Source organism: Pseudomonas sp. 22189 (genome assembly GCF_052045635.1).
GTDB classification, from domain to species: Bacteria; Pseudomonadota; Gammaproteobacteria; order Pseudomonadales; family Pseudomonadaceae; genus Aquipseudomonas; species Aquipseudomonas parakoreensis.
The window spans coordinates 1-57,671 of sequence record NZ_JBQEPG010000027.1 but is presented as its reverse complement, the minus strand read 5'-3'; the positions used below and the strand labels follow the sequence as shown (position 1 = coordinate 57,671).

46 protein-coding genes (1 of these 46 running past the window's edge) are annotated in these 57,671 nt (G+C 61.3%); 24 read left to right on the top strand and 22 right to left on the bottom strand.

Annotated elements, in window-relative coordinates:
- Positions 1-663, bottom strand: partial view of an alpha/beta fold hydrolase gene (locus ACTJKS_RS23345; protein WP_108182958.1) — the 5' portion only. 168 nt of this gene lie to the left of the window's left edge; the window shows 663 of its 831 coding nt (coding positions 1-663); it begins with the start codon at positions 661-663; the stop codon falls past the left edge of the window.
- A gap of 251 nt (positions 664-914) precedes the next feature.
- Between ACTJKS_RS23345 and ACTJKS_RS23340 the strand changes: the two genes are divergently transcribed.
- From ACTJKS_RS23340 to ACTJKS_RS23325, 4 genes are all read left to right on the top strand, one after another.
- On the top strand, positions 915-1,370 hold the full coding sequence (locus ACTJKS_RS23340; protein ID WP_025111491.1) for a (2Fe-2S)-binding protein: 456 nt from the start codon (positions 915-917) through the stop codon (positions 1,368-1,370).
- Positions 1,371-1,384: 14 nt separating this feature from the next.
- Positions 1,385-3,547: a xanthine dehydrogenase family protein molybdopterin-binding subunit gene (locus ACTJKS_RS23335; RefSeq protein WP_108182957.1), complete on the top strand. Its 2,163-nt coding sequence runs from the start codon at positions 1,385-1,387 to the stop codon at positions 3,545-3,547.
- A 1-nt stretch (position 3,548) separates the two neighbouring features.
- Positions 3,549-4,127, top strand: a complete 579-nt coding sequence (locus ACTJKS_RS23330; protein WP_108182956.1) for a hypothetical protein — start codon at positions 3,549-3,551, stop codon at positions 4,125-4,127.
- 61 nt (positions 4,128-4,188) lie between these two features.
- A complete protein-coding gene (locus ACTJKS_RS23325; RefSeq protein ID WP_108182955.1) occupies positions 4,189-5,154 on the top strand; it encodes a sensor domain-containing diguanylate cyclase in 966 nt (321 codons plus the stop codon).
- Positions 5,155-5,279: 125 nt separating this feature from the next.
- On the opposite strand, the gene ACTJKS_RS23320 is transcribed toward ACTJKS_RS23325, so the two are convergent.
- A complete protein-coding gene (locus ACTJKS_RS23320) occupies positions 5,280-5,705 on the bottom strand; it encodes a VOC family protein (protein WP_108182954.1) in 426 nt (141 codons plus the stop codon).
- Between the two features lie 110 nt (positions 5,706-5,815).
- Between ACTJKS_RS23320 and ACTJKS_RS23315 the strand changes: the two genes are divergently transcribed.
- On the top strand, positions 5,816-6,679 hold the full coding sequence (locus ACTJKS_RS23315; RefSeq protein WP_440829013.1) for a LysR family transcriptional regulator: 864 nt from the start codon (positions 5,816-5,818) through the stop codon (positions 6,677-6,679).
- Positions 6,680-6,722: 43 nt separating this feature from the next.
- On the opposite strand, the gene fabI is transcribed toward ACTJKS_RS23315, so the two are convergent.
- The 8 genes from fabI to gloB all read right to left on the bottom strand — a co-directional run bounded on the left by fabI (position 6,723) and on the right by gloB (position 17,532).
- Complete coding sequence (fabI, locus tag ACTJKS_RS23310) at positions 6,723-7,517, bottom strand: enoyl-ACP reductase FabI (protein ID WP_003202751.1); 795 nt, start codon at positions 7,515-7,517, stop codon at positions 6,723-6,725.
- Positions 7,518-7,536: 19 nt separating this feature from the next.
- On the bottom strand, positions 7,537-9,147 hold the full coding sequence (locus ACTJKS_RS23305; protein WP_262948551.1) for an ABC transporter ATP-binding protein: 1,611 nt from the start codon (positions 9,145-9,147) through the stop codon (positions 7,537-7,539).
- A gap of 1 nt (position 9,148) precedes the next feature.
- The gene (locus ACTJKS_RS23300) at positions 9,149-10,168 is read right to left on the bottom strand and encodes an ABC transporter permease (RefSeq protein WP_262948552.1); all 1,020 of its coding nucleotides are present in this window, start codon (positions 10,166-10,168) and stop codon (positions 9,149-9,151) included.
- A gap of 1 nt (position 10,169) precedes the next feature.
- Positions 10,170-11,243, bottom strand: coding sequence for a microcin C ABC transporter permease YejB (locus tag ACTJKS_RS23295; protein ID WP_041067287.1), 1,074 nt, complete (start codon positions 11,241-11,243; stop codon positions 10,170-10,172).
- A 4-nt stretch (positions 11,244-11,247) separates the two neighbouring features.
- Complete coding sequence (locus ACTJKS_RS23290) at positions 11,248-13,089, bottom strand: extracellular solute-binding protein (protein ID WP_262948555.1); 1,842 nt, start codon at positions 13,087-13,089, stop codon at positions 11,248-11,250.
- Positions 13,086-14,918 carry an extracellular solute-binding protein gene (locus ACTJKS_RS23285; RefSeq protein ID WP_222019088.1) on the bottom strand — a complete coding sequence of 611 codons (1,833 nt, stop codon included), beginning with the start codon at positions 14,916-14,918 and terminating at the stop codon, positions 13,086-13,088. Before ACTJKS_RS23285 ends, ACTJKS_RS23290 begins: the two co-directional genes overlap by 4 nt.
- A 280-nt stretch (positions 14,919-15,198) precedes the next feature.
- On the bottom strand, positions 15,199-16,665 hold the full coding sequence (locus ACTJKS_RS23280; RefSeq protein WP_108182949.1) for a LysM peptidoglycan-binding domain-containing protein: 1,467 nt from the start codon (positions 16,663-16,665) through the stop codon (positions 15,199-15,201).
- Positions 16,666-16,764: 99 nt separating this feature from the next.
- Positions 16,765-17,532 carry a hydroxyacylglutathione hydrolase gene (gloB, locus tag ACTJKS_RS23275; RefSeq protein WP_108184405.1) on the bottom strand — a complete coding sequence of 256 codons (768 nt, stop codon included), beginning with the start codon at positions 17,530-17,532 and terminating at the stop codon, positions 16,765-16,767.
- Positions 17,533-17,598: 66 nt separating this feature from the next.
- On the opposite strand from gloB, the gene ACTJKS_RS23270 reads away from it, so the two are divergent.
- The 5 genes from ACTJKS_RS23270 to ACTJKS_RS23250 all read left to right on the top strand — a co-directional run bounded on the left by ACTJKS_RS23270 (position 17,599) and on the right by ACTJKS_RS23250 (position 22,977).
- On the top strand, positions 17,599-18,357 hold the full coding sequence (locus ACTJKS_RS23270; protein WP_003224159.1) for a methyltransferase domain-containing protein: 759 nt from the start codon (positions 17,599-17,601) through the stop codon (positions 18,355-18,357).
- Between the two features lie 91 nt (positions 18,358-18,448).
- Positions 18,449-18,910: a ribonuclease HI gene (gene rnhA, locus ACTJKS_RS23265; RefSeq protein WP_003224162.1), complete on the top strand. Its 462-nt coding sequence runs from the start codon at positions 18,449-18,451 to the stop codon at positions 18,908-18,910.
- Positions 18,911-19,136: 226 nt separating this feature from the next.
- A complete protein-coding gene (dnaQ, locus tag ACTJKS_RS23260) occupies positions 19,137-19,895 on the top strand; it encodes a DNA polymerase III subunit epsilon (protein ID WP_198758297.1) in 759 nt (252 codons plus the stop codon).
- A gap of 197 nt (positions 19,896-20,092) precedes the next feature.
- A complete protein-coding gene (locus ACTJKS_RS23255) occupies positions 20,093-22,348 on the top strand; it encodes an Orn/Lys/Arg decarboxylase N-terminal domain-containing protein (protein ID WP_182404360.1) in 2,256 nt (751 codons plus the stop codon).
- Positions 22,349-22,362: 14 nt separating this feature from the next.
- A complete protein-coding gene (locus ACTJKS_RS23250; protein ID WP_095668978.1) occupies positions 22,363-22,977 on the top strand; it encodes a GNAT family N-acetyltransferase in 615 nt (204 codons plus the stop codon).
- Here the strand turns inward: ACTJKS_RS23250 and ACTJKS_RS23245 are convergent.
- Positions 22,943-23,836: a LysR substrate-binding domain-containing protein gene (locus ACTJKS_RS23245; protein ID WP_108182947.1), complete on the bottom strand. Its 894-nt coding sequence runs from the start codon at positions 23,834-23,836 to the stop codon at positions 22,943-22,945. The two genes, ACTJKS_RS23250 and ACTJKS_RS23245, sit on opposite strands and share 35 nt — an antisense overlap.
- Positions 23,837-23,921: 85 nt before the next feature.
- Complete coding sequence (locus ACTJKS_RS23240) at positions 23,922-24,158, bottom strand: hypothetical protein (protein WP_041067263.1); 237 nt, start codon at positions 24,156-24,158, stop codon at positions 23,922-23,924.
- Between the two features lie 183 nt (positions 24,159-24,341).
- Here ACTJKS_RS23240 and ACTJKS_RS23235 point away from each other — a divergent pair, with 183 nt between their 5' ends.
- Positions 24,342-24,899 (top strand): NADPH-dependent FMN reductase, encoded by a 558-nt coding sequence (locus tag ACTJKS_RS23235; protein WP_041067261.1) that lies wholly within the window; start codon positions 24,342-24,344, stop codon positions 24,897-24,899.
- Positions 24,900-25,059: 160 nt separating this feature from the next.
- Positions 25,060-26,343 (top strand): arsenic transporter, encoded by a 1,284-nt coding sequence (locus ACTJKS_RS23230; protein ID WP_262948559.1) that lies wholly within the window; start codon positions 25,060-25,062, stop codon positions 26,341-26,343.
- A gap of 188 nt (positions 26,344-26,531) precedes the next feature.
- Here ACTJKS_RS23230 and ACTJKS_RS23225 read toward each other — a convergent pair whose 3' ends face one another.
- Positions 26,532-27,482 carry a DUF1853 family protein gene (locus ACTJKS_RS23225; protein ID WP_262948560.1) on the bottom strand — a complete coding sequence of 317 codons (951 nt, stop codon included), beginning with the start codon at positions 27,480-27,482 and terminating at the stop codon, positions 26,532-26,534.
- Positions 27,483-27,597: 115 nt separating this feature from the next.
- Here ACTJKS_RS23225 and ACTJKS_RS23220 point away from each other — a divergent pair, with 115 nt between their 5' ends.
- The 6 genes from ACTJKS_RS23220 to pepN are packed head-to-tail and all read left to right on the top strand — an operon-like array spanning position 27,598 to position 34,113.
- Positions 27,598-28,488 carry an NAD(+) kinase gene (locus ACTJKS_RS23220; RefSeq protein ID WP_003224174.1) on the top strand — a complete coding sequence of 297 codons (891 nt, stop codon included), beginning with the start codon at positions 27,598-27,600 and terminating at the stop codon, positions 28,486-28,488.
- Positions 28,485-29,459, top strand: a complete 975-nt coding sequence (locus ACTJKS_RS23215; RefSeq protein ID WP_371917819.1) for a metallophosphoesterase — start codon at positions 28,485-28,487, stop codon at positions 29,457-29,459. Before ACTJKS_RS23220 ends, ACTJKS_RS23215 begins: the two co-directional genes overlap by 4 nt.
- Positions 29,456-30,325, top strand: coding sequence for a rhomboid family intramembrane serine protease (locus ACTJKS_RS23210; RefSeq protein ID WP_041067247.1), 870 nt, complete (start codon positions 29,456-29,458; stop codon positions 30,323-30,325). The genes ACTJKS_RS23215 and ACTJKS_RS23210 overlap by 4 nt, the downstream gene beginning before the upstream one ends.
- A gap of 32 nt (positions 30,326-30,357) precedes the next feature.
- On the top strand, positions 30,358-30,618 hold the full coding sequence (locus ACTJKS_RS23205) for a YeaC family protein (RefSeq protein ID WP_003224178.1): 261 nt from the start codon (positions 30,358-30,360) through the stop codon (positions 30,616-30,618).
- Positions 30,615-31,445, top strand: a complete 831-nt coding sequence (locus tag ACTJKS_RS23200) for a DUF2797 domain-containing protein (RefSeq protein WP_262948562.1) — start codon at positions 30,615-30,617, stop codon at positions 31,443-31,445. Before ACTJKS_RS23205 ends, ACTJKS_RS23200 begins: the two co-directional genes overlap by 4 nt.
- A gap of 10 nt (positions 31,446-31,455) precedes the next feature.
- On the top strand, positions 31,456-34,113 hold the full coding sequence (pepN, locus tag ACTJKS_RS23195; protein ID WP_262948563.1) for an aminopeptidase N: 2,658 nt from the start codon (positions 31,456-31,458) through the stop codon (positions 34,111-34,113).
- Positions 34,114-34,254: 141 nt separating this feature from the next.
- On the opposite strand, the gene katG is transcribed toward pepN, so the two are convergent.
- A complete protein-coding gene (gene katG / locus ACTJKS_RS23190) occupies positions 34,255-36,525 on the bottom strand; it encodes a catalase/peroxidase HPI (protein WP_262948564.1) in 2,271 nt (756 codons plus the stop codon).
- Positions 36,526-36,859: 334 nt separating this feature from the next.
- Between katG and ACTJKS_RS23185 the strand changes: the two genes are divergently transcribed.
- Both ACTJKS_RS23185 and ACTJKS_RS23180 read left to right on the top strand, forming a co-directional pair.
- Entirely contained in the window at positions 36,860-38,896 is a 2,037-nt protein-coding gene (locus ACTJKS_RS23185) for a TonB-dependent receptor (protein WP_108182940.1), read from the top strand.
- 343 nt (positions 38,897-39,239) lie between these two features.
- A complete protein-coding gene (locus tag ACTJKS_RS23180; RefSeq protein WP_140396012.1) occupies positions 39,240-39,668 on the top strand; it encodes a hypothetical protein in 429 nt (142 codons plus the stop codon).
- 45 nt (positions 39,669-39,713) lie between these two features.
- On the opposite strand, the gene ACTJKS_RS23175 is transcribed toward ACTJKS_RS23180, so the two are convergent.
- Positions 39,714-41,945, bottom strand: coding sequence for an LTA synthase family protein (locus tag ACTJKS_RS23175; protein ID WP_108182939.1), 2,232 nt, complete (start codon positions 41,943-41,945; stop codon positions 39,714-39,716).
- A 310-nt stretch (positions 41,946-42,255) separates the two neighbouring features.
- On the opposite strand from ACTJKS_RS23175, the gene ACTJKS_RS23170 reads away from it, so the two are divergent.
- A complete protein-coding gene (locus ACTJKS_RS23170; RefSeq protein ID WP_108182938.1) occupies positions 42,256-43,272 on the top strand; it encodes an ABC transporter substrate-binding protein in 1,017 nt (338 codons plus the stop codon).
- A gap of 44 nt (positions 43,273-43,316) precedes the next feature.
- On the opposite strand, the gene ACTJKS_RS23165 is transcribed toward ACTJKS_RS23170, so the two are convergent.
- Genes ACTJKS_RS23165 through ACTJKS_RS23155 form a run of 3 tightly spaced genes read right to left on the bottom strand, consistent with a single transcriptional unit; the run spans position 43,317 to position 45,864 of the window.
- The gene (locus tag ACTJKS_RS23165) at positions 43,317-43,901 is read right to left on the bottom strand and encodes an isochorismatase family protein (protein ID WP_041067227.1); all 585 of its coding nucleotides are present in this window, start codon (positions 43,899-43,901) and stop codon (positions 43,317-43,319) included.
- Between the two features lie 54 nt (positions 43,902-43,955).
- On the bottom strand, positions 43,956-44,792 hold the full coding sequence (locus ACTJKS_RS23160; RefSeq protein ID WP_047293736.1) for a pirin family protein: 837 nt from the start codon (positions 44,790-44,792) through the stop codon (positions 43,956-43,958).
- Between the two features lie 10 nt (positions 44,793-44,802).
- Positions 44,803-45,864: an alkene reductase gene (locus ACTJKS_RS23155; RefSeq protein WP_086792781.1), complete on the bottom strand. Its 1,062-nt coding sequence runs from the start codon at positions 45,862-45,864 to the stop codon at positions 44,803-44,805.
- A 102-nt stretch (positions 45,865-45,966) separates the two neighbouring features.
- On the opposite strand from ACTJKS_RS23155, the gene ACTJKS_RS23150 reads away from it, so the two are divergent.
- Together ACTJKS_RS23150 and ACTJKS_RS23145 are read left to right on the top strand one after the other, a co-directional pair.
- Positions 45,967-46,848, top strand: a complete 882-nt coding sequence (locus ACTJKS_RS23150; RefSeq protein ID WP_041067218.1) for a LysR family transcriptional regulator — start codon at positions 45,967-45,969, stop codon at positions 46,846-46,848.
- A complete protein-coding gene (locus tag ACTJKS_RS23145) occupies positions 46,841-47,107 on the top strand; it encodes a hypothetical protein (protein WP_236170297.1) in 267 nt (88 codons plus the stop codon). The genes ACTJKS_RS23150 and ACTJKS_RS23145 overlap by 8 nt, the downstream gene beginning before the upstream one ends.
- Positions 47,108-47,175: 68 nt before the next feature.
- Here ACTJKS_RS23145 and ACTJKS_RS23140 read toward each other — a convergent pair whose 3' ends face one another.
- The 4 genes from ACTJKS_RS23140 to ACTJKS_RS23125 form a co-directional block, all read right to left on the bottom strand.
- On the bottom strand, positions 47,176-47,655 hold the full coding sequence (locus ACTJKS_RS23140; protein WP_108182937.1) for a copper chaperone PCu(A)C: 480 nt from the start codon (positions 47,653-47,655) through the stop codon (positions 47,176-47,178).
- A complete protein-coding gene (locus ACTJKS_RS23135) occupies positions 47,655-48,260 on the bottom strand; it encodes an SCO family protein (protein ID WP_041067212.1) in 606 nt (201 codons plus the stop codon). The genes ACTJKS_RS23140 and ACTJKS_RS23135 overlap by 1 nt, the downstream gene beginning before the upstream one ends.
- Before the next feature lie 156 nt (positions 48,261-48,416).
- Complete coding sequence (locus ACTJKS_RS23130; protein WP_108182936.1) at positions 48,417-49,823, bottom strand: efflux transporter outer membrane subunit; 1,407 nt, start codon at positions 49,821-49,823, stop codon at positions 48,417-48,419.
- An 85-nt stretch (positions 49,824-49,908) separates the two neighbouring features.
- Entirely contained in the window at positions 49,909-50,703 is a 795-nt protein-coding gene (locus tag ACTJKS_RS23125; protein ID WP_041067206.1) for a helix-turn-helix transcriptional regulator, read from the bottom strand.
- A 488-nt stretch (positions 50,704-51,191) separates the two neighbouring features.
- On the opposite strand from ACTJKS_RS23125, the gene ACTJKS_RS23120 reads away from it, so the two are divergent.
- Positions 51,192-57,605, top strand: coding sequence for a non-ribosomal peptide synthetase (locus tag ACTJKS_RS23120; RefSeq protein WP_262948577.1), 6,414 nt, complete (start codon positions 51,192-51,194; stop codon positions 57,603-57,605).
- Positions 57,606-57,671: the final 66 nt, after the last annotated feature.

Sequence of the window (57,671 nt, the reverse complement as noted above, 5' to 3'; positions counted from 1 at the left end):
TACCAGCACCGGCACGGTGACTTTTTTCAGGTCTTCGGTGAAGTCGGTCTGGGAGAACGCGACGATCCCGTCGTAATGCGCTTTGGCGCCGCCGATCATGCCCTGACGCCACCAGTTGCCGATGATCCCTTCCGAAGGTTTTGCTCCCGGGCGGTTATAGCCATAGAAAGGACCGCTGGGAATGTCGCGATAGAACTGCGCGCGATTGGCCGCCAGTTGTGCCTGAAAATCATCGAACACCGATTTCGGCAACCCACCGGGATTGCTTTCGGTCTGGACCATCAACGGTGGCACCGCGCTGATCAACACGCCTTTGGCCACGTTGTCCTGCCCATGTCGGGCGATGTAGTGGATGACCTCACCGCCGCCGGTGGAGTGGCCGACATGCACCACGTTCTTCACCCCCAGATACTGAACCACCGCCAGCGCATCGTCGGCGTAATGGTCCATGTCGTGGCCGTCCCAGACCTGGCTCGAACGTCCATGGCCCCGACGGTCATGGGCAATCACCCGAAAGCCCTGGCCCAGGAAGAACAGCATCTGCGCATCCCAGTCGTCCGAGCTGAGTGGCCAGCCGTGGTGGAAGTGGATCACCGGAGCGTCCTTCGGGCCCCAGTCCTTGTAGAAGATATCCACGCCGTCTTGAGTGGTGACAAATCCCATGTTCGCGACTCCTGACCAATGTGATGGGTGACCGCGCTCGTCGCAAACCGGTGGTGCTGGCTCGGGTGAGCGCCGTTATCAGCCAGAAGATTAAAGTCGACATTTTTACGTTGAGGCATGACCGGTGGTCGCAACGTCTGGCTTGCGGCGCAATTTGGGCTTTGCTGAAAGGGATAAGCCGAGGCGCGCACTGGCTTCGATGGCCGTAGCGACGCCCCTTCAGAACACCGTGAGTCTGAGGAAAATCCCCGATGCTGACCTTGAATATCAATGGCAAGGATCAGGAACTCGATGTGCCGGCAGACATGCCGCTGCTCTGGGTCCTGCGTGATGTGGCGCACCTGACCGGTACCAAATTCGGCTGTGGCATGGCCCAGTGCGGTGCCTGCACCGTACACGTTGATGGGGCACCGTTGCGTGCCTGTATCACGCCCGCCACTGCCGTGGCCAACGGTCAGAAAATCCTCACCATCGAAGGCCTGTCCACCGACGGCTCGCACCCGGTGCAGCAAGCCTGGGCCGAACTCGACGTGGTGCAATGCGGTTACTGTCAGTCCGGGCAGATCATGTCTGCCGCCGCGCTGCTTGCGAAAATCCCCAAACCTACCGACAGCGATATCGATCAGGCGCTCTCCGGCAACATTTGCCGCTGCGGCACCTATCCGCGAATCCGCGCAGCAGTGAAACGTGCGGCCGAAATTGGCTGATTGGGAGATAGACGATGAACAGTCCTGTATCGCGTCGCGGCTTTCTCAAGGGCAGTGCCGTGCTGGGTGGCGGTCTGGTGGTGGCGTTTGTCGTGCCCGGTGCCCATCGGTTTGCGCGGGCAGCGGAGAATGAAGGCAAGGTCTTCGCGCCGAATGCGTTTTTGCGTATCGCCGCCGACAACAGCGTGACGGTGTTGCTCGGGCATTCGGAAATGGGCCAAGGCATCTGGACTGGCCTGACCATGTTGATCGCCGAAGAACTGGACGCCGATTGGTCGACGATCCGCGTCGAACACTCGCCGGCCTCGGCGGCCAATTACGGCATGCCGGCATTTGGCGGAATGCAGATTACCGGCGGCTCGACTTCGACCTGGATGGAGTTCGACCGTTACCGGCTGGCCGGGGCCACGGCGCGGCAGATGCTGGTGGAAGCGGCGGCCAAGCGCTTCAACGTCGCTGCGTCGACGATTCGCACCGAATCGGGCGTAGTGATTGCCGGCGATAAACGCGCGACGTACGGCGAACTGGCGGACGCTGCCGGGCAACTGCCAGTGCCGGATCCGAAGTCAATCACCTTCAAGGAGGCCAAGGACTGGAAGGTCATCGGCAAACCGACCAAACGCCTCGACACCCCGGAGAAAATCACCGGGCGCGCCAAGTTCGGTATGGACGTGCAGTTCGACGGCTTGATGACGGCGATGGTCGCGCGGGCGCCGGTGTTCGGTGCCACGGTCAAATCCTTCGAGGGCGCCGAGGCGCTGGCGGTGCCCGGCGTGCACAAAGTGGTGCAGGTGCCGACGGGCGTGGCGGTGATCGCCGAGCATTATTGGGCGGCGAAACTTGGTCGCGATGCGTTGAAGGTCGATTGGGAACTTGGGCCGCACGCTGACCTGAGCAGTCAGGGCCTGCTCGACAGTTTCCGCAAACTGGCAGCGACACCGGGCACTTCCGCCAGTCAGGCCGGGGATCCGCAGGGCACCTTCAATAAAGCGGCGAAGAAAATCGACGTCGAGTACAGCGTGCCGTATCTGGCGCATGCACCGATGGAACCGCTCAACTGCACGGTGAAGATCAGCGCCGACAAGTGCGAAATCTGGACCGGCACGCAATTCCAGACCCTCGACCAGATGGTCGCCGGCAAGATCACCGGGCTCAAACCGGAGCAGGTGGAGATTCACACCGAGTTTCTGGGCGGCGGTTTCGGGCGCCGGGCCAATCCGACTTCGGACTTCGTCGCTGAAGCCGTGCAAGTGGCGAAAGCTGCCGGGATGCCGGTGAAAACCGTGTGGTCCCGTGAGGATGATATTCGCGGCGGTTATTACCGCTCGATGTTCCTGCATCAGGCGCGCATCGGCCTCGACGGGCAGGGCATGCCGTTGAGCTGGCAGCATGTGCTGGTCGGTCAATCGATCATGGCCGGCACCATGCTCGAACAGACCATGGTCAAGAACGGTATCGACGCAACCTCGGTCGAAGGCGTGGCCGACAGCCCGTATATCAAGGGCCTGGCCCATCAACAGGTTGAACTGCATTCGCCGCAGACCGGGATCAATGTGTTGTGGCTGCGTTCGGTGGGGCACAGCCACACCGCGTTCGTCATGGAGTCGCTGATCGATGAAATGGCCACGGCGGCCGGCAAGGACCCGGTGGAATACCGGCGAACGTTGCTCAAGGATCATGCGCGCCATCTCGGCGTGCTGAATCTGGCGGTGGAGAAGGCCAACTGGACAGCGCCATTGCCGGACGGGCATGCGCTGGGCGTGGCGGTGCACGAGTCGTTCGGCAGTTATGTGGCGCAGGTGGCCGAGGTCTCCCAGGACAATCTGGCGATCCGCGTGCACCGCGTGGTGTGTGCGGTGGATTGCGGGATCGCGGTCAATCCGCAGAGCATCGCGGCGCAGATGGAATCGTGCATCACCTTTGGCCTGGGCATGGCGCTGCACAGCAAGCTGACGGTCAAGGACGGCGCGGTGGTGCAATCCAATTATCACGACTATCAGGTGCTGCGCCTCAATGAGATGCCGCTGGTCGAAGTGCATATCGTGCCCAGCAGCGACAAGCCCGGGGGCATCGGTGAGGCGGGGGTTCCGCCCACCGCGCCGGCGGTGGCCAACGCGGTGTATGCACTGACCGGGCAACGTTTGCGTGAACTGCCGCTGCAACTGTCGGGGGTGTGAGATGAAACGACATCTGCTATTGGGCACGGTGATTCTGCTCGGGCTGGGCGGCTATGCTTCGGACCTGTTCGCCGATGATCAGGAGGCGCTCAAGGCGTTCGGCACGGTGCAGAAGGTGTTCCAGAGCCCGCGTTGCCAGAACTGCCACATTCCCGGCGACTCGCCGCTGCAATTCGATGCCGGCAAACCGCACGCGATGAATGTCGTGCGCGGCATGGACGGCAAGGGTGCCGCCGGTTTGCCTTGCGCCACCTGTCATGCCGAGCGCAACCCGCCGGACAGTTATGGCCCGCATGCGCCTCCGGGGGCGCCGCACTGGAGCCTGCCACCGGCGGCGCACAAGATGGCCTGGATTGGCCTGCCGCCGGACAAGTTGTGCGCGATGATCAAGGATCGTTCCAGCAACGGCGACCGTGATTTTGCCGCGCTGATCAAACATGTCAGCGACGACAAACTGGTGCTGTGGGGCTGGAATCCCGGAGCCGGGCGCACGCCGGTGCCAGTGCCGCATGACATTTTTGTGGCCCAGTTCAAGCTTTGGGCCGATGCCGGCGGGCCGTGCCCGGTGGCGGGCGGCTGAGTGTGTGAGTCGCTGGCGATTCAAGCTACTCTAACGGTCGTTGACCCTGATGGAGTGCGTGATGCTGGCCCCGATCAAACCTGCCAATGAAGCTGTGCGAATCCAGGCATTGCACGGACTGAACGTCCTGGACTCTGCACCCGAAGAACGTTTCGACCGTTTGACGCGTCTGGCCAAACGGCTGTTCAACGTGCCGATTGCGTTGGTCACGCTGGTCGACAAGGATCGGCAATGGTTCAAGTCGTGCGTCGGCCTCGACGTCAACGAAACCCCGCGGGATGTGTCGTTCTGTGGGCACGCGATTCTTCAGGATGAATTGCTGCTGGTGCCGGATGCCAAGCAAGACAAACGCTTTCATGACAATCCACTGGTGACCGGCGAGCCGAACATCCGTTTTTACGCGGGCTACCCGCTGACCGTGCCCAACGGCAACAAGATGGGCACGCTGTGCCTGATCGACACCAGGCCGCGCGAGCTCGATGACGAGGAGCGCGGGCTGTTGCGCGATCTGGCTGGCATGGCCGAGCAGGAATTGATGGCGGTGCAGATGGCGAACATGGACGAGCTGACGCTGCTGTCCAACCGCCGTGGCTTCAAGGCCCTTGCTCAGTATGCGCTGGAGGCCTGCAAGCACCGGGACAAACCGGCGACGCTGCTGTTTTTCGATCTCAATGACTTCAAACACATCAATGATCACTATGGGCATGCCGAAGGCGACAGTGCGCTGAAGACCTTCGCCGACGTGCTGCGCATCGCTTTTCGCGAGAGCGACGTGGTCGGGCGCTTGGGCGGTGACGAGTTCGTGGCGCTGCTGACCGGCTCCAGTCACGTCGAAACCACGGCGATCATGGCGCGGCTCAAGGATATCCTCGACGAGCGCAATACGATGTTGCAACGCGGCTACGACATCCGCTTCAGCGTCGGCCAGATCGAATACGATCCACAACGCCATGACACGGTGGATCGGCTGTTGGCGGATGCTGACGAGGCGATGTATGCGCACAAGCAGGCGTTGAAACGGCGCTGATTCGGGCCTCATCGCCGGCAAGCCAGCTCCCACAGATTTCGCGGGTGCTCACAAAATCCAGCCACACCGCAGAACCTTGTGGGCGCTGGCTTGCCAGCGATAGCGTCCGGTAAGGCGCCACACTTTTATTTGGCAAACAACTGTCCGATATCCTTGAACGCCTTGAACTCCAGCGCATTGCCACACGGGTCGAACAGAAACATCGTCGCCTGTTCGCCCACCAGGCCCTGAAAGCGAATCCCCGGCTCAATCACAAATCGCGTGCCCAACGACGTCAGGCGTTCGGCCAGCGCCTGCCATTGCGCCATCCCCAGCACCACCCCGAAATGCGGCACCGGCACGTCATGCCCGTCCACGGCATTGGTGTGGGCGGCTTCATGTGCAGCGTTTTTCGGCGCCAGATGAATCACCAGTTGATGGCCGAAGAAGTTGAAGTCGACCCAGTGTGCGCTGGAACGACCTTCCTCCAGCCCGAAGACTTCGCGGTAAAAATGCCGTGCGGCGGCCAGGTCATAGACGGGGATGGCCAGATGAAAAGGGTTGAGCTGCATGGGGAATTCTCAATCAAGGGGAAGTTGTTTGAGTCTAGTGCTGTGAAAGGTGATTGAAAGACGATATTTTTTGCGCCGAGCTCAAATTATTTCGATCAGTCGAGGTGCGCATGCTGCGTGAACTGAAGACCTTTCTCGCGGTGGCGCGCCATGGCACGTTTGCCGCTGCCGGGCTGCACATCGGCTTGACGCAGTCTGCAGTCAGCGCGCAGATCCGCAATCTCGAACAGGCCTTGGGTATTCGCCTGTTCGACCGCACCGGTCGTCAGGCGACGCTCAATCCGGCCGGGCAACGCGCCGTGCCGATGGCGCAGGAAATGCTCGCGATTTTCAACCGCATGGGCGAGAGCGAGGAGGTCAGCGAGTTTCGCGGCGAGCTGAGAATCGGTGCCGTGGCCACCGCACAGACCGGGATGCTGCCTCAGGCGTTGTTGCGCTTGCGTCAGCAGGCACCGGGCGTGGAGCCGAAACTGGTGCCGGGGGTGTCGCTGAACCTGTTGAGTCAGGTGGATGCCGGGGAAGTCGATCTGGCGATCATGATCAAGCCGCCGTTCGAATTTCCCAAGGAGCTGTCGGCGCAGGTGATTCGTCGCGAACCCTTCGTTCTGATCGTGCCGACAACGGTCGAGGGCGATGATCCGCTGCAACTGCTGGCCGAATACTCTCAGGTGCGCTACGACCGCAATTCGTTTGGCGGACGACTGGTGTCGCGGTTTCTGCGTGAGCAGCGGATAGACGTCCACGTAGCGCTGGAGCTGGATGAGCTGGAAGCGATTGTGAAAATGGTCGAGTGCGGGCTTGGGGTTTCGTTGCTGCCAAGAGCCGGATTGTGGCTGGAGCACCCGTTGAGGGTGAGGGTGATCGAATTGGGTGAGTTGACGTTCTATCGCGAGATGGTGCTGTTGCAGCGTTACAGCCAGCGCAGCCAGCCGATTCAGCAGTTGTTCGCCCGTTGCCTGGAATCGCAGGCATGAAAAAGCCCGCCAATTGGCGGGCTTTTTATCGGCAGCGCGAAAATTACTCTTCGATGTTGCCCATGGCGGTGGTGTTGAAGCCGCCGTCCACGTACATGATTTCACCGCTGATGCCCGACGCCAGGTCGGAGCACAGGAAGGCGCCGGCGTTGCCGACTTCTTCGATGGTGACGTTGCGGCGCAGTGGGGTTTGCGCTTCGTTGGCGGCCAGCATTTTGCGGAAGTTCTTGATGCCCGAGGCGGCCAGGGTACGGATCGGGCCAGCCGATACGCAGTTGACGCGGGTGCCGTCCGGGCCCAGGGAACCGGCCAGGTAACGTACGCCGGCTTCCAGCGAAGCCTTGGCCATACCCATCACGTTGTAGTTCGGCATGGTGCGTTCGGCGCCCAGGTACGACAGGGTCAGCAGGCTGCCGTTGCGGCCTTTCATCATTTCGCGACCAGCCTTGGCCAGGGCCACGAAGCTGTAGGCGCTGATGTCGTGAGCGATGCGGAAACCTTCACGGGTGGTGGCTTCGGTGAAGTCGCCGTCCAGTTGGTCGCCCGGGGCGAAGCCGACGGAGTGCACGATGCAGTCCAGGCCGTCCCACTTCTTGCTCAGTTCTTCGAAGACCTTGGCGATTTCTTCATCGCTGGCCACGTCGCACGGGAAGCACAGCTCAGGGCTCGAACCCCAGCCCTGTGCGAACTCTTCAACGCGACCCTTGAGTTTGTCGTTCTGATAAGTGAAGGCAAGCTCAGCGCCCTCGCGATGCATGGCGGCAGCGATGCCGGATGCGATGGACAGCTTGCTGGCGACACCGACGATCAGTACGCGCTTACCGGCGAGAAAACCCATGTGTTGCTCCTCTTTCAGGTTATTGCGCAGTGGCTGGTGCCAGAAAAGCGGCTTCCAGCAACTGCTGTGTATACGAATGTTTGGGAGCGGCAAAGATTGCTTGCGCGTCTCCCTGTTCGACCACTTGGCCATGCTTGACCACCATCAGCTGGTGGCTCAGCGCTTTGACGACAGCCAGGTCATGGCTGATGAACAAATACGTCAGGTTGTACTTGGCTTGCAGTGAACGCAACAGCTCCACCACTTGCCGCTGCACCGTGCGGTCGAGCGCCGACGTCGGCTCGTCCAGCAGGATCAGCGCCGGTTTCAGCACCAAAGCCCGGGCAATGGCGATACGTTGCCGTTGCCCACCGGAAAATTCGTGGGGGTAGCGGTGCCGGGTTTCCGGATCCAGACCTACCTCCTTCAATGCCGCAATAATCGCCGCTTCCTGCTCGGTCGCGGTGCCCATCTTGTGAATCCGCAGGCCTTCGCCAACGATGTCGCTGACGCACATTCGCGGGCTCAGGCTGCCGAACGGGTCCTGAAACACCACCTGCATCTCCCGCCGCAACGGGCGAACCTCGTTCTGCGTCAGGCAGTCTAGCTGCTTGCCCTCAAAGCGGATCGCGCCTTTGCTGCCGATCAGCCGCAAAATCGCCAGACCCAGCGTGGATTTGCCGGAACCGCTTTCCCCCACGATCCCCAGAGTCTGTCCCTGAGGCAGGCTGAAATTGATGCCGTTCACTGCCTTGACGTAGTCCACCGTGCGTTTGAGCAGGCCTTTCTTGATCGGGAACCAGACTTTCAGGTTCTCGACTTCGAGCAGCGGCGCCCCGATTTTATTGCTCGCCGGGCCTCCGCTGGGCTCCGCGCCGAGCAATTCCCGAGTGTACGGATGCTGCGGCGAACGGAACAGCTCTGCGCACGATGCCTGTTCGACGATGCAACCGCGCTGCATGACACATACGCGATGCGCAATTCTTCGCACCAGGTTCAAATCATGACTGATCAGTAACAGCGACATGCCCAATCGAGCCTGAAGTTCCTTGAGCAAATCGAGGATTTTCAGCTGAACGGTCACGTCCAGTGCGGTGGTCGGCTCGTCGGCGATCAGCAGTTCCGGCTCGTTGGCCAACGCCATGGCGATCATCACCCGCTGGCGCTGGCCGCCGGACAATTCGTGGGGCAGGGCCTTGAGGCGTTTGTGCGGCTCGGGAATGCCGACCATCTCCAGCAGCTCCAGCGTGCGCTTGGTCGCGACTTTGCCGCTCAGGCCCTTGTGGATGCCCAACACCTCGTTGATCTGCTTCTCGATCGAGTGCAGCGGGTTGAGCGAGGTCATTGGTTCCTGAAAGATCATTGCGATGCGGTTGCCGCGGATGTGGCGAATGGTCTTTTCGCTCAGCCCCAGCAGATTCTGCCCGGCATAGTTGATGCTGCCGGCCGGATGCCGGGCCAGCGGATAAGGCAGCAGGCGCAGGATCGAGTGCGCGGTCACCGATTTGCCCGAGCCGGATTCACCGACCAGCGCCAGGGTTTCGCCGCGCTTGATGTCGAAGCTCACGCCCTCGACCACCCGGTGGACTCGCTCATTCATGCCGAACTCGACGGCGAGGTCGCGCACTTCGATCAGATTGTCCTGATTCATTTCACTTCCTCGGGTCGAAGGCATCGCGAGCGGACTCGCCGATATACACCAGCAAACTCAACATCAGCGCCAGCACCGCGAACGCGCTGATGCCCAGCCACGGTGCCTGCAAGTTGGACTTGCCCTGGGCCACCAGTTCACCCAGCGACGGGCTGCCGGCCGGCAAACCGAAACCGAGGAAATCCAGCGCGGTCAGGGTGCCGATGGCGCCGGTAAGAATGAACGGCATGAAGGTCATGGTCGAGACCATCGCGTTGGGCAGGATGTGGCGGAACATGATCGCGCCGTTCTGCATGCCCAGCGCCCGCGCCGCACGCACGTATTCGAGGTTGCGCCCACGCAGGAACTCGGCGCGCACCACATCGACCAGGCTCATCCATGAAAACAGCAGCATGATCCCCAGCAGCCACCAGAAATTCGGCTGGACGAAACTGGCGAGAATGATCAGCAGGTACAGCACCGGCAGCCCCGACCAGATTTCCAGAAAGCGCTGCCCGGCCAGATCGACCCAACCGCCATAGAAACCCTGCAGCGCGCCGGCAATCACGCCGATGATCGAGCTGAGTACCGTCAGCGTGAGGGCAAACAACACGGAAATGCGGAAGCCGTAAATCACCCGCGCCAGCACATCGCGGCCCTGATCGTCGGTGCCCAGCAGGTTGTCCGCCGAGGGCGGGGCCGGGGCCGGGACTTTCAGGTCGTAATTGATGCTCTGGTAGCTGTAGGGGATCGGCGCCCACAACACCCACGCATCCTTGGCCTTGAGCAGTTCGCGGATATACGGGCTCTTGTAGTTGGCTTCCAGCGGGAATTCGCCGCCGAAAGTGGTTTCCGGGTAGCGCTTGATCGCCGGGAAGTACCAGTTGTTGTCGTAATGCACCACGAGCGGCTTGTCGTTGGCGATCAGCTCGGCACCGAGGCTCAGGCCGAACAGAATCAGGAACAGCCACAGCGACCACCAGCCTCGCTTGTTGGCTTTGAACAGTTCGAACCGGCGGCGGTTGAGCGGGGACAGGTTCATCTCAATGCTCCCGGCTGGCGAAGTCGATACGCGGATCGACCAGGGTGTAGGTGAGGTCGCCGATCAGTTTCACCACCAGCCCCAGCAGGGTGAAGATGAACAGGGTGCCGAACACCACCGGGTAATCGCGGTTGATCGCCGCTTCGAAACTCATCAGGCCCAGGCCGTCGAGGGAGAAGATCACCTCCACCAGCAACGAGCCGGTGAAGAAAATGCCGATGAACGCGGAAGGGAACCCGGCAATCACCAGCAGCATGGCGTTGCGGAACACATGGCCGTAGAGCACGCGATTGCGCGTCAGGCCCTTGGCCTTGGCGGTGACCACGTACTGCTTGTTGATCTCGTCGAGAAAGCTGTTTTTGGTCAGCAGGGTCATGGTCGCGAAGTTGCCGATCACCAGCGCCGTCACCGGCAGTGCCAGGTGCCAGAAGTAATCGAGGACCTTGCCGCCAAGGCTGAGTTGATCGAAGTTGTTCGAGGTCAGGCCGCGTAGCGGGAACCAGTCCAGATAACTGCCGCCGGCAAACACCACGATCAGCAGAATCGCAAAGAGGAACGCCGGAATCGCGTAGCCGATGATGATCGCCGAACTGGTCCACACGTCGAAGTGGCTGCCGTGCCGCGTGGCCTTGGCGATCCCCAGCGGGATCGACACCAGGTACATGATCAGCGTGCTCCACAGCCCGAGCGAGATCGACACCGGCATCTTTTCCTTGATCAGGTCGATGACCTTGGCGTCACGGAAGAAGCTGTCGCCGAAGTCCAGCTTCGCGTAGTTCTTGACCATGATCCACAGGCGTTCCGGGGCCGATTTGTCGAACCCGTACATGTGCTCGATTTCCTTGATCAGCGCCGGGTCCAGACCTTGCGCGCCGCGGTAGGCGGAGCCGGCCACCGAGACTTCGGCGCCGCCACCGGCGATGCGGCTGGTGGCGCCTTCGAAGCCTTCAAGCTTGGCGATCATCTGCTCCACCGGGCCGCCGGGCGCGGCCTGAATGATCACGAAATTGATCAGCAGAATGCCGAACAGGGTCGGGATGATCAGCAGCAGTCGCCGAAAAATATACGCCAGCATCTGATTACTCCGTGCCCACAGGGTCGGCTTGCAGTTTGGTTTCGACTTCTATGGCGGGTTTCGCGTCAGGCTTGACCCACCAGGTGTTAATCCCGATGTCGTATTTGGGCGAGACTTTCGGGTGACCGATGTGGTTCCAGTAAGCCACACGCCAGGTCTTGATGTGCCAGTTGGGGACCACGTAGTAGCCCCATTGCAGCACCCGATCCAGCGCCCGGGCATGCGCCACCAGGCTGCTGCGTGAATCGGCGTTGATCAGGCTTTCCACCAGTTGATCGACAATCGGATCCTTCAGGCCCATGGTGTTGCGGCTGCTCGGTTTGTCGGCGGCCGCGCTCATCCAGAATTCGCGCTGCTCGTTGCCCGGCGAATTGGATTGCGGGAAGCTGCCGACCATCATGTCGAAGTCCCGTGAGCGCACGCGGTTGATGTATTGCGAAACGTCGACGCGGCGGATCACCAGATCGATGCCAAGGTCGGCCAGATTGCGTTTGAACGGCAGCAGTACGCGTTCGAATTCGGTCTGCGCGAGGAGGAACTCGATGACCACCGGTTTGCCGCTGGCGTCGACCATTTTGTCGTCGACAATCTTCCAGCCGGCCTCTTGCAGCAGTTGATAGGCCTCGCGCTGCTGGGCGCGGATCATGCCGCTGGCGTCGGTCTGGGGGGTCTCGAAGGCTTCGCTGAACACCTGCGCCGGGAGTTTGCTGCGGAACGGTTCGAGGATCGCCCGTTGTTCGGCGTCGGGCAGGCCGGTGGCGGCCATTTCCGAATTCTCGAAATAGCTGCGGGTGCGGAAGTAGGCACCGTTGAACAGCTGTTTGTTGGTCCACTCGAAATCGAACAACAGGCCGAGCGCCTGCCGCACCCGCACATCCTGAAACACTGGACGGCGCAAATTGAAAACGAAGCCCTGCATGCCGGTCGGGTTGCTGTTGGCGATCTGTTCCTTGATCAGCCGACCTTCGGTGACCGCCGGAATGTTGTAGGCGTTGGCCCAGTTCTTCGCGGTCATTTCCAGCCAGTAATCGAACTGCCCGGCCTTCAGCGCTTCGACGGCGACGGTGTTGTCGCGGTAGTAATCGGTGGTCATCACGTCGAAGTTGTAGAAGCCGCGATTGACCGGCAAATCCTTGCCCCAATAGTCCTTGACCCGCTCATAGCGCACCGAGCGCCCGGCCTTCACTTCGGCGATCTTGTACGGGCCGCTGCCCAGCGGGATTTCCAGATTGCCCTTGGTGAAATCGCGATTGGCCCACCAATGTTTCGGCAGCACCGGCAACTGGCCGAGGATCAGCGGCAACTCGCGATTGTTGGTGTGCTTGAACTTGAACAGCACCTTGAGCGGGTCTTCGGCGATGGCCTCTTCGACGTCGCTGTAGTAGCCGCGAAACAGCGGCGAACCGTCCTTGGTCAGGGTCTGGAAGCTGAACACCACGTCTTCGGCGCGCACCGGATGGCCGTCGTGAAAACGCGCTTCCGGGCGCAGGTAGAAACGCACCCAGCTGTTGTCCGCGGCTTTCTCGATCTTCGCGGCGATCAGGCCGTATTCGGTGAACGGTTCGTCGAGGCTGTGCTTGGTCAGGGTGTCGTAGATCTGCCCGACGTCATCGGCCGGCACGCCTTTGCTGATGAATGGGTTGAGGCTGTCGAAGCCGCCGAATCCGGCCTGGCGGAAGATCCCGCCCTTGGGCGCGTCGGGGTTCACGTAATCGAACTGCTTGAAGTCCGCCGGGTATTTCGGCGGCTCGTTGTACAGGGTCACGGCGTGTTGCGGGGCGGCAATCGCCAGCCCGGCGAACAGCAGACCGCTGGCCTGCAGGAGCAGGGCGCGGATGGGCGTCATTTATTGTTCTCCGAAGATTTCAGCCACCACGCGCTCAGGCCCAGGGTATAGGGCGGCGTGGTGACGAAAGCCAACCGGTTGCGGTAGGCCAGTCGGTGATAATTGAGGTACCAGTTGGGAATGCTGTAGTGCTGCCACAGCAGCACGCGGTCCAGCGCCTTGCCGGCGGCGACCTGTTCGTCGCGGGTTTGCGCGGCGAGCAATTGTTCGAGCAGGTGATCGACCACCGGGTTGGCGATGCCCGCGTAGTTTTTGCTGCCCTTGACCCCGACCTGACTGGAATGGAAGTACTGCCATTGCTCCAGACCCGGGCTGAGGGTCTGGTTGAGGGTCATCAGGATCATGTCGAAATCGAACTGGTCCAGGCGCTGTTTGTACTGGGCGCGATCCACCGTGCGCAGGCGCGCGTCGATGCCGATGCTGTTGAGGTTTTCGATATATGGCTGGAGGATCCGCTCAAGGTTCGGGTTGACCAGCAACAGTTCGAAGCTCAGCGGCTGCCCGGCAGCGTTTTGCAGGCGCTGGCCGTTGAGCTTCCAGCCGGCCTCGGCGAGCAGCGCCAGGGCCTTGCGCATGGTCTCTCGCGGGATGCCACGGCCATCGGTCTGCGGCAACGTGAACGGCTCGGTGAACAGCTTCGCCGGTAACTGATCCTTGTATGGCTTGAGCATCAGCCATTCGTGCCCGACCGGCAGGCCGTTGGCACTGAATTCGCTGTTGGGGTAGTAGCTGGTGGTGCGCTGGTAGGCGTCGCTGAACAGCGCGCGGTTGGTCCACTCGAAGTCGAACATCAGACCCAGCGCTTCGCGCACCTTGACGTCACTGAAGGTCGCGCGTCGGGTGTTCATGAACAGGCCCTGGCTCTGGGTCGGGATCTGATGCGGGATCTGCGCCTTGATCACGTCGCCACGGCGCACCGCCGGGAAGTTGTAGCCGTTGGCCCAGTTCTTCGCCTGATGCTCGATGTAGATGTCGAACTCGCCGGCCTTGAACGCCTCGAAGGCCACGTCGCTGTCGCGGTAGAACTCGACTTCCATGCGATCGAAGTTGTACTTGCCGCGATTGACCGGCAGGTCCTTGCCCCAGTAATCCTTGACCCGCTCGAAAATCAGCTGCCGCCCCGGCGTTACCGAGGTGATGCGGTACGGGCCACTGCCCAGCGGTGGCTCGAAGGTGGTGGCCTTGAAGTCGCGATCCTTCCAGTAATGCTGCGGCAGCACCGGCAGCTCACCGAGGCGCAGAATCAATAACGGATTGCCCGAGCGTTTCATCACGAAACGAATGCGCTGCGGGTTGAGGATGTCGACCCGTGAGACTTCCTGCAGGGCGGTGCGGTACAGCGGGTGGCCGTCCTTGAGCAGTGTTCGGTAGGAGAACGCCACGTCGTAGGCGGTGATCTGGGTGCCGTCGTGGAAGCGCGCTTCCGGGCGCAGATTGAACACCACCCAGCTGCGATCTTCGCTGTACTCCACCGATTGCGCGATCAGGCCATAGCTTGATGCCGGCTCGTCACCGGACGGCGAATACTGGCCGGTGCCGACCATCAGCGGCTCGTTCAGCTCATTGATGCCGTACTGCAGGAAATTCGGCGTGGTGACCGGGCTGGTGCCCTTGAAGGTGTACGGGTTGACCGTATCGAAGGTGCCGAACGCCATCACCCGCAACGTACCGCCCTTGGGCGCTTGCGGGTTGACCCAGTCGAAGTGGGTAAATCTGGCCGGGTACTTGAGCGTGCCGAACTGCGCATAACCGTGACTCTCGGTAATCGTCGCGCTTGCGGGTGAGCTCAAGGCCAGGCTGATCAGGAGCAGGAGGAGGGGACGCTTCAAGTCAGATCCGATCCAGGCGGCTTGGGCTTTGTGGGCCGTACAGTAACAGCTTGTCTGGACAGGAAAAAGATAGCGGGTTAATGGGCTGTTAATCGGCGTGCAATGCTTGCCCGGTTTGCATTGTAGCGAGGGGATTTATCCCCGATGGACTGCGCAGCAGTCCCCGTGGATTTTGGAAGGCAGGGCCCCCATCGGGGATAAATCCCCTCACCACAAGGAATCCATCAGGGACAATATTCTGGTAATAAAAAAAAGCCCCTGAATTTCAGGGGCTCTTCTGTCAGTGCGGCTGGTAAACCGTGAGCATCTGCCCAGGCTTGAGGGCCTTGCCGGCGCCCGGGTTCCAGCGCTTGAGATGCTGCATCTCGACGTTGAAACGCTTGGCCACCACGTACAGGGTGTCGCCACGCTTGACCTTGTACTGGGTCTGCTGCTGGCTGTCGGCCTTGCCTTTGGTCTTGCTGTTGGCGGCAATCACCGTGTTGACCCGGCCACTGCTGCGCGCCGGGGCGCGCTTGGTGGTGTCCTGCATCACCAGGGTCTGGCCGACCTTGAGGTTTTTGCCGGTCAGCTTGTTCCAGCGCTGCAGGTCCTTGACTTCGACCTTGTTGGCCTTGGCGATGGAGCCGAGGTTGTCGCCGCGTTTGACCCGATAGGCGCGCTTGAGCGTTGCCACCTCGGTCGGGTCGGCACCGTCGAATACCGGTTTCAGCGAACGGGGGCTGATCAGTTCTTCAGGCCGCATGGTCTGCAGACTGGCGGTCAGCAGTTGCGCCTTGGACGTCGGCACCAGCAGATGCTGCGGGCCGTCGATGGTGGTGCGTTGTTTGAAGGCCGGGTTGAGCTGGAACAGTTCGTCTTCGTCGATGTTGGCCACCGCCGCGACCTTCGACAGGTCCATGCGCTGGTTGATTTCGACGACCTGGAAATACGGTTCGTTGGCGATCGGGTTGAGGTTCACCCCGTAGGCTTCCGGGGCCAGCACCACTTGCGACAGGGCCAGCAGTTTCGGCACGTAGGCCTGGGTTTCCGCCGGCAACGACGACAGGTTCCAGTAATCGGTCGGCAGGCCGAGCTTCTCGTTGCGCTCGATGGCGCGGCTCACCGTACCTTCACCGGCGTTATAGGCCGCCAGGGCCAGCAGCCAGTCACCGTTGAACATGTCGTGCAGACGAGTCAGGTAGTCCATCGCGGCGGTGGTCGAGGCGGTGATATCGCGACGGCCATCATAGAAGCGGGTCTGGCGCAGGTTGTAGTAACGACCGGTGGACGGGATGAATTGCCACAGGCCCGAGGCGTCGGCGCGAGAGTAGGCCATCGGGTTGTAGGCGCTCTCGATCACTGGCAGCAGGGCCAGTTCCAGCGGCATATTGCGCTCTTCGAGACGCTCGACGATGTAATGAATGTAGAGACTGCCGCGTTCGCCGGCATTCTCGAGAAAAGAGGGGTTGCTGGCGAACCACAGGCGCTGTTGCTCGATGCGCGGGTTGACGCCCAGGCCGTCCTGCAGCTGGAAACCACCGCGCATGCGCTCCCAGATGTCCTGAGGCACTTGCGGGCTGGGCTTTTCGCTCAGCCAGATCGGTTTCTGCTTGGCTCGTGCAGCAATGTTCGGCGTATGGGTCGCTTCAGTCTGCGGAGCATGGCTGGAACAGCCCGCCAATGTGGCGGACACAGCCACCGCAATGGCTTGGGCCAGGCGGGTCAACGTGTCTGAATTGACGGACTTACGTATGGATGACGACATTGGCTGGAAGTAAGTTCCGGGCAAAAATGTCGGGCGATTCTAGAAAGCGCACCCCCTGCGGTCAACCATTCAGAATTTTTGTACCAGGGGGCGAGTCACTTAGAATTTATCTTTCCAGGCCCGCAGAGCCGCAAAAACCTCACTCGGCGCCCGGTTTTGAGCGCCTGCCCGTTCGTCCACTTTTTGTGTAACTAATGTTTCAGAGGTGCGCAGAAACGGATTGGTGAGCTTTTCCAGGGCCAGGGTCGAGGGCAGGGTCATCACGCCTTTTTCCCGTTGTTGAGTGACTTTTTCCAGACGGGCGGCAATGTCCGGGTTGCTCGGTTCGACCGCGGCGGCAAACTTCAGGTTGCTCAAGGTGTATTCATGGGTGCAATACACCAGCGTATCCTCGGGTAACGCGGCGAGCCGGCTGAGCGAGTGGTGCATCTGTTGCGGCGTGCCTTCGAACAGACGCCCGCAACCGGCGGCGAACAGGGTGTCACCGCAAAACAGCAGGCCGTGGTGGTAATAGGCAATGTGGCCGAGGGTGTGACCGGGCACCGCATAGACATCGAAGTCCCAGCCTAGGACGCTGACCGTGTCGTTGTCCTTGAGCGCCACATCGCGCCCCGGGATGTTTTCGCTGGCCGGGCCGTAGACTGTGGCGCCGCTCACGGCTTTCAGGCGTTCGACGCCGCCGACGTGATCGTGGTGATGATGGGTGATCAGAATGTCGCTCAGCACCCAGCCCGGATGTGCGGTCAGCCAGGCCTGCACCGGCGCGGCATCGCCCGGGTCGACCACGGCGCAGCGCTGGGTGCGGTGATCCTGTAACAACCAGATGTAGTTGTCGGTGAACGCGGGCAGGGCACTGATCTGTATCATCGTCGGAATTCGCCAAGCGGAAAACATTGGCGCATCTTAGAGCTTCTAGCGGCGTTGGAGAATGACATGACCGATAAAGCGTTCGCTCAGGCCGATCCCGACTGGCTGGCGTTGATCGGCGCGGCCCGTGAGTGGCTGGCAGGTCCCCTCGGGCAATTTCTGCTGGATGAAGAACGACGCATGCTCGAAGACGAGTTGGGGCGGTTCTTCGGCGGCTATCTGGTGCATTACGGGCCGTCGGCGCAGACCCCGCCGTCGGCGCCGCAGGTGCAGCGCAATGTGCGGCTCGGCGCGCCGTTGCCGGGGGTCGAGATCGTCTGCGAGGAACAGGCCTGGCCGTTGAGCGAGCATGCTGCTGACGTGGTGGTGTTGCAGCACGGTCTGGATTTCTGCCTGTCGCCCCACGGTTTGCTGCGTGAAGCGGCGAGCAGCGTACGCCCCGGCGGGCATCTGCTGATCATCGGCATCAACCCGTGGAGCACCTGGGGCCTGCGCCATGTTTTCGCCCACGACGCCTTGCGTCAGGCGCGCTGTATCTCGCCGTCGCGGGTTGCCGACTGGCTCAACCTGCTGGGGTTTGCGCTGGAGAAACGCCGCTTCGGGTGCTATCGTCCGCCGCTTGCATCGCCCAAGTGGCAGGCCCGACTGGCCGGCTGGGAACGCAAGGCCGGCGACTGGCAACTGTCGGGCGGTGGCTTCTATTTACTGGTCGCGCGCAAGATCGTGGTCGGCCTGCGTCCGGTGCGTCAGGAGCGTCGCGAGCCGATGGGCAAGCTGATTCCGCTGCCGATGGCCAAGGTCAACCGCCGTCGGATCGAACCGTAAACCTTCTTTTTATAGTGGCCGGACGTGCTCCGGCCGCGGCCATCGTCGATCCGCGATCGACGGGGCCAGGCATTTTTCTGGATAGAGTGGCATGAGCGAAAGCGTCGATAGCGTAGAACTGTTCACCGACGGCGCCTGCAAGGGTAACCCCGGCCCGGGCGGCTGGGGCGCCTTGCTGGTGTGCAAGGGCGTGGAAAAGGAATTGTGGGGCGGTGAAGCCAACACCACCAACAACCGCATGGAACTGCTCGGCGCCATCCGTGGCCTTGAAGCCCTGAAGCGTCCTTGCGAAGTGCTGCTGGTGACCGACTCGCAGTACGTGATGAAGGGCATCAACGAGTGGATGGCCAACTGGAAGAAACGTGGCTGGAAGACGGCGGCGAAAGAACCGGTGAAAAACGCTGACCTGTGGAAAGAGCTGGATGAGCAGGTCAACCGCCACAAGGTCACCTGGAAGTGGGTGCGCGGGCACATTGGTCATCACGGTAACGAACGGGCTGACCAATTGGCCAACCGTGGGGTGGATGAAGTGCGCGGCTACAAGCAGAGCTGATTGCAGCAGGCTCACTCCTGCCATCTGGAATGCATTCCCCTGTAGGAGCTGCCGCAGGCTGCGATCTTTTGATTTTGTTTTTTCGAAAGCAAGATCAAAAGATCGCAGCCTGCGGCAGCTCCTACAGGGTTATCGGCGCCGATCAAGCGGTGGCGGGCGACGCGCACCGTGAGCGTGTTAACATCGCCGCTTTTGTACGATTGACCCCGTTGAGAACTGAACACTGATGGCCACCAGATCCGTTGTACTCGATACCGAAACCACCGGCATGCCGGTGACCGATGGTCACCGGATCATTGAAATCGGCTGTGTCGAACTGATCGGCCGGCGCCTGACGGGCCGGCACTTTCACGTTTACCTGCAACCGGATCGCGAGAGTGATGAAGGGGCGATCGGCGTTCACGGCATCACCAACGAATTCCTCGTCGGCAAACCACGTTTCGCCGAAGTCGCCGACGAGTTCTTCGAGTTCATCAATGGCGCGCAGCTGATCATCCATAACGCGGCGTTCGACGTTGGCTTCATCAACAACGAATTTGCCTTGATGGGCCAGCACGATCGCGCTGACATCACCCAGCATTGCACCATCCTCGACACACTGATGATGGCCCGGGAACGTCACCCGGGGCAGCGCAACAGCCTCGACGCCTTGTGCAAACGTTATGGCGTCGACAACTCTGGCCGTGAACTGCACGGCGCCTTGCTCGACTCGGAGATTCTCGCCGACGTCTACCTGACCATGACCGGTGGCCAGACCAGCCTGTCGCTGGCCGGCAACGCTTCCGACGGCAATGGCACAGGTGATGGCGCGGACAACTCCGCCACCGAAATCCGTCGTCTGCCGGCGAATCGTCAGCCTGCGCGGATTATCCGGGCGACAGAAGACGAGCTGGCGGAGCACCTGGCGCGGCTCGAGATCATTGCCAAGTCGGCCGGTGGCCCGGCGCTATGGACGCAGATCGCCGAGGCTGACGCTCAGGCCTGAAAGATCAAAAGATCAAAAGATCGCAGCCTTCGGCAGCTCCTACATTGGAATGCGATCCTTGTAGGAGCTGCCGCAGGCTGCGATCTTTTGCTTTTGGCGACATGAAGCCAACTGGCCACCCTCGCCACTTTCGCTGCAACCCTCTACCCTGAGTGCATTGGCAGACATTGATCCGCCGCCTCGGGACACTGAGCCTCATGTACAAAGATTTGAAGTTTCCGGTGTTGATCGTCCACCGCGACATCAAGGCCGACACGGTCGCCGGTGAGCGTATCCGGGGCATCGCCCGGGAGTTGGAGCAGGAAGGTTTCAAGATCGTTTCGGCCATCGACTACACCGAAGGGCGGTTGGTGGCGTCAACCCATCATGGTCTGGCGTGCATGCTCATCGCTGCCGAAGACGCCAGCACCAATTCCCATCTGTTGCAAAACATGGCCGAACTGATCGGTCTGGCGCGAGTGCGAGCGCCGGATCTGCCGATCTTTGCCCTCGGCGAACAGGTCACCCTGGAAAATGCCCCGGCCGATGCGATGGCCGAACTCAATCAGTTGCGCGGCATTCTCTATCTGTTTGAAGACACCGTGCCGTTTCTCGCCCGGCAAGTGGCGCGGGCGGCGCGCAAGTACCTGGATGGCCTGCTGCCGCCTTTTTTCAAGGCGTTGGTGCAGCACACTGCCGACTCCAACTATTCCTGGCATACGCCTGGACATGGCGGTGGCGTGGCCTACCACAAGAGTCCGGTGGGGCAGGCGTTTCACCAGTTCTTTGGCGAAAACACCCTGCGTTCGGATTTGTCGGTGTCGGTGCCGGAACTCGGTTCGCTGCTCGATCACACCGGCCCGCTGGCTGAAGCCGAAGAGCGTGCGGCGCGCAACTTCGGCGCCGATCACACGTTTTTCGTGATCAATGGCACCTCGACTGCCAACAAGATCGTCTGGCACTCGATGGTTGGTCGGGATGATCTGGTGCTGGTCGATCGCAATTGCCACAAGTCGGTGCTGCACGCGATCATCATGACCGGCGCGATCCCGTTATACCTGTGCCCGGAGCGCAATGAACTGGGGATCATTGGTCCGATTCCGCTGAGCGAATTCAGTCGCGAATCGATTCAGGCGAAGATCGACGCCAGCCCGCTGACCAAGGGCCGGGCGCCGAAAGTCAAACTGGCGGTGGTGACCAATTCGACCTACGACGGCCTGTGCTACAACGCCGAGCTGATCAAACAGAGCCTGGGCAATAGCGTTGAAGTGCTGCATTTCGATGAGGCGTGGTACGCCTACGCGGCGTTTCACGAGTTCTTCGCCGGGCGTTATGGCATGGCCACCTCGCGCACAGAAGACAGCCCGCTGGTGTTCACCACTCATTCCACGCACAAGCTGCTCGCCGCGTTCAGCCAGGCCTCGATGATTCACGTACAGGATGGTGGTGCGCGGCAACTGGACCGCGATCGTTTCAACGAAGCGTTCATGATGCACATCTCGACCTCGCCGCAATACAGCATCATCGCCTCGCTGGACGTGGCTTCGGCGATGATGGAAGGCCCGGCCGGGCGCTCGCTGTTGCAGGAAACCTTCGATGAGGCGCTGAGTTTTCGCCGGGCGCTGGCCAATCTGCGCCAGCACATTGCGGCGGATGACTGGTGGTTCTCGATCTGGCAGCCGCCCGGCGTCGAAGGCATCGACCGGGTGCAGACCGAAGACTGGCTGCTGCAGCCGGACGCCGACTGGCACGGCTTCGGCGAAGTCAGTGACGACTATGTGCTGCTCGACCCGATCAAAGTGACCCTGGTCATGCCCGGATTGAATGCCGGCGGCGCGCTGAGCGAGAAGGGCATCCCGGCGGCGGTGGTCAGCAAGTTCCTCTGGGAGCGCGGGCTGGTGGTGGAGAAGACCGGGCTGTATTCGTTCCTGGTGTTGTTTTCGATGGGCATTACCAAAGGCAAGTGGAGCACGCTGCTCACCGAGTTGCTCGAATTCAAACGCAGTTATGACGCCAACGTCAGTCTGGCGAGCTGCCTGCCTTGCGTGGCGCAGCAAGACACCGCGCGCTATCGCGGCATGGGCCTGCGTGACCTGTGCGATCAACTGCACGCCTGTTACCGCAGCAACGCCACGGCCAAGCATCTGAAACGCATGTACACGGTGTTGCCGGAAATCGCCATGAAGCCAGCCCACGCCTACGATCAACTGGTGCGCGGCGAGGTCGAGGCGGTGCCGATCGATGAGCTGGAAGGACGGGTCGCGGCGGTGATGCTGGTGCCGTATCCACCAGGGATTCCGTTGATCATGCCCGGCGAGCGCTTCACCGAGGCAACCCGCTCGATCATCGACTACCTGAAATTTGCCCGCACGTTCGATAGCAGCTTTCCCGGTTTTGTCGCTGATGTGCATGGACTGCAACATGAAGATGAAGGCAATGGACGGCAGTACACCGTCGATTGCGTCAAGGAATGAGGACTTTTCCGAGTATGCAACCGGTCATGAATCCAAAATACCCAGGGCTGTCGGTGCGCGTCGCCGACGATGGTTTTGCGACGTACATCTGGGGCAGCGACTTCAGTTTCGAGGTGGCTGCGTATGGCGCGGCAGTCATTGGCCAGCCGGTCGAGCGCTGGGCGGTGACGCCGATCGTGCCGTACCGCAAGTGCTACGGCATTGATCCTGAAGAGTTCAGCAGCTATCGCGATGCCGCCGACAGCGCGATTTTCATGGCGTATCTGGATGACGAGCCGGTCGGCCATCTGGTGATCAGCACCAACTGGAACGGCTTTGCCCACATCGATGAATTGGCGGTGCACGCACCGGCACGCCGCCATGGCGTCGCCAAGGCGTTGCTGGATGTCGCGCAGTTCTGGAGTCGCAAGAAGAAGCTGCCGGGGATCATGCTCGAGACGCAGAACAATAACCTCGGTGCGTGTCGTTTGTACGAACGTTGTGGCTACGAAATTGGCGGTATCGACCATTTGCGTTATCGCGGGATAGACCCGAATACCGCCGAAATTGCGCTGTTCTGGTACCGACTGTTCGACAACCCGCTGGAAAACCCGCTCAGCTCGCCAGCATCGCCTCGGCTTGTTCCGTGACGATCGCCAGCAGCGTTTGAATCGCGGCCGGCGTGGCGTTGTGTCGGTAGCTCAGCGCATACAGGCTGATCGGCACCGCCGGTGACAACGGGCAGACGTCCAGGCCGCCCGCCCGTGCACCGAGCGCAGTAAACGGGTCGACGATGGCCAGGCCTTCGCCGGCCTCGACCATGCTGCGCATCATCTGGTGGGTTTGCACCCGGGTCTGGATGCTCGGCGCCGGGCGCAGGGCCTGGAGCTTGTTCTCCAATGCCGGACTCAGCGGGTCGTGGCCTTCAAGGCCGACCATTGCCTGGCCGGCGAGATCCTGCAGGGAAATGTACTTCTGCTTCGGTTGCAGCCAGCCGTGGGGTGCGAGCAGTTGCAGTTTGCCGTGGGCCAATGGCTGGCAGTGGATGTCGGGGTGTTCCGGATCGTGCAGGCTCAGGCCCAGATCGCTTTCGCGCAGCAGCAGGCTGCGAACGATGTCGCACGTGGGCGAGCTGAGCAAACGGCAGGGCGCGTCGGGCAAACGTCGGCGCAACAGCGCGATGCTTTGCGGCAACAGCAGTTGCGCCAGCGGCGGGGTGCCGATGATGCGCAGGGGCGGAGCGAGGTATTGCTTGAGGCTGCTGGCCAGGCGCTGCACCGGCTCCAGCGCCTGATAGACGTGAGCAATTTCCACCTGCAGCGCCCGCGCTTCGGGCGTTGATTGCAATCGACCGCGCACGCTGGCGAACAGCATGAACCCCAACTCGCTCTCGGCTTCGCGCAAACGCTCTTCGACGTCAGTCACCGGGAGCTGCAGCCATTCGGCGGCGGTGCCCAGGTGACCGGTCTGCAAGAGCGCCTGAATCACTTCGATATGACGTAAACGCATGCGTGAAGTCCATGTTCAGCAGGTGGGGTCAGTGGCTGAATCCTACCCCAAGTCTGCGCATATGACTTCTGCTCATAACGCGCGGTTATTGAGCGACGGTTGGCTCGGGTTCGCGGATCAGGGTGATGTCCGACTGAACCAGCAAAAACTCATTGTCGCTGAGCTTCTTGACTCGATCGCCAATCGCCAGTTTGTAGGTGGTGACAGGCTCCATGCCGGTGAAACCGTCTGCCGACGGGGTGGATTCCTGGAACTCATGCACGGAATAAACGCGGCCTTCCGCATCTCTTGCATGGAACTGACCGACGAGTACTGCTGCCATCTGCTTAGAACCTCTGGAGATAAAACGCTTGATTTGCGGCTTGGTAGACCGTCATCAAGCCCTGTAAGTTTTCCTGCAGGAAAAAAATAATCAGCGCGGAGGAATTTCCTGCGCACGCTGGTGAAACGGTCATCGAATCATCTATAACTACTGGCTCTTCCCACGGACAGTCGAGAGTCTTCCATGAGCAATGTCTACAACGTCGCTGTAGTCGTCGGCAGCCTGCGCAAAGCATCGATCAACCGCAAAGTCGCGCTGGCACTGGCCGAGCTGGCACCGGCGAACCTGAAACTGAAGATTGTCGAAATTGGCGATCTGCCGCTTTACAACGAAGACATCGACGGCGATTCACCGCCGGCAGCCTACAGCACTTTCCGCCAGCAGGTGGGCTCTTCCGACGCGGTGCTGTTTGTCACCCCGGAATATAACCGCTCGGTGCCGGCGCCTTTGAAGAATGCGATTGACGTGGGTTCACGGCCTTATGGCAAAAGCGTCTGGAGCGGCAAGCCGGGGGCGGTGATCAGCGTGTCGCCGGGAGCCATTGGCGGTTTTGGCGCCAACCAGCATCTGCGCCAGTCTTTCGTGTTTCTCGATGTGCCGTGCATGCAGCAGCCGGAAGCGTACCTGGGCGGCGCGGGTTCGGCGTTTGACGAGGCGGGCAAATTGAGCGAGTCGGTCAAGCCGTTCCTGCAAAATTTCATCAATGCGTATGGGAAATTTGTGGAACAACACAAAAAATAATCGGGTCAGAGCTGCGGCTTGAGAAAATCCTGTGGGAGCGAGCCTGCTCGCGAAAGGGCCATCAGCCACACCTCGTGGTGACTGACAGTCCGCTTTCGCGGGCAGGCTCGCTCCCACAGTTGTGTGGTTTGGTTTATTTCATTCATTAAGGCTGTCGCGAATGCTCGCTGCGTCACTGATCTTCCTGCTGACCATCACCCTTGTCATCTGGCAACCCAAAGGCCTCGGCGTCGGCTGGAGCGCGACGCTCGGCGCCGTGCTCGCATTGATCATCGGCGTCGTGCACCTGAGCGATATTCCGCTGGTGTGGCAGATCATCTGGAACGCCACCGGCACCTTCGTCGCACTGATCATCATCAGTCTGTTGCTCGACGAAGCGGGATTCTTCGCCTGGGCCGCGCTGCATGTGGCGCGCTGGGGGCGGGGCAGTGGGCGCAAGCTGTTTGCCTACATGGTGCTGCTCGGCGCGCTGGTGTCGGCGCTGTTCGCCAATGATGGCGCGGCACTGATCCTCACGCCGATCGTGATTTCGATGCTGCTGGCACTGCGCTTTTCCCCGGCGGCAACCCTCGCGTTCGTCATGGGCGCCGGTTTCATCGCCGACACCGCGAGCCTGCCGCTGGTGGTGTCGAACCTGGTCAACATTGTTTCGGCGGACTTCTTTCACATCGGCTTCAACCGCTATGCGGCGGTGATGGTACCGGTCAACTTCGTCAGCGTGGCCGCCACTTTGGGTGTGTTGATGTGGTTCTTCCGCCGCGACATTCCCAAGGCCTACGACCCCGAACAGCTTGAACAACCGCATACGGCGATCCATGACAAAGCCACGTTCTACGCCGGTTGGGTAGTGCTGGTGATCCTGTTGATCGGCTGCTTCTTCCTCGAACAGCTGGGCATCCCGATCAGCGCGATCTCCGCAGTCTGCGCTGCGTTGCTGCTGGGGATCGCTGCCCGTGGTCACAAGATCTCCACGCGCAAGGTACTCAAAGAAGCGCCGTGGCAGATCGTGATTTTCTCGCTGGGCATGTACCTGGTGGTCTATGGCCTGCGCAATGCCGGGCTGACCGGCTACTTGGCCGGCTGGCTGGATGTGTTCGCCGGTAATGGCGTGTGGGGCGCGGCGCTGGGCACCGGGGTACTGACAGCGCTGTTGTCGTCGATCATGAACAACCTGCCGACGGTGCTCATCGGTTTGCTGTCTATTGATGCCAGCCAGGCGAGCGGTGTGGTCAAGGAAGCGATGATTTATGCCAACGTGATCGGCAGCGACCTGGGGCCGAAAATTACCCCGATCGGCAGTCTGGCGACCTTGCTCTGGCTGCATGTGCTGGCGCGCAAGGATATCCGGATTGGCTGGGGGTATTACTTCAAGGTCGGAATTGTGCTGACGGTGCCGGTGTTGTTGATGACCTTGGCGGCGTTGGCGCTGCGGTTATCCCTTTAGACCGAGTTGGTCCCATCGCTGGCAAGCCAGCTCCCACAGGTTTTGTAATGCGGCTCAGAAAGTGAGCACACAGTAGATCCCTGGCAAGCCAGCTCCCACAGGTTTTGTGGTGCGGCTNGTGAGCACACAGAAGATCCCTGTGGGAGCTGGCTTGCCAGCGATGGGGCCGGTGCAAACACCGCAAAATCTCAGGCCTGGCCCGGCACATTCGGCCAAAGATCCGCCACCAGAAACAACCGCTCCGCCTCTTCCCATTCGCCCTGCGCATTCTCGGTCAGGCGCACCAGCAGTTGCGCCGGGGCCATCGGTTCCAGGTCGTCCAGCCACATCTGCAGATGTTCAGCACTCCAGGTCTGATCCGCCGGGTAGTGTGCCGGCGCCAGCCATGCATGGCGGGGCAGGGGTTGCCAGCGCCCGGCCGGACGTTGAGCGACGAACGCCGGCCAATCCTTCTGATGCAGCCAGCTCCCGCGCAAATGTTGCGGATGCGCGCCGCTCGGTGATGCAGACGTGCCGGGCCACGGGTACAACAGGTAGCCGCCCAGCCACAACTGCGCACTGAACACTTCGATATCCAGCGTGGCCAGTACCGCACGGCTTTCCGGGCGCGCCGAGATCGGCAGCTGGTGTTCGGCCAGATGCGCCAGTTTGCGGTCCAGTCGATCGTGGCAACCCGGCCCCAGCCACTGCGCCGGGTCGTGGCCGTCGCCATTCTGCGGGCCGAGATAGAGCTTGATCGCCAGTTCCAGGTGATGCACGCCGTCGCGGTCGCGCAGCAGCATGTCCAGTTCACCGAGGGTGTGGCCTTCGCGGCGGATCGGCAGGTTGGCGGCAATCAGTTCGATGCCCGGCGCATGCTCCACGGCAAACTGCCACAACCGCTCGTAATACAGGCCCAGCCGCCGCGTGCGCGCCTGCGACAGCCAGTGCAACAAGCCATAACTGTCACGATCGAGTTGCCGCAGCCAGTGCTCCAGGCGCGGGGGATCGCTGACCCAGTCGCTGCCGGCCAGCGGATGGCGCTGCGGCCAAGGCGTCGCCGCAAGCATGGGCGGGGCGAGAATCACCCACGCCAGATCCCGCACTTCCGGATGGCGTAATTGATGTGGCAACTGGAGCAGGTCGGGAAACAGGATCATCTTGCGAGCATAGCCTGAAACACGCGCGCACCCTTGACGCTGAAAGGATTTTGTCTATGGCGGGCTTTCGCCCATAATCGTGCTTTTCGCGTTTTCGATTGTCCGCAGAGGTCCCATGGAGCAATTTCGTAATATCGGCATCATCGGTCGCCTGGGCAGTTCCCAGGTGCTGGATACCGTCCGCCGACTGAAACGCTTTCTGCTCGATCGTCACCTGCACGTGATTCTCGAAGACACCATCGCCGAAGTCCTGCCGGGCCACGGCCTGCAAACCTCGTCGCGCAAGATGCTCGGCGAAGTCTGCGACATGGTCATCGTCGTCGGCGGGGACGGCAGTTTGCTCGGAGCTGCACGCGCATTGGCCAAGCACAATATTCCAGTGCTGGGGATCAACCGTGGCAGCCTCGGCTTTCTGACGGATATTCGCCCCGATGAGCTGGAAGTCGAAGTGGCCAAGGTGCTCGACGGCCACTATCTGGTAGAAAACCGTTTCCTGCTGCAAGCCGAAGTCCGCCGCCACGCCGAGGCCATCGGCCAGGGCGATGCGCTGAACGATGTGGTGCTGCACCCGGGCAAGTCGACGCGGATGATCGAGTTCGAGCTGTACATCGACGGCCAGTTCGTCTGCAGCCAGAAGGCCGACGGTCTGATCGTCGCCACCCCGACCGGTTCTACCGCTTACGCGCTGTCGGCGGGTGGCCCGATCATGCATCCCAAGCTCGACGCCATTGTGATCGTGCCGATGTACCCCCATATGTTGTCGAGCCGGCCAATTGTGGTCGATGGCAACAGTGAGCTGAAAATCGTCGTGTCGAAAAACATGCAGATCTACCCGCAGGTCTCCTGCGACGGGCAGAACCACTTCACTTGCGCGCCGGGCGACACCATCACCGTCAGCAAAAAAGCCCAGAAGCTGCGGCTGATTCATCCGCTCGACCACAATTACTACGAAGTCTGCCGGACCAAACTCGGCTGGGGCAGCAAGCTGGGTGGTGGAGGCGACTGATGCTCGATCCCGCGCGCAGTTATGACTTGATTGGTGACGTGCACGGATGCGCCCTGACCCTCGAACACTTGCTTGACCGTCTCGGTTATCACAAGCAGGGCGGGGTCTGGCGGCATCCATCGCGCATGGCCGTGTTCGTCGGCGACATCATCGACCGTGGTCCGCGGATCCGCGAAGCCCTGCACATCGTCCACGACATGGTCGAGGCCGGGCAGGCGCTGTGCATCATGGGCAACCACGAATTCAACGCACTGGGCTGGAGCACGCCGGCGCTGCCGGGCAGCGGCAAGCAGTTCGTGCGCGAACACACGCCGCGCCATGCACGCCTGCTGCAAGAAACCCTGACCCAGTTCGAAGATCATCCGGGCGACTGGCATGACTTCCTCAACTGGTTCTACGAACTGCCGCTGGTGGTCGATGCCGGACGATTCCGCGTGGTGCACGCCTGCTGGGATGCCAGCCTGATCGAACCGTTGCGCGGTCTGTTCCCCGATGCGCGTATCGACGAGCACTTTCTCCAGGCCTCGGCCGTGCCCGGCAGTTTTGCCTGCACGGTGTTCGACCGCTTGCTGCGCGGCACCGACATGCGCCTGCCGGATGGCCTGACCATGACCAGCGGCGACGGTCTGGTGCGTTCGTTCTTCCGTACCAAGTTCTGGGAAGACGATCCGAAAACCTACGGCGACATTGTCTTCCAGCCGGATGCACTGCCGGAGCCGGTGGCGCAGAAGCCGCTGACCTCCAGCGAAAAAAACAACCTGCTGCGCTACGGCATCGACGAGCCGTTGTTGTTCGTCGGCCATTACTGGCGCAGCGGCAAACCGGCGCCGATCCGCCCGAATCTCGCGTGTCTCGATTACAGCGCGGTGCTCTACGGCAAACTGGTGGCCTATCGTCTGGATCAGGAAACACGCCTGGATCCGCATAAATTTGTCTGGGTCGATGTCGAGCGGCCGGAGGTGCTGCAATGAGTGCGGTAGCGGTATTGCGTCTGCCACTGGCGGTGGATTTGAGTGGTTTCGTCAAGCTGCTGCAACGGATGCAGGTACCGCATCGGGTCAGTGAAGAGGCGGGCGAGCAGGTGCTGTGGGCCCCGGCGGAAATCAGCGAGGACGTGCGTTCGCTGTACGAGCGCTTCCCGGCCGGCGATCCCGACCAGCAACTGGACATCCCGCTGGCGCCAACCTTCAAGCGCCCGAGCTTCGCCGAGCAACTCAAACACGCCAAGGCCACCGGATTGATCCTGCTGCTGAGCCTGCTGGTCGGTGGCCTGACCTATCTGGGCGACAACCTCGAAACGATCCGCTGGCTGACGTTCCTCGACTTTCGCGTGGTCGGCGAGTACATCCAGTTCACCCCGCTGGCCGACAGCCTGGCGGCGGGGCAGTGGTGGCGCCTGTTCACGCCGATGCTGCTGCACTTCGGCATCCTGCACCTGGCCATGAACGGCATGTGGTACTGGGAGCTGGGTCGGCGCATCGAGTCACGTCAGGGCAGCATCAATCTGCTCGGTCTGACCCTGCTGTTCAGCCTGGTGTCGAACTACGCGCAGTTTGCCTGGAGCGGCCCGAGCCTGTTCGGCGGCTTGTCCGGCGTGCTTTACGGACTGCTCGGCCACTGCTGGATTTTCCAGTTGCTGGCGCCGAATCCGGCGTATCGCCTGCCGCGTGGCGTGCTGGTGATGATGCTGGTGTGGCTGGTGATCTGCATGTCCGGTCTGGTCTCGATGATCGGGTTCGGCCAGATCGCCAACGCCGCCCACGTCAGCGGGTTACTCATCGGATGCTTCACCGGTTTGTTGGGCGGTTTGTATAACCGCCGTAAACTGGCCGCCTAACATTTCAGTGAATAAAGAGCACGGAGACCCAGATGTCCTCTTTTAACGACATGATCAAGAACATCACCCCGGACATCTACGAGAGCCTGAAACTGGCCGTGGAAATCGGCAAGTGGTCCGACGGTGGCAAACTCACCGCCGAACAGCGCGAGCTGTCGCTGCAGGCGATGATCGCCTGGGAAATCCAGAACCTGCCTGAAGACCAGCGCACCGGTTACATGGGCCCGCAAGAATGTGCGTCGAAGTCGATCGAAGTACCGAACATCCTGTTCAAGTCGGATGCCATCCATTGATCGAGATTGGCCGCGGTGCAATCAGCAAAATGTCGGCGCGCCTGGACGGGCCGAATGTGCAATACGCGTTTCGTCTGGATGACGTCGAGGTGCCGGTCAACCCCATGATCGGCACCACGGTGCGTCTGGAGTACCTGGGGGCGATTCATTGCACCCATTGCGGGCGCAAGACCAAAACCAGTTTCAGTCAGGGTTACTGCTACCCGTGCATGACCAAACTGGCGCAGTGCGACCTCTGCATCATGAGCCCGGAGCGCTGCCACTTCGAGGCCGGCACCTGCCGTGAGCCAGCGTGGGGCGAAAAATTCTGCATGACCGATCACGTGGTCTATCTGGCCAACTCGTCGGGGATCAAGGTTGGCATCACTCGTGCTACCCAGTTGCCGACCCGCTGGCTGGATCAGGGCGCGAGTCAGGCGCTGCCGATCATGCGCGTCGCCACACGTCAGCAGTCGGGCTTCGTCGAAGACCTGTTCCGCAGTCAGGTGGCCGACAAGACCAACTGGCGCGCCTTGCTCAAGGGCGATGCGGCGGCGGTGGATCTGGCCCAAGTGCGCGACCAGTTGTTTGAAAGCTGCGCCGAAGGCTTGCAAGGTCTGCAACAGCGATTCGGCCTACAGGCAATTCAGACGATTGCCGATGTAGAACCGCTCGAAATCCGCTATCCGGTCGAGCAATATCCGGCCAAAATCGTCAGCTTCAACCTGGACAAGAACCCGATTGCCGAAGGCACGCTGCTGGGAATCAAGGGGCAGTACCTGATTTTTGACACCGGCGTGATCAACATTCGTAAATACACGGCCTATCAACTCGCCGTGCATCAATAAGGATTCCAGCATGCGCACCGAACAACCGAAGATGATTTACCTGAAGGACTATCAGGCGCCCGAGTACCTGATCGACGAGACGCACCTGACCTTCGAGCTGTTCGAGGACCACAGCCTGGTCCACGCGCAACTGGTGATGCGCCGCAACCCGGAGCGTGGCCCGGGCCTGCCGCCACTGGTACTCGACGGCCAGCAGCTGGAACTGCTGTCGGTGACCCTGGCCGACCAGGAACTGGGCGCCGGCGAATATCAGCTGACTGAAAACACCCTGACCCTGCAGCCGGCCAGCGCCAGCTTCACGGTCGACACCAGCGTCAGAATCCACCCGGAAACCAACACCGCGCTGGAAGGCCTGTACAAGTCCGGCACGATGTTCTGCACCCAGTGCGAGGCCGAAGGCTTCCGCAAGATCACTTATTACCTCGACCGCCCGGATGTGATGAGCAAGTTCACCACCACGGTGGTCGCCGAGCAGCACAGCTACCCGGTCCTGCTGTCCAACGGCAATCCGATCGCCTCCGGCCCGGGCGAAGACGGCCGGCATTGGGCGACCTGGGAAGACCCGTTCATGAAGCCGGCGTACCTGTTCGCGCTGGTGGCCGGTGATTTGTGGTGTGTCGAAGACACCTTTACCACCATGACCCACCGTAATGTCGCGCTGCGCATCTACGTCGAGCCGGAAAACATCGACAAGTGCCAGCACGCGATGAACAGCCTGAAGAAGTCGATGCGCTGGGATGAAGAGGTCTACGGTCGCGAGTACGACCTGGACATCTTCATGATCGTCGCCGTCAACGACTTCAACATGGGCGCGATGGAGAACAAGGGCCTCAACATCTTCAACTCCAGCGCCGTGCTGGCCCGCGCCGAAACCGCCACCGACGCCGCGCACCAGCGGGTCGAGGCGATCGTCGCCCACGAATATTTCCACAACTGGTCGGGCAACCGCGTGACCTGCCGCGACTGGTTCCAGCTGTCGCTCAAGGAAGGCTTCACCGTGTTCCGTGACGCCGGTTTCTCCTCGGACATGAACTCGGCCACGGTCAAGCGCATTCAGGACGTGGCGTACCTGCGTACCCACCAGTTCGCCGAAGATGCCGGTCCCATGGCCCACGCGGTGCGCCCGGACAGCTTCATCGAGATTTCCAACTTCTACACCCTGACCGTGTACGAAAAGGGCTCGGAAGTGGTCGGCATGATTCACACCCTGCTGGGCGCCGAAGGCTTCCGCAAGGGCAGTGACCTGTACTTCGAACGCCACGACGGTCAGGCCGTGACCTGCGACGATTTCGTCAAGGCCATGGAAGACGCCAACGGTGTCGACCTGACCCAGTTCAAGCGCTGGTACAGCCAGGCCGGCACACCGCGTCTGGCGGTCAGCGAGTCCTACGACGCTGCGGCGAAAACCTACAGCCTGACCTTCCGCCAGAGCTGCCCGGAAACCCCGGACAAAGTGGAAAAACTGCCGTTCGTGATCCCGGTCGAACTGGGCCTGCTCGACAGCAAGGGCAACGAGATTGCCCTGCGTCTGGCCGGTGAAGCGGCAGCGCAAGGTACCAGCCGTGTGATCTCGGTGACTGAAGCCGAGCAGACGTTCACCTTCGTCGACATCGCTGAACACCCGCTGCCATCGTTGCTGCGTGGTTTCTCGGCGCCGGTCAAACTGAGCTTCCCGTACAACCGCGACCAGTTGATGTTCCTGATGCAGCACGACAGCGATGGCTTCAACCGCTGGGATGCCGGTCAGCAACTGTCGGTGCAAGTGCTGCAGGAATTGATTGCCCAGCAGCAGAAGGGCGAAAGCCTGGTGCTCGATCCGCGTCTGATCTCGGCGCTGAAAACCGTGCTGTCCGATGAGTCGCTGGATCAGGCCATGGTCGCTGAAATGCTTTCGCTGCCGAGCGAAGCGTATCTGACCGAAATCAGCGAAGTGGCAGATGTCGAGGCGATTCACAGCGCCCGCGAGTTTGCCCGCAAGCAACTGGCGGACAACCTGTTTGAAGCGCTGTGGCTGCGTTATCAGGCCAACCGCGATTTGTCGAAGCAGACGCCGTACGTGGCCGAGGCCGAGCACTTTGCCCGTCGTGCACTGCAGAACATTGCGCTGTCGTACCTGATGCTCAGCGGCAAGCCGCAAGTGCTGGCCGCTACGCAAGAACAGTTCGAAAACAGCGACAACATGACCGAGCGCCTGACTGCGCTGGCGGTGCTGGTCAACTCGCCGTTCGAAGAACAAAAGGCCAAAGCGCTGGCAACTTTCGCCGAGCACTTCAAGGATAACCCGCTGGTCATGGATCAGTGGTTCAGCGTGCAGGCCGGCAGCACGTTGCCGGGCGGTCTGGCACGGGTGAAGACGTTGATGCAGCACCCGGCGTTCAACATCAAGAACCCGAACAAGGTGCGTGCGCTGGTCGGTGCGTTTGCCGGGCAGAACCTGATCAACTTCCACGCCGCCGACGGTTCGGGCTACCGCTTCCTCGCGGATCTGGTGATCGAATTGAACGGCTTCAACCCGCAGATCGCCTCGCGGCAACTGGCGCCACTGACCCGCTGGCGCAAGTACGACAGCGCCCGTCAGGCGTTGATGAAGGCTGAGCTGGAGCGGATTCTGGCGTCGGGTCAGTTGTCGAGTGATGTGTACGAAGTGGTGAGCAAAAGCCTGGCGTAACGCTCGCCTTATCAATATTTCAGGCGAACACAAAACCCTGTAGGAGCTGTCGAGTGAAACGAGGCTGCGATCTTTTGATTCTGGTTTTTTAAATCAAGATCAAAAGATCGCAGCGTGCCGCAGCTCCTACAGTTTATTGCGTTATTTCAGATCAAACCGATCCAGCTCCATCACCTTGGCCCACGCCGCCACGAAGTCCTTCACAAACTGCTCCTTCGCGTCAGCACTCGCATACACCTCGGCCAGCGCGCGCAAAATCGCGTTGGAACCAAACACCAGATCAACCCGCGTCGCCGTCCACTTCACGCTGCCGGTCTTGCGGTCGCGTCCTTCGAACTCGTCTGCCGCCGGTGAGGTCGGCTTCCACTCCACGCCCATGTCCAGCAGGTTGGTGAAGAAGTCGTTGCTCAGCGTTTCAGTGCGCGAGGTGAACACGCCATGCCGGCTTTGCCCGACGTTGGCCCCCAATACCCGCAGACCACCGACCAGTACGGTCATTTCCGGAGCGGAGAGGGTCAGCAGTTGCGCCTTGTCGATGAGCAATGCTTCGGCGGAAACGGTGTATTTGCCTTTGCTGTAGTTACGGAAACCATCGGCAATCGGTTCGAGGAAACCAAACGACTCGACATCGGTTTGCTCCTGAGTCGCATCGGTTCGACCTGGATTGAACGGCACCGATACCGAGTGCCCGGCGTTTTTCGCCGCTTGTTCGACCCCGGCGTTACCTGCCAGCACGATCAGATCTGCCAGCGACACTTTCTTGCCGGATGAGCCGGCGTTGAACTCGTTCTGAATGCCCTCAAGGGTTTTCAGCACCTTGTCCAGTTGCTCCGGCTGATTGGCCTGCCAGAATTTCTGTGGGGCCAGACGCAGACGGCCACCATTGGCGCCGCCACGCTTGTCGGAACCACGGAAGGTTGATGCGGCGGCCCATGCGGTGGACACCAGTTGCGACACCGACAGCCCGGACGCCAGCACTTTGCTTTTCAGCGCGGCGGCATCGTTGCTGTCGATCAGCGGGTGAGTGGCCTCAGGAATCGGGTCTTGCCACAGCAGTTCCTCGTTCGGCAGTTCCGGTCCGAGGTAGCGCGACAGTGGGCCCATGTCACGGTGGATCAGCTTGTACCAGGCGCGGGCGAAGGCGTCCGCCAGTTGGTCCGGGTTGGCCAGGAAGCATCGGGCGATCGGCTCGTAGATCGGGTCGAAACGCAGCGCCAGGTCGGAGGTGAGCATGGTAGGCGAGAGTTTTTTGCTTGGATCGTGCGCGTGTGGGACGGTGCCAGCCCCCGCGCCGTTTTTCGGTTTCCACTGGTGCGCACCGGCCGGGCTTTTGAACAGTTCCCACTCGAAACCGAACAGGTTTTCCAGGTAATTGTTGCTCCACTGGGTCGGGGTAGTGGTCCAGGTGACTTCGAGGCCGCTGGTGATGGTGTCGGCGCCTTTGCCGGTGCCGAACGCGTTGCGCCAACCGAGACCTTGTTCTTCCAGCCCGGCCGCTTCCGGCTCAGGCCCGACATTGTCGGCAGGGCCGGCGCCGTGGGTCTTGCCGAAGGCGTGACCGCCGGCGATCAGGGCCACGGTTTCTTCGTCGTTCATGGCCATGCGACCAAAGGTTTCGCGGATATCGCGACCCGAGGCGACCGGATCAGGATTGCCCTCCGGGCCTTCCGGGTTGACGTAGATCAGGCCCATCTGCACGGCGGCCAGCGGGTTTTCCAGGTTGCGTTCGCCCTGATCGGTGCGGCTTTCCTCTTTGCCATGCAGATCCGGTTCGGCCACCAGTGTGCCGTCCCCGGGTTCTTGCATGGATGACTTGTCTTTGCCGTAACGGCTGTCGCCACCGAGCCATTCGCGTTCCGAACCCCAGTACACGTCTTCATCCGGCTCCCAGACATCGGGACGGCCGCCGGAGAAACCGAAGGTCTTGAAGCCCATGGATTCCAGGGCGACGTTGCCGGTGAGCACGATCAGGTCGGCCCAGGAAATATTGCGACCGTATTTCTGCTTGATCGGCCACAGCAGGCGCCGGGCCTTGTCGAGGCTGACGTTGTCCGGCCAGCTGTTGAGCGGGGCGAAACGCTGCTGGCCGGACCCGGCGCCCCCGCGCCCGTCGGCAGTGCGATAGGTGCCGGCACTGTGCCAGGCCATGCGGATGAACAGTGGGCCGTAGTGGCCGAAGTCGGCTGGCCACCAGTCCTGCGAGTCGGTCATCAGCGCGCGCAGGTCTTGTTTCAGGGCCTGGAAGTCCAGGCTCTTGAAGGCTTCAGCGTAGTTGAAGTCCTTGCCCAGCGGATCGGACTTGGGCGAGTGCTGGCTGAGGATCTTCAGGTTCAGTTGATTCGGCCACCAGTCACGGTTCGTCGTACCACCACCGGCAGCGTGGTTGAACGGGCATTTCGATTCATTTGCCATGTTCGGATCCTTATCAGGTCTTGTGCGGCCGGCTCATGCCGACTTCGGACTAGTAAGGCTAGACCCGACTCGGGCAACCAGCTAATAGGCCGACTATTGGAGGTTGATAGGCGCAGTCTTTCAGCGTTTTTGCCTGTTGCGCAGGCTGGATGAATGTCTGATTCGACCCTGAAATCCCCGTGCTTGAGGGCTTGCTGCAAAACGGAGTGCGAGAATGGTGATGACAGAAAGAAATGTTATTGTATAACATAAAAAAGATTTCATTCTGTTTCTGCCAGCGTTACTCGCCAAACGCCGGCAGCGATCTCATTTTTCTGCTCATGGAAGTTCTGAAATGCCTGCCCGTTCCCAACCCCTTCAACGACGCCTGACTCCTCTGGCCGCCGCGCTGCTTGTTGCTTCACCCGTGTTCGCCGCCGAGCCGCTCGAACTGCAACCGCAAGTCATCACCGGCAAACCGCTGGGCAGTCAGACCCTGGCATCGCCCTCGACCGTCCTCAGCGGCGACGACCTCACTTTGCAGCAGAAGGGCAGTCTCGGCGAGACGCTGAACAAGCAGCCCGGCGTGTCCTCGTCGTACTTCGGCCCGGGCGCGAGTCGGCCGATCATTCGCGGGCAGGACGGTGACCGTATTCGCATCCTGCGTAACGGCGTCGGCGCGCTGGACGCCTCGTCGCTGTCCTACGATCACGCGGTGCCGCTGGATCCGGTCAACGTCGAGCGCATTGAAATCGTCCGTGGCCCGGCGGCGTTGCTGTACGGCGGCAGCGCGATCGGTGGGGTGGTCAACACCTTCGATAACCGCATCCCCACCGAAGCCATCGAAGGCATTCACGGGGCCGGCGAGTTGCGTTATGGCGGGGCCGACACCACCCGCAGCAGCGCGGGGAAACTGGAGGCCGGCAACGGTCAGTTCGCTTTGCACCTGGACGCCAGCGCCCGTGAATTCAATGACCTGAAAATTCCCGGCTACGCCAAGACCGGCACGGCACGCGCCAACGACGACGGCGACTCGCGCAGGCATCGGCTCGCCAACAGCGACGGTCGTCAGGATGGCGGCGCCGTCGGCAGTTCCTACACTTGGGATGACGGTTACGCCGGGCTGTCCTACAGCCATTACGATTCAAACTATGGCTCGCCCGCCGAAGACGACGTGCGCATTCGCATGCAGCAGGAGCACTACGCGTTCGCCTCGGAAATGCGCAATCTCGACGGGCCGTTCAGCGCGATCAAACTTGATGCCGGCTACACCGATTACCAGCACCGCGAAATCGAGGGCGGTGAAGTCGGCACCACCTTCAAGAACAAGGGTTACGAAGCTCGGGTCGAGGCTCGGCATCAGCCGCTGGGCCCGTTCAACGGGGTGATCGGCGCCCAGGTCAGCCGCAACGAATTCTCGGCACTGGGCGAAGAAGCCTTTGTGCCGCACACCGATACCGACGCTGGCGCACTGTTCATTCTGGAAGAGTTGCAAGCCACTGAGCGCTTGCTGTTCACCCTCGGCGGACGCCTCGAACACACCAGCGTCGACCCGGACGCCAAAGGCAATGAGCGCTTTGCCAATGCCGACCGCTCCAGCAGTTTCACCGCCGGCAGCCTGTCGTCCGGCGCGGTGTACACGCTGACGCCGATCTGGTCGGTCGCCGCGACTTTGGGCTACACCGAACGCGCGCCGACGTTCTATGAGTTGTACGCCAACGGCGCCCACGTCGCGACCGGCACCTATGAAGTCGGCGATACCGGGCTGTCGAAAGAAAAAGCCGTGTCCAGCGACCTCGCACTGCGCTTCGACAACGGCACGCACAAGGGCAGTGTCGGTGTGTTTTACAGCCACTTCTCCAACTACATCGGCTTGCTCGGCACGGGCCGTACACTGAATGACGAAGGCGAAGAGGATGCTGGCGGGATTCCCGAATACACCTACTCGGGCGTGCGTGCACGTTTCAGCGGCATCGAGGCGCAGGATCGCTGGACGCTTGGCGAAAATGCCTACGGCAAATTTGCTTTGGAGCTGTCAGGCGATTACACCCGCGCCAAGAATCTCGACAACGGCCAGGACCTGCCGCGCATCGCGCCGCTGCGCTTGAACAATGGTTTGCTGTGGGAACTGGATCGCTGGCAGGCGCGGATCGATATCGAACACGCCAGCTCGCAGCACCGTGTGCCAGACAACGAAAGCAGCACCGACGGCTACACCACGCTGGGCGCCAATGTGGGTTATCACTTTGATGTCGGCCAGAGCAAATGGCTGGCCTTCGTCAACGCCGAGAACCTGACCAACCAGACCGTGCGGTACGCCAGTTCGATCCTGCGTGATATTGCACCGGCACAAGGGCGCAGCATTCAGGTCGGGTTGCGCACGACGTTCTGATAGCCCTTCGCCCCCCTGAAGGAGCTTCCGCAGCCTGCGGCAGCTCCTTCAGGGGCATCAGCTTGATTGTGCGGTGTCATCCTCCGGCAGTGCATCCGGCGGATTTTCCTTCCCCGGTAACTCGGTGATCACACTGAAATCCGTGACCTCGATCGCGCCCAGTCCATAGCCGGCTCATACATTGTCGCAAACTGCTTTGATACCGCAGTTAATTGTCTTTTTTAAACTTCTTATTTCGATTTCAGCTAAGAACCTGACAGTTATGACAGTAGCGCCCAAGATAATTGAGGCATAGCTTTTCAAGCGCAGGCAACCGCCTTCAAACGGATCGGAGCGCATCGACATGCAAAATTCAAATAAATCAGAAAAGCAAATTTTCGACCTGATTAATGAAAATCACCATCAATATAAAGGAACGTTCAGTGCACACGTTGATGGAAGAGAGTTCATGGTCGCGAAGACAAACTTGCTTTTTCATACGGCAGATAAGGACTATTTCATTGTTGGGGCTGATGATTACAACCACAACGTCGTTACCTTCTGCGTTCCACAGGACTTGATAAAGGACGGCCCTCACCAGGTGAGATGGTACGAAGGTGGGCTGGTTTGGAGCGTTAGGATCTCAAACGTGTCTCACGTTATTAAACAAGGACTGGCAAATGTCACGTTCTTACGGACAGGCGAAAATCGATCCGGTGTTTCAGGTGACATCGATTTTGTTTTGCCTGATGGAAAGACAGTTACAGGTAAATTTGAAATTAAGCGTATTTAGTAAATGCCAAGGGACGGGTCCAACCAATCCGTCCCCTCCCTGATTTCAACTCGATTGCATCGTTTCATCGTCCGGCAGCGCATCCAGCGGTTCTTCCTGCCCGGGTAACTCGGTGATCACACTGAAATCCGTCACCTCGACAGCACCCAGTCCATAACCCAGCAAGTGGAACGAAAACGCCTTGCGCTGTTGCGGGTTGTCGAAGCTGAAATCCATCTCCAGCGGCTGGTCCGCCGTGGCGACCATCTCGGTCGGCAGGCCCAGTTGCACGTCCTGTTCGAACTCCTTGGCCTTGAGCTGAATGTACGCCGCCTGCTGCGGGTCCACCGAGCGCACGGTCAGGCGCACGCGGGTGTGCGAGCCCTTGGGCATTTCCAGGTACTGCGCGCCGATCAGGTTGTCGGCCCAGTCATCGTTGATCTGTGCCTGCAGCGGGATGACGTTGTTGCTGCCGAACTGGTAACGCTGATTGAGCGGGGTGCGCAGCAGCGACAGGTCCAGCGCCATCGCCCGCGCGGCAATCTGCCGGGCCTGCTGGCTGCTTTCATTGCCCTTGAAGGTGGCCCGCTCGGCAATGAACCCGGCGCTTTCGTAGTAGCGGCAACGGCGCGGCATGTCGCACTCGGAGAAGATCCCCTGACCATTGTGGTAGCGCAGTTTGCCGTTGGTGTAGGACATGATTTCACGCCCACTGTCGTAGTCGCGAAACAGCGAGCGGCCGCTCAACGCCGTCGGCACTGGCAAGTCGAAATAGTCGAGGATCGATGCGCTCAGATCGACATGACCGTACACCCCGGCATTCAGTCGCGGCAGTTGCTCATGTTCGGGTGCCAGCGTCAGGTTGAAGCCCCACGACGACGCCAGACGCACGCCGTCGATGCCGTGGGATTCGTCCGAGGTGATCACCACCAGCGTGTCCCTGAGCACACCCTGACGTTCGAGGCCGCTGAGGAACTGCTCCAGCGCATCGTCGAGATAACCGACAGCGGCCTGCTTCGGTGTCTCGTAGCGCGCCAGATAGTCTTCCGGTGCGGAGTAGGGCTGGTGGGTGCCAACGGTCAGCAGGGTGAGCATCCACGGTTGCTTCTGCTGCTTCAGTTGACCAACGTAATCCAGCGCGCCTTCGAAGAACGCCTTGTCATCCTTGCCCCATGGAAACTCCAGATGGTTGGCGTTAGAGAACCATTCCAGACCGTGGGTCGCATCGAAACCGATGTGCGGCATGATCTTGTCTTTGGCCATGAAGCGCAGACCGGCGCCTTGCAAGTAATGGGTGCTGAAGCCGTGCTGGCGCAACTGCGCCGGCAGGCAGGCCTGATTGCGCTCCTGTTGGGTGAGCATTTCCACGCCTTTGGGCGTGCCGTTGTTGAGCTTGTCGTAATCGCCACAGAGCATGGCGTACAGGCCGCGAATGGTCTGGTGCGTATGCAGCACGTAATCCGGGGTGTTCATGCCGCGCTCGGCCCAGCGGCTGAGGTTGGGCATCAGGTCTTCCTGATAATGGCTGCCGATGGCCTCGCGATTGGCGCGGATGTACGCGCCGGGAATGCCTTCCAGCGCGATGATCAGCACGTTGCGCGCCTGCCCCGGCGCGGCCAGCAGTTTGTGGCCATTGAGATCCAGATCGGTCAGCCCGGCCATCTGTGGCGCGGCGGGTTCGACGTCACCGTCCAGCCATTCCTCGGCCTGCAACTGCAGATCGGCGACTTGCGAGGCGAGCAACTGATGCGGCAGGTTGTACATGCGCCACGGATCTTCCTCGCTCGGCCACTGGTTTTGCACGCCCCAGTGCGCAGCGAACAGCAGCGCCGGTGCGGCCCACACGGCACGGGGCAGGGCCACAGCGGGTTGCGCGCGATTGGCGAACCGCGTCAGCAACCAGAGCAGCAGCGCCAGCAACAGGGCCACGCCCAGCGCCGGATGGGCAAAGCCGCCACCGGTGGAGTTTTCCACGAACTGCGGGTCAATCAGGTAATGCAGGTCGGACGGGTTCGGCAGTCGGCCGACAGCACTGACCAGTTCCGCCGTTGCCACCGCCAGCAACCCCCAGAACAGCAGCAACGGCAACCCCAGCCACCACGCCCGGCGATGCAGCAACATCAACAGCAAACTGCCAACCGCCAGGTCGGACAAATAGCCCAGCGGCGACGACCAGCCCAATGCCGCGCGCAGGCACACCGGTACGATCAGTACCAGCAGAATCAAGGAAAACAGGCGGGCATGCGGTTGCCGCAACCAACGCAAAAGAACGCTCACAAACACAGACCTTCCAGCCATCAAACCGTCATAAAAGTGTGCGCGATGATACCAAGGGTGGGCTGCGTGATCGCCCTTTTAAACGCGTGGCTGATCTGCTCGCACAGACACGGCGCAGGGCTTGAGGCCGTGACCAGCGCTGGTGTCAGCCCGCTAGTGACTGACGCACAACGTGTAACCGATGGCAGATTTATTGTTTCAGGCTGTTTAAATCAGCGCATGACGGCCCATGCGAGCGTGCTATGGATATTCGATAACGGTATTTAATTTCTGTTTTTTATAGCGATAGAGTTCGGCCTTTCAGCCAAATCCACCCTGCTGCGAGGTTGTCATGGCCACACCGTTCAAACGTTCTGCGCTGACCCTGTTGGCCGCATCTCTGGCGAGCAGCATGCTGTTCAGCAGCGTTGCGCAGGCCGAAGGCAAGATCAGCATCGCCCAGCAATTCGGCATCGGTTATCTGATCCTCGACGTGGTTCGTGATCAGCAACTGATCGAAAAACAAGGCCGGGCGCAGGGGCTGGAGATCAAGGTCGACTGGAACAGCATCTCCGGCGCCACTGCCATGAACGAAGCACTGCTCACCGGTGCGCTGGACGTGGTCTCCGCCGGGGTGCCGCCGATGCTTACCGTGTGGGATCGCACCCGTGGCAAACAGAACGTCAAGGCCATTGCCTCGCTCGGCTCGATGCCCAATTACTTGCTGACCAACAACCCCGACATCAAAACTCTGAAGGACTTCAGCGACAAGGATCGTATCGCCGTGCCGGCGGCGGGCGTGGGTTTCCAGTCGCGGACCCTGCAGATCGAAACGGCCAGGGAATTCGGCAATGACCAGTACAAGAAATTTGACGACATCTCGGTCAGCCTGCCGCATCCGGACGCTACGGCGGCGCTGATTGCCGGCGGGTCGGAAATCAACGCGCATTTCTCCAGTCCGCCGTTCCAGTATCAGGCGCTGCAAAACCCCAACGTGCACAAAGTGCTGAGTTCCTACGACGTGCTCGGTGGTCAGGCCACCTTCAACGTGCTTTACACCACGGAAAAATTCCACGACGAAAACCCCAGGACCTACAAGGCGTTCTACGACGCGCTGGCCGAAGCGGAAAAAATCATCAAGGCCGACAAACCCGCCGCCGCCCAGGCGTACATCCGCGTCGAACAGTCGAAGCTGCCGCTGGCGCTGATCGAGCAGATCGTCACCGATCCGGAAATCGACTTCACGGTGGTGCCGCAACGTACGTTCATCTATGCCGAAAAACTGCAGGAACTGGGCGTGCTGAAGAACAAGGCCGGCAGCTGGAAGGATTACTTCTTTGAAGAGGCGCATGGCGGCGCGGGGAGCTGATGCATAAAAACAGCCGCCGAGCGGCGGCTGCCGGAGTTGAGTGATCAGGACTGCAAGGCTTCCATCAACACCTGCACCAGTTGGCCACCCTCAGGGGTTGCCCAACTGCCGGCCAGTTCGGCGATCAACTGATTGGTCGTGGTCAGGGTCACCCCCCCTTTGTCCATGCGGCGCAAGGCGATATCGTCGGCCATGACGCTCGGCGATCCGCCGCCATCGGCAACCACCTGCACTTCATAACCGTCGCGCACCAGACTCAACGCCGGGTATACCGTGCAGACGTCGTTGGTGACCCCGGCAATAATCAGCTTCTTGCGTCCGGTCGCCTTGACGGCGCCGGCAAAGTTTTCATCATCCATGGCGTTGACGATGCCCAAGCGTTTGACTCGTGCGGCGAACTCGGCAGGCAGGATCGTCTCAAGTTCGCTGAGCAATGGACCCTGAGCGTATTCCTCCATACTCGACGTCAGCACCACCGGCAGTTTGAGAATGCTTGCGGTTCTGGCGAGCATCAGGGCATTGCGTTTGAGTTCTTCGAACGGGATGGATTTCACCCAGCCCATGGTGCCCACCTGATGGTCGATCAACAGCAGGGCAGCATTATTGGCACTGAATTTCTCGTAACTCATGGTATCTCTCCTGGCAGATGTTACGGGGCACGGCGCCCCGGTCGATGGAACGGTTCAACGGGGTTGCAGAGTTCCGAACTCACCGCGCTGATAGGCCGCAACCGCCCGGCTCAGCGCGTCTGACGAGGCAAGTGCCAGCGGCCCCTGCCAATACACCGGTTGATGCAATGGCACACCACGAAACACCACGGCGTGGGCGGGCGCATCTGTAGCCCGCAGGGTGATGCTGTGCGCTTCGCCGATGGCCAGGCTCACGGGTACCTGCGCGTTGTCGATGGTGAAACGCTGGTCGTCGATCCAGATGTCGCCGTCGATTGGCATGACGAACGCCGACTCGCCGCTGGCAACGGGAATCCGCACTTCGTGCCTCGGCTTGATGCTGATATCGAGCAGGCTTACGTCGGTCGGCAGATCCAGCGGCGAGCGGGTGTCGAGAAAGGCACCCAGTGGCACCCGGATTTCGGCCCCCGGCAAACGCAAGACCGGCACGTCTTCAGGGGCAAGACTGAGGGCAAAAGGCGCAGCCTCCTGAAATGCGAGCGGCAAATTGATGAAAATTTGCAGCATGTGTACGGTCTTGCCGCTTTCGTTCGGGACCTCTTCGTGAACGATGCCTTTGCCGGCGGCTGTCCAGTGCAGGCCGCCCGGTCGAATCAAGTTGCGGTTGCCCAGCGAATCACGGTTGTCGATTGCGGTTTGCGAGTCGGCAAACAGATACGACACCGCGCTGAACCCCGCGTGTGGGTGGGGCGCAAACGTCGGCCCGCTGATCCACGCATGGTCTACGGCAAGAAACGGGTCGATGCTGACATCCGGCTGCCCGCCGTGCAGAGAAAAGGCACGGAAATGGCTGCCGTGACGCATGGACTTCAAGGAGGCGCGGGCGGACATGGCAGACTCCTTACACTTGGCTCAATGTCGGATAGTCGATATAGCCCTTGGCGCCCGGGGTGTAGAACGTGTCTTTGTCCGGTGCATTGAGTTCGGCACCGAGACGCAGACGCTCGGGCAGATCCGGGTTGGCAAGGAACGCACTGCCGAACACCACAGCATCCGCTTGTGCGTTTTCGATCAACGCCTGGGCGGCGGCTTGATCGAGTCCTCCACCGATCAGGTAGCGACCGTCGAAGAGTGGCCGCAGCAACGCGTGATAGTCGGTCTTGGCGCCAAACAAGGCGACGTGCAGATAAGCAAGGTCGAGACTGTGCAGGTGCTCGACCAGATAGGTGTACGTTGCTTGTGGGTCGGCATCGATGATGTCGTTGAAATTCATCTCGGGGGAGATTTTCAAGCCCACGCGATCACTGCCAATTTCCGTGGCAACTGCCGCCAGCACTTCGAGGAGGAACCGCGCGCGGTTTTCCACCGAGCCGCCATATTCATCGCTGCGCTGGTTGCTGCCAGAGGAGAGAAACTGCTCTGGCAGATACCCGGAGGCCCCATGCACTTCAACACCATCGAAACCGGCCTCAATCGCCCGGCGAGCTGCCTGACGGTAGCCTTCAACCACTGCGGCAATTTCGACCACGCTCAGTGCATGCGGCGTGACGAAGTCTTGCAGGCCATTCGAGGTCCAGGTCTGACCAGCCGGTTTGATCGCCGACGGTGCCAGGGGCAGGGCGCCGCGGGGTTGCAGCGACGGATGGGAGATTCGTCCGCTGTGCATCAATTGCATGAAAATTCGGCCGCCTTGAGCATGCACCGCGTCGGTGACTTGTTTCCAGGCGCTGACCTGTTCGTCGGTCTCGATCCCGGGAGTACGCACATAGCCTTTACCCGTCCCCTGGGGATACACGCCTTCACTGATGATCAGGCCGGCGCCGGCGCGCTGCGTGTAATAAGTGGCGACCAGATCACTGGGTACACCGTCGTCATCTGCACGGGATCGAGTCATCGGTGCCATCACCAGACGGTTCTCAAGTACAACGCGACCCATCTGGACGGGCGTGAATAGCGAACTCATTTTGCTGCTCCTCGGTAATTGATGTGGCTATCATTGATCAATCCGTTTTCGGGATAAATCCGCTAAAGATGAAATGACTATTCCACTCATGGAGCAATTCCCGTGGAGCTTTTGAACGATATGGCGCTGTTTGTGGAGGTAGTGAAGGTGCGCAGCTTTCGTCGCGCGGCCGAGGCACTGGGCATGCCCAATTCGACTTTATCGCGGCGCATCAGCGGCCTTGAAAAGGCCATTGGCCTGCGTTTGCTACATCGCACCACGCGCAAGCTTGAACTGACTGAAGCCGGGCAGCTGTACTTTGACCGCTGCAAGCGGATCGTCGAGGAGGCGCGCCTGGCGCACGAGCAACTGGGTGAAATGCTGGCGCAGCCCAGTGGACTGTTGCGCGTGTCGATGCCGGTGGATTTCGCTAACGTTTATCTGGCACCGCTGATCGCCGAATTTGCCGGGAATTACCCGGGCATCAGCTTCGATTTCGACCTTACGCCACGCCAGGTGGATCTGGTCAGCGAGCCGGTGGATGTCGTGATCCGCATGGGTGAGCCGGCGACGTCCAATCTGATCGCCCGCAAGCTCACCACGTTGCGACGCGGGTTGTATGCATCACCGGGGTATCTGCAGCGTTTTGGTACGCCGCGGCAACCGAGTGATCTGGTGAAGCACGAGTGCTTGCGTTTGCGCACGCCAAGGCCGGACAACTGGATCCTGTCTACGGCCGGAGAGACGATTGAAGTCGAAATCGCCGGACGCTTTCAGCTCAACAGTGTCGGCATGCTCAGGCGCCTGGCCATGCTTGATCAGGGAATCGCCGTGTTGGCCGAAGGCATTGCCGCCGAAGATCTGGCCAGCGGCGCGTTATGCCGGGTGTTGCCAAAGTGGCAGTCCAGTTCAATTGCGGTATACGCACTGACGGAAACCCGCTTGTTGCCGGCCAAGACCCAGCGTTTCATCGAGTTTTTGCGTGAGCGGCTGGTGGATGCCTGAGGATGTTGTCGGCGCCAGCCTGAAGCTGTTCACCTGGAAAACCGTACTGATCACCCTTGGGCTGTGGACAGTGGTCAACCTGATCACTGGTTGGCTGGGGTTCTTTGCGGCGGCCGGTTATCTCGGTTATCGCTGGAGTCAGGTGTTGAAGCGCAAGCAGCAGTTGGCTGCGGCGCCCGTGGAGAAAACTGCGGCGGCACCGCGCTCGGGGATGTCGAGAGAAAGTGTGCGCAACGCACTGGCTCGCAAACGCGGCTGACTTGCGCAATAAAAAGGGGCGACCTGATCATCAATCAGGCCGCCCCTTTTTATTTCCGCGCAGTCAGATCAATGCATCTTGCTGTGATCGTGTCCTTCCATGTGCGTCAGCGCACGGACTTCGGCTTTGACTTCGACGGTCTGTTTCTCGCCCTTGGCGTTTTCCACGGTCAGGGTCAGCGGCACGCTTTCGCCTTCCTTGAGCTGAGCGGTCAGGCCCATCAGCATCACGTGGTAGCCGTTCGGGTCGAAGCTGACCGCTTTGCCGGCCGGCAGGTCGACCGATTTGACCGGGCCCATGCTCATCACGTCGTTCTTCATGGTCATTTCGTGGATCTGTACATCTTTGGCCACTGGCGAGGCCACGCTCAGCAGTTTGCTGTGGCTGTCGGCGGTGACGGTCATGAACGCGCCGCTGGCCGATTGGGTCGGCACGGTCGCACGCACCCAGGCGTCGTCGACCTTGGTCTGAGCGCTGGCCTGAAACGCCAGGCCCAGCAGGGACACAGCGAGAACGGCGCGTTTGATGTTGTTCAAAACGGGGTGCATCAGCAGACCTCCATAACGGTGAGCAAATCTTCCGTGCACTCTTGTGCCGAAAGCGATACAGACAGACCCAGACGCAATTGGCCGCGCGAGTCGTAGACGTAACTGGTGGACGTGTGGGAGATCGTGTAGGTATCGCCCGCCGGGACCTTCTCGTAGAACACGTCGAATTCCTTGGCCGTGGCCTTGGTTTCCTCGACGGTGCCGTACAGCGCGACGAAGCTCGGGTCGAAGGCTTTGACGTAGCTGTCGAGGATCTGCGGGGTGTCGCGTTCCGGGTCGAGGGTGATGAAGATCACCTGCAGACGGTCGCCGTCCTTGCCCATCAGTTTCTTGATTTGCGCGGCGCGGGCGAGGGTGGTCGGGCACACTGCCGGGCATTGGGTGAAGCCGAAGAAGATCATCGGCATCATGCCGCGGAAGCTCGACAGCGTCATGGTTTCGCCGTCGGTGTTCTTCAGCTTGAAGGTGCGCCCGAGGATCTTGTCGCTCAGGTCCTTGCCGTACTTGTACGACAGTTGGCCACGGGTGTCGCAGCCGGCGAGCAGGCCCAGGCCCAGCACGCCCATTCCCGCAAGCACCTTGCGGCGAGTCAACAAAGCCGTCATCTAATACCGCCTTTTGCAGCCCGTCAGTCGGCAGGACTGGCGGGGGGTTAACCGTAAAAGCGGCGCATGATACCAAACTGACGGCAGACGCCGGCCACGGATCGCTGCGTGGCGCAGGATCGGGCGACAAAAGGTGTAAGAAAAAGTGACGGGGGGCTAATGAAAATTCGCCTCATCGGCCCGCCAGCCGCCGCCCAGCGCGGTGTACAGGTTGACCTCGGCGACCAGTTGCGCGAGCCGATCGGTGATCAGCCCCTGCTGTGAACTGAACAGCGAACGCTGCGCATCGAGAAACGTCAGGCTGCTGTCGACGCCATTCTGATACCGATGCTGCGCCAGGTTGTAGTAGTCCTGAGTGGCCTGCACCAGATCGCGTTGCGCCTGCAATTGCTGCTGATAAGTGCTGCGCGCCGCCAGGCCATTGGCGACTTCCTGAAATGCGGTCTGAATCGATTTCTCGTACTCGGCGACTGCGACGTCTTTCTGCAACTTCGAATAATCCAGGCTCGCGCGCAGGCTGCCGGCGTTGAAAATCGGCAGGTTGATTTGCGGCTGGAACGTCCAGGCGCCGGAGCCGGCGCTGAACAGCCCGGACAGATCGCGGCTGGAGGTGCCGGCACTGGCGGTCAGGCTGACACTGGGGAAAAACGCCGCGCGCGCCGCGCCGATATTGGCGTTGGCCGCCTTCAGTTGGTACTCGGCCTGGAGAATGTCCGGGCGCCGTTGCAGCAGATCCGACGGCAACCCGGCCGGCAGTTGCCGGATCAGATCGCTGGCCAGTGGTTGCGCCGGCAGTTGCTCGGGGACGGGCGCGCCGACCAACAGCGTCAGGCTGTTGAGATCCTGCGCCACCTGGCGTTTGTAGCGCGCCAGATTGGCTCGCGAACTGTCGACGCTGGTCTTGGCCTGCGCCTGTTCCAGCGCCGAAGACTTGCCGGCGTCACGGTTGCGCGTGGTCAGGCGCAGGCTCTGTTCATCGGCGGCGAGGGTCTGGCGCGTCAGTTCGAGCAACTCCTGATCGGCGCGCCAGGTCAGGTAGGCATTGGCGACGTTGGCCACCAGACTCAGCTCGGCACTGCGCCGCGCCTGCTCGGTCGCCAGCCAGGTTTGCAGCGCCTGCTCGCTGAGGCTGCGCACCCGGCCGAAAAAATCCAGCTCATAGGCACTGACGCCGAGATTCGCCGCATAGGTCGAATTGATCATGGCTTTGCTGCGGGTCACGCTGGGCGGCAGGCGTTGGCGCGACTCGCTGGCATTGGCCGACACTGCCGGCAGCAGATCGGCGCGCTGGATCCGGTACTGCGCCTGGAACGCCTCGACGTTCAGCGCCGCCACGCGCAGGTCGCGATTGTTCAGCAGTGCGCTTTCAATCAGCTGTTGCAGCGCCGGGTCGTTGAACAGCGTGCGCCAGTCTTCAGTGCGCGCTGCGGCGGTTGTCTGTGTCGGGTAAATCGCGCCTTGCGGGTACTGCGCCGCGCTCGGTGAGGCCGGACGCTGGTACTCGGGAATCAACGAACAACCGGCCAACAGGACGGCGAGGGACAGCAGGGACATGCGCAACATCGAACGCTCTCATGCAGAAAAAATACGTGCCGGGGACTCAGTCTCCACACACCCTCGCGAACACCGTTGAAGCCTGACTTCGCCGTTACGCCCCCGCCATCCAGCGCGCCAGGCCATGCCGTCCGCTGACGCCCAGTTTGGCGGTGGCACGCTTGAGGTAGGTCTCGACCGAACTGCTCTTGACCCGCAGCTGCTCGGCCAGTTGCGGCACAGTGCCGCCGGTCAGCAGCCCGAGGCAGACTTCCTTTTCCCGGGCCGAGAGGACAATGGCGCCCAGCGCCAGGCGCTCGTCGAACACCTGCTGCAACGGCGCCTGCTCCAGATCGGCCAGGGGCAGGCGCGGTTGTTTGGCGACGATCTGTCGACTGAGTTGCGCGTGCCGTTCAATCAGCGGCAACAGGGTGTCGGACAGGCTTTTGAGAAACGACAGCTCCGGCAGGGAAAACACCCGTTGCGTATGCGGTCGGTAGAACGAGATGACACAACGGCGGTTGGAGGTGCGCGACACCAGATTGCACTGGTGCACGCTGTGCTGCGGATGGCGGGGCTGGAGTGAGGCTTTGAGTTGAATCAGCAGGGAATCATTCATCTCGATCATCTTCTGCAATAGCGGATGATCGTCCGGACTCGTCAACGGGTCTGGCGGCGGAAAGGTCTGCGGCAGGCCAGCGCTGCCCAGCGCCTTGATCTCGACCACGCTGGCCTGGCGTTCGTCCAGCGTCCACTCGCTGAGATCGACGCGATTGACCGGCACCAGGGTGTCGACCAACTGGAACAGGTTATTGGCGAAATGATCATCGCCGGTGCTGGCAATCAGTTCCCCCAGTTGCCAGTAGAAGTGCGGGTTTTCCATGTTGCGAATGCTGCCGGTCAGATTCATATCCTTGTCATCCCTGGTTCCGAGTCATCACCGAGTCGTCCGCTGTTGATGCAAAAGCCGCCCACGCAATCGTCTCTCCTTGAAACTGATCTGGGGCGGGATTTAAGCCTATGGATTTGTCCTACGTCTGTAGGGGAAAACAGGGACACAAAGTGCCATCATTTCTGAAAGTTGGCGCCGGCCTTCTGACGGTGCCTGGTACAGCGGTCGCGCTTTGCGTGACTGTTCGGTCACGGCAAAGGCTTGAAAACCGGGGCAGTTACCTTTTCATATGCTGACTGCGCTGGTCGATGGCGGCGTCAGCGTGTGGCATTTTTCCTACAAGAATTTCAGTATTTCCTCTCCGAACTTTTAGTGTGTTCCCACCCAATAAGGCTGTTCAAGCGCGGACTGGCCGGCGCGGGGGACGAGGTTGTCCGGGTTTCAGGTGTCATGTCGGCCTCGGGGCCGATGCTTGAATAGGCGCAAAATCACCTGAGAAGGATCTTATGCCGCCTATTTCCGCCCCTGCGGTGGCCACGCCGTCCGCATCGCTCCAGACTTATCCGCTGACCGCTGCGCAGCTGGATATCTGGCTGGATCAGCTGAGTCGCGGTGATTCGCCGCTGTACAACGTCGGCGGCTACATGGACCTCAGTGGCCCGCTGGAGCCGGCCCGGATGCAGGCCGCACTGGAAGCGCTGGTGGCCCGGCATGACGCAATGCGCACGGTGCTGTTGCCCGGCGCCGGTGCAACAGGCTTGCCGCTGCAGCAGTTTGCCCGGTCAGTCGCGGTGCCGATGCCGATCCACGATGTGTCGACGCACGGCGAGCCTGAATCGGCGGCGCGGCGATTGGTTCAGGCGCGCATCGATCAACCCTTCGTGCTGGACGGCGGCTGCCTGTTCCGCTTTCAGTTGATCCACCTCGATGACCAGCGACATTGGTTAGCCGTGCAGGCTCATCACTTGATCTTCGATGGCTGGAGCTTTGGCGAAATGTTCAAGTCGCTGGACGAGATCTATAACGCGCTGGCGCACGGCCAACCGGCACCAGTCGCGGCGCCGTCGTACATCGACTTCATCGAAGATAATGCGCGCTACCAAGCGTCGCCGCGTTATGCGCAGGATCGCGCCTACTGGCTGGACAAGTACCGACAGATGCCCGAACCGCTGTTGCTGCCGCGGCACCCGCAGCGCCAGACCGGCCCCGCCGCGCAGACGCAGGTCTACACGCAGCCCTTGCCGACGCTGCTGCACGAGCGCATGAAGCAGGTGGCCCGGGCGTACGGTGCCTCGGCGTTCCATGTGTTGCTGGCGGCGCTGCATGTTTACTTCAGTCGCAGCACGCAGCGTGACGAATGGGTGGTGGGGTTGCCGATTCTCAACCGCTCGGGTGCGCGCTTCAAATCCACCCTCGGGCTGTTCGCCCAGGTCAGCGCGGTGCGCATGGGTTTTGGTCGCGAATCTACCTTCGCTGAACTGGTGTGCGCGATCCGTGATGAGCTGCGCAAGGATTTCCGCCATCAGCGCTTCCCCGTGAGTGAAATGAACCGCGCCCTGGGTTTGCTGCGCGAAGAGCGCTCGCAGCTGTTCGAGGTCACGGTTTCCTACGAACAGGGCACCCACGATTATCGCTACGGCGAGGCATCGGGGCGGATCATCAAGGCCTCGAACGTCGAGGAGGCCACACCGCTGGCGGTGCACCTGCTGAGCAACCTTGCCAATGATGATGCGCGCCTGTACCTGATCTACAGCGAGGCGTATTTCAGCGCCGATCAAGTCAAGGCTCTGGCGGAACGCTGGTTGTTGATTCTGGAGCAGGGGCTGGAGGCGGTGAACCTGGCGGTGGCGGATTTCGACCTGAGCACGCCCGAGGAAACCGCGCTGCTGCAACAGTGGAATGCCACGCGGGTGGACTACCCGGCGCCGAACCCCCTTGCGCAGCGTATCGAAGCGCAGGCGATGCTGCGGCCGCAGGCACTGGCGGCGACTGCTCAAGGGCAATGCCTGAGCTATGCCGAACTCAATCAACGCGCCAATGCGCTCGCTCATCATCTGCTCGACCTCGGTGTGCGCCCGGATGACCGGGTAGCGATCATCGCCCGGCGCGGGCTCGACACACTGGTCGGGCTGTTGGCGATTCTCAAGGCTGGCGCCGCTTATGTACCGCTGGATCCGGCGCATCCGGCCGAGCGCCTGAGCTATCTGCTGGAGGACAGCGCGCCCATCGCTGTGCTGACCCAGCGTGCGCTGCGCGGGCATTTGCCGGCGCTGTCGGTGCCGGTGATCGAGCTGGATCAGCCGACCTGGCCCGCCGAACATGTCGGCGCGCCGAAGGTGCCGGGGCTGACCCCGGCCAACCTCGCTTATGTGATTTACACCTCTGGTTCAACCGGCCTGCCCAAGGGGGTGATGGTCGAGCACCGCACCCTGTGCAATCTGGTCGATTGGCACGCTGACGTGTTCGACCTGCGCGCCGGCAGCCATACCTCGAGCCTGGCCGGCTTCGGTTTCGACGCGATGGCCTGGGAAGTCTGGCCGGCGCTGTGCGTGGGCGCGACCCTGCACCTGGCGCCGGTCAGCGAGGGTGGCGAAGACATCGATGCGCTGCTCGACTGGTGGTGTGCGCAGCCGCTGGAGGTGAGCTTTTTGCCGACCCCCATCGCCGAATACGCGTTCAGCCGCCAACTCGCTCACCCGACGTTGCGCACGCTGCTGATCGGTGGCGATCGCCTGCGCCAGTTCCCGCGTCAACAATCCTTCGAAGTGATCAACAACTACGGGCCGACCGAAGCCACCGTGGTGGCGACCTCGGGTCGCATCGACGCCGGGCAGTCGCTGCACATCGGCAAACCGGTGAGCAATGCCACGGTGTATCTGCTGGATGAACAGCAGCAACCGGTGCCGCTGGGCGTGAGCGGCGAGTTGTACATCGGCGGGGCCGGCGTGGCTCGCGGTTATTTGAACCGCGCCGACCTGAGCGCCGAGCGCTTCCTGCGTGATCCGTTCAGCGCTGAACCGGGGGCGCGCATGTATCGCACTGGCGATCTCGCACGCTGGCGCGCCGATGGCAATCTGGAATACCTGGGGCGCAATGACGATCAGGTGAAAATCCGTGGCGTGCGCATCGAACCGGGGGAAATCGAGAGCGCACTCACCAGCCATCCAGCGGTGCGCGAAGCGGTGGTGCTGGTGCGCGACGGACAATTGTTGGCGTGGTTCACCGAGCGGGCGCCGTTGAACATCAATGAACTGCACGCACACCTGAAAACCCGCCTGAGCAGCGCCATGCTGCCGAACGCCTACGTGCGTCTGCCGGCGCTGCCGCTGACCGCCAACGGCAAGGTTGATCGCAAGGCGCTGCCCGCGCCCGAGGCAGGAGATTTGATCCGCCGCGAATACGAGGCACCGCAAGGCGAGGTCGAAATCGCCCTGGCGCAGATCTGGGCCGAAGTCCTGCAAGTGGAGCGGGTCGGGCGTCACGATCACTTCTTCGAACTGGGCGGGCACTCGTTGCTGGCGGTGATGCTGATCGAACGCATGCGTCAGCTCGATCTGAGCAGCGACGTGCGCGTGCTGTTCAGCCAGCCGACGCTCGCTGCACTGGCCGCTTCGGTCGGCAGCGGTCGGGAAATCGAAGTGCCGGCCAACCGCATCGCCGCCGATTGCACGCACATCACGCCGGCGATGTTGCCGCTGGTACAACTGCAGCAGATGGACATCGAGCGGATCGTCGCCAGCGTTCCGGGTGGCGCCGCCAATGTGCAGGACATCTACCCGCTGGCACCGTTGCAGGAGGGGATTCTCTACCACCACATCACTGCCGCGCAGGGCGATCCGTACCTGCTGCAGTCGCAACTGGCGTTCGACAGTCTTGAGCGCGTCGAGACCTTCGCTGCGGCGCTGCGCGAGGTCATGGCGCGCCACGACATTCTGCGCACTTCGGTGCTCTGGGAAGGCCTGACCAGCCCGGTGCAAGTGGTGTGGCGCGCGGCAATTCTGCCGTTGCAGGAGGTCGAACTGAACCCCGCCAATGGCCCGATCATCGATCAGTTACACCAGCGCTTCAACGCCCGACGTTATCGCCTCGACGTCAGCCAGGCGCCGCTGATGCGCCTGGTGTATGCCCGTGATCCGGCGCTGGATCGGGTGGTGGGGATTTTGCTGTTCCATCATCTGGCCATGGATCACATCGCCCTCGAAGTGATGCGCGGCGAGATGCAGGCCAGCCTGTCCGGGCAAGCTGTCGAATTGGCGCCGCCGGTGCCGTATCGCAATTACGTGGCGCAGACGCGGCTGGGCGTCAGCGAGCAGGAACACGAGGCGTTTTTCCGTGAGCAACTGGCGGACATCGACGAGCCGACCCTGCCATTCGGCTTGCAGGAAGTGCAGGGCGACGGGCGCGGCATCGACGAAGCGCAGCAGGTGCTGCCGGCTGACGTCTATCAGCGTTTGCGCACCCAGGCGCGACAGGCCGGAGTCAGCGTGGCGAGTCTGATTCATCTGGCGTGGGCACGGGTGCTGGCGGCGACATCCGGCCAGCAGCGGGTGGTGTTCGGCACGGTGCTGATGGGGCGTATGCAAGGCGGCGAGGGCGCTGACCGCGCTTTGGGCGTGTTCATCAACAGCTTGCCGTTGCGCATCGATGTCGATGCCGGGGTGCTCGACGCCGTGCGCGCCACCCACGCGCGACTGACCGCGCTGCTCGGGCATGAGCACGCGTCGCTGGCACTGGCCCAGCGCTGCAGTGGCGTCGCTTCGCCATCGCCGTTGTTCAGCGCGCTGCTCAACTACCGGCACAGTGACGAAACCGAACTGCTGGAGCCGTCGCGGCAAGCCTGGCAAGGCATCGACACCCTGGCCAACGAAGAGCGCACCAACTATCCGCTGACCATGAGCGTGGATGATTACGGCGACGGCTTGCGCCTCACCGGCAGGGCCGTGGCGCAGATTGGCGCGCAACGGATTTGCGGCTATATGCAAACCGCGTTGCACGGTTTGCTGCAGGCCCTGGAACAGACACCGCAGCAGCCGTTGAACCGCTTGCCGATCCTGCAAGCCGAAGAGCTGCAACGCGTGCTGATCACGTTCAATGCCACTGAGGTCGATTGTCCGCTGGACCAGCCACTGCACGCGTTGTTCGAAGCGCAGGTGCGGCGCAAACCGTATGCAATCGCCGCACAGGCCGGCGAGCAAAGCCTGACCTATGAGCAACTCAATGATCGCGCCAACCGTCTGGCCTATCACCTGCGTGAACTCGGCGTGCAACCGGACTCGCGCGTAGCGATCTGCGTCGAACGCGGGCTGGATCTGGTGGTCGGTCTGCTGGGGATTCTCAAGGCTGGCGGCGCTTATGTACCGCTGGATCCGGACTATCCGCTGGAGCGCCTGAACTACATGTTGCAGGACAGCGCGCCTGTCGCACTGTTGGTGCATGGCCCCACACGGCAATTGCTGGGTGAGCCGGGTGTGACGATGATCAATCTGGATCACGGCAGTTGGGAGCCGCAGCCGTCAGACAATCTGCAGGTGCCGGGCCTGAGTGCTTCGAACCTCGCCTACATGATCTACACCTCGGGCTCCACCGGGTTGCCGAAAGGCGTGATGATCGAGCATCGCAGCGCCTGCAACATGGTGCATTGGGGCTCGCAGCTCAGTCCGCCAACCGAACACGGCGCGCTGCTGCAAAAAGCGCCGTTCAGCTTCGACAGTTCGGTGTGGGAGATCTTCTGGCCGCTGTGTTCCGGGATGCGCCTGGTACTGGCGCGACCGGATGGCAACCGCGATTCGGCGTATGTGGTGCAGACCATTCGCGAGCAGCAGGTCACCGTAGTCAAATTCGTTCCTGCGTTACTGCAGCAGTTCATCGAGCAGGACGGTGTCGAGCAATGCACCAGCCTGACCGATGTGCTCAACGGCGGTGGTGAACTCAGCGCGGCGCTGGCCCGCCAAGTGCGCGATCGCCTGCCGTGGGTGCGTTTGCACAACGTTTATGGCCCGACCGAAACCACGGTGGACAGCACCGGGTGGACGCTGGAGCCGGACATGCCGGTGCCGGACAGCGTGGTGCCAATCGGTACAGCCTTGAGCAACACCCGGTTGTACGTGCTCGATGCCTACGGTCAACCGGTGCCGCAAGGCGTCAGCGGTGAGTTGCACATCGGCGGCGTCGGCGTGGCGCGGGGTTATCACGGGCTGCCGGAGATGCAGGCCGAGCGTTTTATCGACAGCCCGTTTGTGCCGGGTGATCGGCTGTATCGAACGGGCGATCTGGCGCGCTACAACAATCACGGCGAGCTGGAATTCCTTGGTCGCAACGACTTCCAGATCAAGCTGCGTGGTTTGCGTCTGGAGCCGGGAGAAATCGAGGCACAGTTGATCGAGCATCCGGCGATTCGCGAGGCTGTGGTGATGGTGCGTGATGAGCGTCTGGTGGCCTGGTACACCGTGCGCGCCGGCATCGACGCGCCATCGTTGGAAACCTTGCGCGGCCATGTGCTGGAGCGTTTGCCCGAGTACATGGTGCCTGGCGCGTTTGTGCTGCTCGACGCCTTGCCACTGACGCCAAACGACAAGATCGACCGCAAGGCCCTGCCGGAGCCGGGGGGCGATGCCGTCATCAACCGGCCTTACGTGGCGCCCGAGGGTGAAGTCGAAACCGCGCTGGCGCGGATCTGGGGCGAGATGCTGGGTGTTGAGCAGGTCGGACGGCACGACAACTTCTTCGAACTGGGCGGGCACTCGTTGCTGGCGGTGAGTCTGGTGGCGCGCATGCGCCAGAGCGGCCTGCACACCGACGCCCGGGCGCTGTTCAGCCAGCCGACGCTGGCGGCGCTGGCGCTGAGCACCACACCCGAGGCGCAGCAAGTGTTCATCCCGCCAACCACCATCCCGAGCCTCAACCGCAAGCGCCGGCTCTGACCCAAAGCCCTGTAGGAGCTGCCGCAGGCTGCGATCTTTTGATTTGGCTTTTAACAGCAAGATCAA

Excerpts from the sequence above, each read along its gene's own strand:
- ACTJKS_RS23180 (WP_140396012.1), top strand. The coding sequence starts at position 39,240 with ATGCAAAATTCAAATAAATCAGAAAAGCAAATTTTCGACCTGATTAAT.
- dnaQ (WP_198758297.1), top strand. The coding sequence starts at position 19,137 with ATGGCCACCAGATCCGTTGTACTCGATACCGAAACCACCGGCATGCCG.
- gloB (WP_108184405.1), bottom strand. The coding sequence starts at position 17,532 with ATGATACAGATCAGTGCCCTGCCCGCGTTCACCGACAACTACATCTGG.
- ACTJKS_RS23145 (WP_236170297.1), top strand. The coding sequence starts at position 46,841 with ATGCCTGAGGATGTTGTCGGCGCCAGCCTGAAGCTGTTCACCTGGAAA.
- ACTJKS_RS23325 (WP_108182955.1), top strand. The coding sequence starts at position 4,189 with ATGCTGGCCCCGATCAAACCTGCCAATGAAGCTGTGCGAATCCAGGCA.
- ACTJKS_RS23240 (WP_041067263.1), bottom strand. The coding sequence starts at position 24,158 with ATGGCAGCAGTACTCGTCGGTCAGTTCCATGCAAGAGATGCGGAAGGC.
- katG (WP_262948564.1), bottom strand. The coding sequence starts at position 36,525 with ATGGCAAATGAATCGAAATGCCCGTTCAACCACGCTGCCGGTGGTGGT.
- ACTJKS_RS23220 (WP_003224174.1), top strand. The coding sequence starts at position 27,598 with ATGGAGCAATTTCGTAATATCGGCATCATCGGTCGCCTGGGCAGTTCC.
- ACTJKS_RS23140 (WP_108182937.1), bottom strand. The coding sequence starts at position 47,655 with ATGCACCCCGTTTTGAACAACATCAAACGCGCCGTTCTCGCTGTGTCC.
- ACTJKS_RS23335 (WP_108182957.1), top strand. The coding sequence starts at position 1,385 with ATGAACAGTCCTGTATCGCGTCGCGGCTTTCTCAAGGGCAGTGCCGTG.
- ACTJKS_RS23165 (WP_041067227.1), bottom strand. The coding sequence starts at position 43,901 with ATGAGTTACGAGAAATTCAGTGCCAATAATGCTGCCCTGCTGTTGATC.
- ACTJKS_RS23155 (WP_086792781.1), bottom strand. The coding sequence starts at position 45,864 with ATGAGTTCGCTATTCACGCCCGTCCAGATGGGTCGCGTTGTACTTGAG.
- ACTJKS_RS23320 (WP_108182954.1), bottom strand. The coding sequence starts at position 5,705 with ATGCAGCTCAACCCTTTTCATCTGGCCATCCCCGTCTATGACCTGGCC.
- ACTJKS_RS23235 (WP_041067261.1), top strand. The coding sequence starts at position 24,342 with ATGAGCAATGTCTACAACGTCGCTGTAGTCGTCGGCAGCCTGCGCAAA.
- ACTJKS_RS23225 (WP_262948560.1), bottom strand. The coding sequence starts at position 27,482 with ATGATCCTGTTTCCCGACCTGCTCCAGTTGCCACATCAATTACGCCAT.
- ACTJKS_RS23250 (WP_095668978.1), top strand. The coding sequence starts at position 22,363 with ATGCAACCGGTCATGAATCCAAAATACCCAGGGCTGTCGGTGCGCGTC.
- ACTJKS_RS23290 (WP_262948555.1), bottom strand. The coding sequence starts at position 13,089 with ATGACGCCCATCCGCGCCCTGCTCCTGCAGGCCAGCGGTCTGCTGTTC.
- ACTJKS_RS23245 (WP_108182947.1), bottom strand. The coding sequence starts at position 23,836 with ATGCGTTTACGTCATATCGAAGTGATTCAGGCGCTCTTGCAGACCGGT.
- ACTJKS_RS23230 (WP_262948559.1), top strand. The coding sequence starts at position 25,060 with ATGCTCGCTGCGTCACTGATCTTCCTGCTGACCATCACCCTTGTCATC.
- ACTJKS_RS23160 (WP_047293736.1), bottom strand. The coding sequence starts at position 44,792 with ATGTCCGCCCGCGCCTCCTTGAAGTCCATGCGTCACGGCAGCCATTTC.
- ACTJKS_RS23255 (WP_182404360.1), top strand. The coding sequence starts at position 20,093 with ATGTACAAAGATTTGAAGTTTCCGGTGTTGATCGTCCACCGCGACATC.
- ACTJKS_RS23170 (WP_108182938.1), top strand. The coding sequence starts at position 42,256 with ATGGCCACACCGTTCAAACGTTCTGCGCTGACCCTGTTGGCCGCATCT.
- ACTJKS_RS23125 (WP_041067206.1), bottom strand. The coding sequence starts at position 50,703 with ATGAATCTGACCGGCAGCATTCGCAACATGGAAAACCCGCACTTCTAC.
- ACTJKS_RS23185 (WP_108182940.1), top strand. The coding sequence starts at position 36,860 with ATGCCTGCCCGTTCCCAACCCCTTCAACGACGCCTGACTCCTCTGGCC.
- fabI (WP_003202751.1), bottom strand. The coding sequence starts at position 7,517 with ATGGGTTTTCTCGCCGGTAAGCGCGTACTGATCGTCGGTGTCGCCAGC.
- rnhA (WP_003224162.1), top strand. The coding sequence starts at position 18,449 with ATGAGCGAAAGCGTCGATAGCGTAGAACTGTTCACCGACGGCGCCTGC.
- ACTJKS_RS23135 (WP_041067212.1), bottom strand. The coding sequence starts at position 48,260 with ATGACGGCTTTGTTGACTCGCCGCAAGGTGCTTGCGGGAATGGGCGTG.
- ACTJKS_RS23340 (WP_025111491.1), top strand. The coding sequence starts at position 915 with ATGCTGACCTTGAATATCAATGGCAAGGATCAGGAACTCGATGTGCCG.
- ACTJKS_RS23270 (WP_003224159.1), top strand. The coding sequence starts at position 17,599 with ATGACCGATAAAGCGTTCGCTCAGGCCGATCCCGACTGGCTGGCGTTG.
- ACTJKS_RS23280 (WP_108182949.1), bottom strand. The coding sequence starts at position 16,665 with ATGTCGTCATCCATACGTAAGTCCGTCAATTCAGACACGTTGACCCGC.
- ACTJKS_RS23205 (WP_003224178.1), top strand. The coding sequence starts at position 30,358 with ATGTCCTCTTTTAACGACATGATCAAGAACATCACCCCGGACATCTAC.
- ACTJKS_RS23300 (WP_262948552.1), bottom strand. The coding sequence starts at position 10,168 with ATGAACCTGTCCCCGCTCAACCGCCGCCGGTTCGAACTGTTCAAAGCC.
- ACTJKS_RS23305 (WP_262948551.1), bottom strand. The coding sequence starts at position 9,147 with ATGAATCAGGACAATCTGATCGAAGTGCGCGACCTCGCCGTCGAGTTC.
- ACTJKS_RS23330 (WP_108182956.1), top strand. The coding sequence starts at position 3,549 with ATGAAACGACATCTGCTATTGGGCACGGTGATTCTGCTCGGGCTGGGC.
- ACTJKS_RS23120 (WP_262948577.1), top strand. The coding sequence starts at position 51,192 with ATGCCGCCTATTTCCGCCCCTGCGGTGGCCACGCCGTCCGCATCGCTC.
- ACTJKS_RS23130 (WP_108182936.1), bottom strand. The coding sequence starts at position 49,823 with ATGTTGCGCATGTCCCTGCTGTCCCTCGCCGTCCTGTTGGCCGGTTGT.
- ACTJKS_RS23315 (WP_440829013.1), top strand. The coding sequence starts at position 5,816 with ATGCTGCGTGAACTGAAGACCTTTCTCGCGGTGGCGCGCCATGGCACG.
- pepN (WP_262948563.1), top strand. The coding sequence starts at position 31,456 with ATGCGCACCGAACAACCGAAGATGATTTACCTGAAGGACTATCAGGCG.
- ACTJKS_RS23175 (WP_108182939.1), bottom strand. The coding sequence starts at position 41,945 with ATGGCTGGAAGGTCTGTGTTTGTGAGCGTTCTTTTGCGTTGGTTGCGG.
- ACTJKS_RS23295 (WP_041067287.1), bottom strand. The coding sequence starts at position 11,243 with ATGCTGGCGTATATTTTTCGGCGACTGCTGCTGATCATCCCGACCCTG.
- ACTJKS_RS23210 (WP_041067247.1), top strand. The coding sequence starts at position 29,456 with ATGAGTGCGGTAGCGGTATTGCGTCTGCCACTGGCGGTGGATTTGAGT.